Origin of the sequence: Pseudomonas sp. B2021 (genome assembly GCF_018135665.1) — a bacterium.
GTDB lineage: Bacteria > Pseudomonadota > Gammaproteobacteria > Pseudomonadales > Pseudomonadaceae > Aquipseudomonas > Aquipseudomonas lactis.
Genome location: NZ_SMOF01000001.1, coordinates 3977953 through 4019449, shown reverse-complemented (window position 1 = coordinate 4019449; position 41497 = coordinate 3977953). Strand labels below are relative to the sequence as shown.

Sequence of the window (41497 nt, the reverse complement as noted above, 5' to 3'; positions counted from 1 at the left end):
CCCCCCAAATCCCTGTCGAATTCCGGCCAGCGTGGTTTAACGGGGCGCCTGAGATCAAGATCAAAAGCAGATCAAGAGCGGCTCGCTTCGCATCGTGGTTACCGTTGGCTGCTACAACCTACAAAATTGTGTAGAAGCTGCGACGGCGGTGTGTCAGAGGTCAATGTGCTGATTGAACCAGCGCTATCGCAGGCAAGCCAGCTCCCACAGTTGTAGGTATTTCAGGTCGGGATTTTCGGTGTGTGCAAGTGCGCTGTGGGGAATGCCTGTGCATACGCGTGACACACCCTAAGTACCTGTTCATCGGCAAACCGCGCGCCCACCACATGCAAGCCCACTGGCAAGCCATTTGCCGCCAACCCGCAGGGCACTGACGCCGCCGGTTGCTGGGTGAGGTTGAACGGGTAGGTGAACGGCGTCCATTCCATCCACTCAGTCATTCCCGAACCCGGCGGTACGTTGTGCCCGGCTTCGAACGCGGTGATCGGCATCATCGGTGACACCAGCACATCGTAATGCTCATGGAAAGCCGCCATCTGTGCGACCAGCGCCGCCCGGGCTTCCAGGGCTGCGTTGAAATCATCCAGGCTCAAGCGCTCGCCCCGTTGTGCAATGCGTAGCAGCCCTGGGTCCAGAAGTTGCCTTTGCGCCTCGCTCATCGTGCCGGTCAGGCGTGCTGCGCCGGCAGCCCATAGGGTGCTGAACACCTCCAGCGGGTCGCTGAAACCGGGGTCGATCTGCTCGACATGGGCGCCCAGTTGCACTAGGCCCTCCACAGCCTGGGCAACTACGCTGGCGACCTGCCGGTCGACTTTCACATAGCCGAACGTGGGGCTATAGGCGATACGCAACCCCTTCAAGTCCGCTCCTGGAGCGAGCCAGGGCGTGGTCCTTGGCGCGCCGATCAAGCCATCTCGCGCATCCGGCTGCGCCACGGCTTGCAGCATCAGCACGCTGTCTTCCACGGTGCGCGTCATCGGCCCCAGGTGCGACAGGATTGTCATGGAACTGGCCGGCCATTGCGGCACATAGCCGAAGGTTGGCTTGATCCCGAAGGTGCCGGTAAACGCACAGGGAATGCGGATCGAGCCACCGGCGTCGCTGCCCTGGTGCAGCACGCCCAGGTTCAACGCCGCTGCCGCACCGGCGCCTCCGGAGGAACCACCGGCGGTAGTGCGCGTGTCCCACGGGTTGCGGGTGATGCCGTACAACGGGTTGTCGGTCACGCCTTTCCAGCCGAATTCCGGCGTAGTGGTCTTGCCCAGCAGCACAGCGCCGGCCTTGCGCATGAAGGCCGAGAAGGGCGCGTCGACGTCCCATGGGCCCTCGGCACTGGAGGTGCGCGAGCCTTTGCGCGTGGGCATGCCGACCGTCAAGGTGAGGTCTTTGATCGACGCCGGCACGCCATCCAGTGCGCCGCAAGGTTCGCCTTTGAGCCAGCGCTGTTCCGACGCTTGCGCCGCGTCCAGTGCGCCTTGCGGGTCGACATGGCAGTAGGCATTCACCACCGGGTTGTAGCGCTCGATGCGCAGCAGCGCATCTTCAGTAACCTCCACGGGGGATAAGCTTTTGTCGCGAAAATGCTGCAACAGTTGCACCGCTGTCAGTTGGCCAATCTCACTCATGCCAGATCCCCCTGGGCCGCGTTCACCATGGCGCGCAGCAACACCGCGCAACCCGCCGCCAGGTCATCCGGCGCGGCGTTTTCGATTTCGTTATGGCTGATGCCGCCTTCGCACGGCACAAAGATCATCCCAGCCGGGCCCAGTTCGGCGACGAAGATCGCGTCATGCCCGGCGCCGCTGACGATGTCCATATGGCTCAAGCCCAATGCCTTGGCACCTTCACGCACGGCATTGACGCAGGCCGGGTGGAAGTCCAGCGGCGGGAAGTCGGCGGTGGGCGTCAGTTCAAACGTCAAGCCGTGGCGGGCAGTGGAGTCCTCGATCACGCTACGCACTTCGTCGACCATGGCTTGCAGCTTGTCGGCGTGCAGGTGACGCAGGTCGATGGTCATGTTTACTTGGCCGGGGATCACGTTGCGTGAGCCAGGGTGCAGGTTCAGGCAGCCGACGGTACCGCAGGCGTGAGGCTGATGCTGATGGGCGATACGGTTGACCGCGCTGACCACCTCGGCAGCGCCCACCAGGGCATCCTTGCGCAGGTGCATGGGCGTAGGGCCCGCATGCGCCTCCACGCCAGTGAGGGTCAGGTCGAACCATTTCTGGCCCAGGCAGCCCATCACCACGCCCAGGGTAATGGCCTGGTCCTCCAGCACCGGGCCTTGCTCGATATGCGCTTCGAAATACGCCCCCACCGGGTGGCCCAGCGCCGCACGCGAACCTGCATAGCCGATGCGCTGCAATTCGGCGCCCACCGACAGGCCCTGGTCGTCGCGCTTGTCGAGGGTCTCCTGCAAGTCGAACTTCCCGGCAAATACCCCGGAGCCCATCATGCACGGCGGGAAGCGTGAGCCTTCTTCGTTGGTCCATACCACCACTTCGAGGGGCGCCTGGGTTTCGATCTGCAAGTCATTGAGCGTGCGGATCACTTCCAGCCCGGCCATTACCCCGTAGCAACCGTCGAACTTGCCGCCGGTGGGCTGGGTGTCGATATGGCTGCCGGTCATCACCGGGGGCAGGGCGGGGTTGCGGCCAGGGCGCCGGGCGAAAATATTGCCGATGGCATCCACACTGACGCTGCACCCGGCGGCTTCGCACCACTGCACAAACAGGTCGCGGGCCTGGCGGTCCAGGTCGGTGAGGGCTAGGCGACACACGCCGCCCTTGGCCGTGGCGCCGAGCCGGGCCAGGTCCATCAGCGACTGCCACAAGCGGTCGCGGTTGATCAGCGGGGCATTGCTCTGGAGCGGTTGCGCAAGACTGTTCATCAGGAATCTCCACTCAGGCACTCAAGGCCAGGTATCGGTTTTTGATCGTCGGGTCGGCGCGGAAGTCAGCGGCGCTGCCTTCGTACACCACGCGGCCCTGTTCGAGCACGTAATGGCGGTCGGCGAGCTTGTCGCAGACCATCAGGTTCTGTTCCACCAGCAACACCGGCAGGCCCTCGTCCTTGACCTTGCGCAGGATCTTCACCAGCTCGTCAACGATCACAGGGGCCAGGCCTTCAGTGGGTTCGTCGAGGATCAGCAGCTTGGGATCGTTCAGCAGGGCGCGGGCGATGGCGAGCATCTGCTGTTCGCCGCCGGACAACGCGTGGCCGGCGTTTTTGCGCCGCTCCTTGAGGCGCGGGAACATGGCGTATACGTCTTCCAGTTGCCAGCGGCTGTGCTTGCGGGCGGCGATGCGCAGGTTTTCTTCCACCGTCAGCAGGCGGAAAATTCCGCGGTTTTCCGGTACCAGCGCCAGGCCTTGGCGCGCAATTTCAAAGATCTTTTGCCCGACCAGCGCCTGGCCGTTGAAGTGGATCTGGCCCTGGCGCGGGCAGATGATGCCGAGGATGCTGCGCAGGGTGGTGGTCTTGCCGGCACCGTTACGGCCGAGCAGGGTCACCAGTTCGCCGGGGTTGACGCTCAGCGACACACCCTCCAGCACATGGCTTTTGTCGTAGTAGGAATGGATATTCTCGACGATCAGCATCAGGCAGCCTCCCCAAGATAGGCAGTGCGCACACGTTCATCGGCGCGCACGAATTCCGGCGTGCCTTCCACCAGAATCTGCCCATGGCTCATCACCGTGATGCGCTGGCTGATGGACATGACGATGCTCATGTTGTGTTCGATCAGCAGCACCGTATGGTCGCGGCCAAGGTCGCTGATCAGTTGGGTCATGATCGGGATATCGTCGATGCCCATGCCCGAGGTGGGCTCGTCGAGCATCAACAGTTTGGGTTTGGAGCAGATCGACATGCCCACCTCCAGCACCCGTTGTTGGCCGTGGGACAACTCACCGGCCAGGGTGTCGGCGCGTGCCGTGAGTTGCAGGCGTTCCAGCACCTGGTCGGCCATCTCCAGGTGTTCGCGCTGGCTGTCGACCCGACGCCAGAAATTCAAGGCTCGCACGCCGTCGCGGCCTTGGGCGGCCAGTCGCAGGTTCTCGCGCACGCTGAGGTTCTGGAACAGGCTGGTGAGTTGGAACGAGCGCGCCATGCCCAGGCCGACGCGGCCGTGGGCGGGCTTGCGCATCAGGTTCTTGCCGTCGAAATGGATCGCCCCGGCGGTGGCCTGGCGCTCACCCGTGAGGCAATGGAACAGGCTGGTCTTGCCGGCGCCGTTGGGGCCTATGATGGTGTGGATGGTGCCGGCTTCAACCTTGAGGTTGACGCCATTGACCGCATGGAACGCGCCGTAGGCCAGCTCCAGGTTTTGGGTTTCCAGCAAGATACTCATAGCCCGTCCTCCTTGGCGACGACCACGGGTTTGCGCGTGCCGCGCACCTTCTCGAACAGCGACGCGAGGCCGCCCCACAACCCGCCGCGCATGAAGATCACCACCAGGATCAGGATCACCCCCAGCAGCATCAGCCAGCGCGGCCACAGGTCGGAGAGGAAATCCCCCAGCAGCACGATGGAGCCGGCGCCCAGCAGTGAGCCGAACAGCGAGCCGGTGCCGCCGACGATGGTCATGATCAGGATGTTCTCGGACATCGCCAGGTCGATATTCGACAGCGGCACAAAGTGCAGCAGCATGGCGTACAGCGCCCCGGCAATCCCGGTGACCGCGCCGGACAGCACGAACACCAGGATCTTGAAGTGGCGCGTGTCGTAGCCGATGGCCGAGGCGCGGGTTTCATTTTCGCGAATCGCCATCAGCGTGCTGCCAAACGGTGAGGCGATCACCCGACGTGCGCCGACGAAGATCAGCAAGAACAGCACCGCGACAAAACCGTAGAACGCGCGGGCATCGGCCAGGGACAGCAGCACGGTGTCACCCACCCGGATTTCCGGGCGCGGCACGCTGAGGAGGCCGTTGTCGCCACCGGTCCAGTCGCTCAGGGTGTAGGCAACAAAGTAAGCCATCTGGCTGAACGCCAACGTGAGCATCACGAAATAAATGCCGGTGCGTCGAATCGCCAGGGCACCCACCAGCAAAGCCAGCACGCCGCCGGCCAGCGCCGCGCCCAGCAACGCGGTGAATAGGCCCAGTTGCAGGTGGATCATCAACAGCGCCGCGCAATAAGCGCCGGCGCCAAAGAAGATGCCTTGGCCGAAGGACAGCAGCCCGGTGTAGCCCAGCAGCAGGTTGCAGGCCAGGGCGGCCATGGCAAAGATCAGGATCTCGGTGGCCAGGGTCGCCGAGGGCAATACCAACGGCAGGCCGATCAGCACGGCCAGCACCCACAGCAACATGGCTCTGGATTGGGTCTTGGCGAACGGCAGGGGGTTTTTCTCGCTCATGTCAGGCTCTCCCGAACAGGCCGTAAGGGCGCACCAGAATCACCACGGCCATGGCGCCGTAGATCATCAGGCTCGCACCCTGGGGCCAGAGTGTGGTCATCAGGCTTTGCACCACGCCCACCAGCAAACCGCCGACCAGCGCACCGCTGAACGAGCCCATGCCGCCGATCACCACCACCACGAAGGCGATGCCCAAAATCTCCGGGCCGACGAAGGGCTGGGCGCCGCGCAAGGGTGCGAACAAAACCCCGGCGACACCGGCCAGGGCGACGCCGAGGGCGAAGGTCATGGAGAACAGGCGGAAAATATTGGTGCCCAGCAGCGACACGGTTTCAGTGCTTTCACTGCCGGCGCGCACCAGGGCACCGAAGCGCGTGCGTTCCAGCAGCAGCCACAGGCCCAGGCCCACCAGCGCGGAAAACACGATGAGGAACAGGCGGTAGTAGGGGTAGACAAAATCTCCTACCACCAGCACGCCACGCAGTAGTTCCGGTACGGCGACGCTTTTGCCCACCGGCCCCCAGATCATCACACTGGCTTCCTGGATGATCAGGGCGATCCCTAAGGTCACCAGAATCTGGAACATGTGCGGCAAGTGGTAGATGCGCTGGATCAGCAAGCGCTCGATCACCCAGGCCAGCGCGGCCACCACCAGCGGCGCGATCAGCAGCGCCAGCCAGAAGTTGCCGGTAAGGCTCACGGCGGTGTAGCAGATGTAGGCGCCGAGCAGGAAGAACGCGCCGTGGGCGAAGTTGACGAAGTTGAGCAAGCCGAAAATGATCGTCAGCCCCACCGCGATCAGGAAGTAGATCATCCCCAACCCGAGGCCGTTGAGAATCTGGAACAGGTACAGATTAAGCATGCAGGCACCCTCCGCAGACGGCCGCTTGCACGGCCCTGCGCGACAAAAGTTAAGCGGTCAGCCGAGTGTGCAGCCCGTCGCCTCGACTGCGGGGAACGACTGGCCAGCGCTGAGCACTTTGGCCAGGTCGTCCTTGTCGGCCATGTCGCCGCTGGCCTTGCCGATCAACAGGTAATAATCCTTGATCACCTGGTGGTCGCCGGCGCGGATCGACTCCTTGCCGGTCGGGCCTTCGTAGCTCAAGCCCTGCATGGCCTTGGCCACGGTCGGGCCGTCGAAGCTGCCGGTGGCAATGATGGTGTCGAGCATGACTTTGGTGCTGATGTAGTCGGCGGCCAGCGGGTAGGTAGGGTTGATGCCGTAGGTGGCCTGGGTGAGCTTGACCAGTTCACGGTTGAGCGGGGTGTCGACCTGATGCCAGTACTGCGCGCCCAGGTACACGCCTTCGAGCACATCGCTGCCCAGTTCCTGGAATTGATCCAGGCCGGCAGACCACACCAGCAAGACCTTCATGCGTTCCTTGATGCCGAAGTTCACCGCCTGGCGCAGGGTGTTGGACGATTGGCTGCCGAAGTTGAGCAGCACCAGCACATCGGGCTTGGTGGAAATGGCGTTGGTCAGATAGCCGGAGAATTCCTGTTCTTGCAGCGAGTGATAGCTGTTGCCCACGTGTTCCAGGCCATGTTCCTTGAGCACGTTCTTGGCGCCTTCGAGCAAGGCTTCGCCGAACACGTATTGCGGGGTGATGGTGTACCAGCGCTTGGCGTCCGGCAGCAGCTTGATCAGCGGTACCATGGTTTCGCGGATCGCGCCGTAGGTGGGGACCGACCAGCGGAAGGTCGCCTTGTTGCAGTCCTTGCCTGTAACTTCATCGGCGCCCACCGGGGTCATGAACACGCCGCCGACCTTGTCCACTTCCTTGGCCACTGCCAGGGCGGAAGACGATAGCGTGCAGCCCTGGAAGAACCGCGCGCCGTCCTGCTGTATGGCCTCCTGCACCTTGCGCACCGCCTTGCCGGCGTTGCCTTCGGTGTCGATGACCTTGTAGTTCAGCGGGCGGCCGAGCAATTGGGGGTGTTGTTGCACCGCCAGGCGCGAACCCATGTCGGCAAATTTGCCATAGCTGGCAAAGGCGCCAGACATGGACTTGAGGCCGTAAAAGGTAAAAGGCTCGGCGGCGAATGCCGAACGCACGCTCAGCGGAAGGCTGAGGGCGGCGGCGGCGGTGAGGCTGGCTTTCAATAACGTACGACGCTGCATGGGGTGACTCCCTGGTTTAGTTATTGGCAGGAGCGGCAAGGGCGATACGGTGGAGCAAGGGCCTGTGGGCAGGCTTGTTATTAGATGTGGGAGCTGGCTTGCCTGCGATGCAGGCGCCTCGGTATTACAGGGAAGGCCGAGTCGATGCCATCGCAGGCAAGCCAGCTCCCACATTGATCGGGTTCCCACATTGGATGTTCGGTGTGTTTAAGAGTGGTCGAACTCCAGTAGGAAGTGCGGGCTTACCTGGCCTTCCAGCGCGGTCATATGGTGTTCGGCATCGCACATGTGTTCATGCATCAAGCTGCGTACCGCGCTTTCATCCCCAGCGCGAAAGGCGATCAGCAGTTGCTTGTGATAGTCGAGGTTGGCCGCGTCGAACTGCTTGCGCTTGGGCTTGTAGGCCTTTTTCAGCACCACCAGATCGCGCAGCAAGTCATTGAGAAACTGCGCCATGAAACTCAGCAGCGGGTTGGGGCACGCCCGGGCCAGCAGGTTGTGGAACTCCAGTTCCGCCAGGCGCTGTTCGCGCTGGCCGGCTTCGCTGTCTTCGGGGGCGCTGCAAAACTCCACGTTGGCTTGCAGGGCGATGTAATCGTCTTCGCTCAAACGCCCCAGCACCGACACTGCCAGTTCCACTTCGATGACCTTGCGCAGTTGGTAGACCTGCTCGCCGTCCAGGTGCTGGAAGTGCAGGTAATTGCGCAAGGCGCGGCTGGCCGGTTCAGTGCCGGCCTGATTCAAGTAGGCCCCGCCGCTGGGGCCGGTGCGTGTGCTCACCAGGCCTTCGACCTCCAGCGCCTTGAGCGCTTCGCGCGCCGAGCCCTTGGAACACTGGAAACTTTCCATCAGCTCGCGTTCGGTGGGCAGGCGGTCGCCGGGCTTCAAGGCGTCGGTGACGATCGAGCGCTTGACCGACTCGACAATCACATCGGACAGCTTCTGGCGTTTGCGGCGTAGCGGTCGACTCAGCATGGCGGTGATTTATCGTATTAATGCGGATAAATAGTACTTAATAACGATTGGGCAGGGGCGTCAACGCAAGGGGTCGTTTTCGGTGAATAGGGGTCGTAAATGCGCAGGTTATTCCCAGGCGCCCAAATCCAGGCAGCGTGCGGACGCCGGCGGCTGTTTACCGTAAGCGAGGAAATCCCCCAGCCAACGGCTCACGCAGCCGTCGGCGCCTGCGTGTGCCGACTCCTTGAGCAAGAGTTGCTCGACACCGGTGGCGAGTGGTTCGCCAGGTTCGGTATTGATCAGCACCATGCGCCCGACGCGCTCGGGAAACAGCGTGCCATAGCGGCTGCCCAGGCGAGTGGCCGCGGCATTGCCCAGGTAGTTGAGACGTGCCTCGCCCAGTTGCCCGCGCACGAACTCCATATCCTGCGCGGCCTGTTCCACGCCATTGCCTTGGCGCAGGTCGCGGGTGCTCAGCTCGATCACGTCATAACGGTCGACCAGGGTGCGATAGGCCTGGGTGGCAAGCGACTCCCAGCGACTGGCCAGGTGAAGGACGAAAGGTGCGCCTTTGGCCTGTTGGGGGTCGCCTGCCTGGATGAACACCACACCCTCACGGTTGAGCGGCTGCCGTGCGCCTACCCGTGTCACGCTCAGGCGTATGCGGCCGCGCTGGGGGGCGGCATGGTCGCGGGGCACGCTGACCAGGCCGCATTGGGTGCGGCCAACCACTTCGGGGTCCAGGCGCGCTGTTGCAGTGAGTGGGCAGTCCAGCAACCAGTCGATCGCGGTGGGGGCGATCAAGGGCTCGGCCAACGCCAGGTTTGGTATCAGCCAGAAGCCGATGCAGGCCAGGCCGTTTACAAAAGCGCTGGGTTTCATCATGAGGTCCCGGGCATCCGTGTGATAACGGCTTTTTTACCAAGGACCTTGGGGTGGAAAATGTAAGGTGAAGAAACAGCTGGTGTATGAAATATGAGTTTCGTTTATCAGATATCGGTGTTCCAGCCACCGCCTAGCGCTTTGTACAGGGCGATGCTGGCCTGCAGGCGCGACAAACGCAGCAGTACGTTCTGGTCCTGGGCGTCGTACAGGGTGCGCTGGGTTTCCAGTACCGTGAGCAGGTCTTCGGCGCCGGCCTCATAGCGGCTTTGGGCAATCTGGAAGGCGGTCTGCGCCTGGTGCAGTTCCTCGGTTTGCCACTGGCGTTGCTGGTCCAGGCGGGTGATGCTGCTGAGGGCTTTTTCCACATCGGCAAAGCCGTTGATGATCGCCCCGCGGTAGGTTTGCAGCAGTTCATCCTGGCGTGCCCGAGCCTTGTCGCGCTCGGCGCTCAGCCGGCCATTGTTGAAGATCGGCGCCATCAGGCCCGAGGTCAGTGTGTAGAAAGGGCTGCGCAGGATCTCTTCGGCCTTGGACGCGCCCGAGCCGAGCGTTGCGCCCAACGTCACCGTCGGCAGCATGGCCGCACGGGCCACCGTGACGTCGGCACTGGCCGCCGCCAATTGGGCCTCGGCCTGGGCGAGATCGGGGCGCCGGCTCAATAACTGGCTGGGCACGCCGGGCCCGATACTCGGCCAGCTCAGTGCATGGAAGGGTTCTGTGCCCAGGTCCAGGGCCTGCACGGGCTGGCCGAGCAAGGCGGCGAGGGTGATCTGCGATTCTTCGGCCGATTGCTCGATCAGCGGCAGTTGCCGTTGCTGACCGGCCACCAGGCTTTTCTGTTGTGCCAGTTCCAGGGCCGTGGCGGAACCGGCATCAAAGCGGGTCTGCACCAGGTTCAGCACATTGCGCGCATTCGCCAGGTTGAGCTCGGCAATCTGCAAACGCTGGCGTGCGGCCAGGGTTTGCGCGTAGCGGTCGGCGACGTTGCTGAGCAGGGTCAGCTCCACGTTGGCCTGATCGAACTCACTGGCCTGCAGGCTGTGCACGGCGCTGTCGCGCGCAGCGGCGCGGCCACCCCAGAAGTCGATTTCGTAGCTGGCCGTGAGGTTGGCGTCATAGTTGGTGACGGTCCTGTTGCTCTCGGTGGCGTCCAGCTCCGAGTTGCCGCTGCCGCGCAACAGCCGTTGACGGCTGGCGCCGAGGTTGAACTTCAGCTCCGGCAACAACGGTGCACCGGCGATCACCGCCGTGGCCTGGGCCTGGCGGACACGCGCCATGGCCGCCGCTACGTCGAAGCTGTCACGGCGGGCCTGGTCGATCAGGCGGTTCAACGCCGGGCTGCCAAACTGCGTCCACCAGTGTTGGTTGGTGGCTTGGTTTACCTCGTGCTCGGCATAGTGCCAAGCGGCGGGCGCAGCGATGCCGCTGTCGATGGCGGGCGGGTTAGCGCCACAGGCCGTGAGCAACAGGCACACACTGAGCGCTGACAGTTGTGGAGTGAGAGATCGTTTATTCACTGGTCAACGCCTTAACCGGATCGAGCCGGGCAGCTTTACGGGCCGGCATAAAGCCGAATACGACACCGGTAACCAGTGCACAGCCGAACGCACCGAGCACCGCCACCAGGGAAAACTGCACCGCCACTTCAGCCAGTACCAGCACGCCGCCCACCAGCAAGGCCAGGGCAATACCGAACAGGCCACCGACCACCGAGAGCATCACCGCTTCGGTGAGGAACTGGCGCAGGATGTCGCGCTGGCGTGCCCCGGTGGCCATGCGGATGCCGATTTCACGGGTGCGTTCGCGCACGGTCATCAACATGATATTCATCACGCCGATGCCGCCCACCAACAGCGAAATCGCCGCAATCGAGCCGAGCATCAGCGACAGGGTGTTCTGGGTACGCGCTTCGGCCTGGATCATCGCGGCATTGTTGGTCAACTCGTAGTCGCGCTTGCCGTTGTGCAACTTCAGCATCAGTTGGTCGATGGCGCGTTCGGCTTCATGCACCTTGCGCGCATCGGTGGTGGCAATCGCCACGTATTCGGGGTTGTAGCTGCCGAACAGGCGGACACTGGCGGCGCTGTAAGGAATGGCGACACGGTCGTCACTGTCCTTGTTGCCGGAGCTGGAGCCTTTTTCCGCGAGCACGCCGACCACCTGGAAGGGCACGTTCTCGATCAGGATGTACTGGCCGATGGGGTTGGCCACGTCCTTGAACAACTTTTGGCGGATGCGCGCGCCGATCACGGCGACCGTGGCGGCGGCGCGTTCGTCGGCCTCGGTGAAATAGCTACCCTCGACCACCGGCCAGTTGAAAATCTCCGGGAAGTTGGTGTCGTTGCCCCCCACATAGGCCATGTAGTCGACATTGCCGAAGCGCACGCCCGCGTCGGTGCCGTTGACCGGCATGATGCGCTTGACCTGCGGCAGCGTCGCCAGGGCGGCGACGTCGTTGAGGGACACAATACCCAGCGGCGTACGCGGGTTGGGTGAAGAACCGCTGAGGTAGATGATATTGGAGCCGAACGCGCCCATTTGCGCCATGACCTGGCGCTTGCTGCCTTCGCCCACCGCCAGCATCACCACCACCGACGCGACGCCGATGATAATGCCCAGCAGCGTCAGCGCCGTGCGAAAACGGTTGATCCACATCACCCGCCAGGCGGCTTGCACCGCATCCAGTAATTCAGCTTTCCAGGCACCATTGTGCTCGGCGCCGTCGGCCAGGCGATGGCGCAGGTCCACGGCGTGCAAGGCGCCGGCCGCCACGCTGGGTGTGTCTGCGCGGGTGTCAGCCGTATCGCTGATGATCTGGCCGTCGCGAATCTCGATGATGCGGTTGGCCCGCGCCGCCACTTCACGGTCGTGGGTAATCAGGATGACCACATGGCCCTGGCTCGCCAGTTCGTCGAGCAAGGCCATGACCTCCGCGCCGCTGTGGCTGTCGAGGGCGCCGGTGGGTTCATCGGCGAGGATGATATGGCCGCCGTTCATCAGGGCGCGGGCGATGGACACCCGTTGCTGTTGCCCACCGGACAACTGGTGCGGCCGATTGCCGGTGCGTTCGGCCAGGCCCAGGCGGGTGAGCAGGGCGCGTGCGCGGGCATGACGCTCGGTGGCGCTGATACCGGCATAGATCGCCGGCATCTCGACGTTTTCCTGGGCAGAGCCTGAGGGAATCAAATGGTAGCCCTGGAACACAAAACCGAAGGCTTCGCGGCGCAGCCAGGCCAGTTCGTCGCTGCCCAGGTGGGCGACGTTTTCCCCGGCGAACAGGTAGTCGCCCTCGGTGGGGCGGTCGAGGCAGCCGAGGATGTTCATCAGCGTCGATTTACCCGAGCCCGACGCGCCGACAATGGCGACGAACTCGCCGGCATGGATCGACAGGTCAATGCCACGCAACACATCGACCTGCGGGCTGTCGCCGCCGCCGTAGGATTTGCGAATGCCTTTGAGTTCAATCAGCGGCGTGGTCAATTCAGCCCCCATGGCTGTCAGCCGGGCCGATCAACAGGTGGTCGCCCTCGTTCAGCCCGCCGAGTACTTCGACGCGCAGGCGGTCGCTGATGCCCAGGCGCACTTCGCGGTCTTCGATGGCACCGTTTTTGGCCACCACCCGGGCGATTTGCGCTGCGGAGCCAGGCACGCCTTGCAAGGCTGCGACCGGTACGGTGAGGGCATCTTTAACCTGGCTTGCGACGAAAAAGACCTGGGTGGTCATCTCGGCCATCAGCGCGTTGTCGGCGTTGTCTACGTCGAGCAGCACCGTGTACAGCACCACTCGGCCAGTGCCGCTCTTGCTGGTACTGCTCGGGCTGCCGTTGCTCTGGGTTTCGTTCAAGGGCTTGGGCGGGATCGGCAGGATCTGGCGCACGGTGCTGGTCCAGCGCCGGCTGCCACCGCTCAGGGTGGTGAAATACGCGCTCATGCCGGGTTTGACATGGCCGATGTCGGCTTCGGAAACTTCCGCCCACACGGTCATGGGCGACAGCTTGGCGATGCGCAGGATCAGCGGGGTTTGCTGTTGCGCGTTGAGGGTCTGGCCGACGCGCGCGTCCACGGCCACCACGGTGCCGGTCATCGGCGCGTAGATGCGCGTGTAGCCCAACTCGGCTTCGTCGCTGCGCAGGCTGGCCTGGGCCTGGCGGATCTGTGCCTGGAACATCTCGACCCGTGCCTGGGTCGCGTTGAGTTCAGCCTTGGCGGTCTGCACGTCTTCTTCGCGGGTAGCGTTGCCGGCACTCAGGCGCTGCTGGCGCTGGTACTTCTGACGGGCCAGTTGATGCTGGGCTTTCTGCTCCTGCAACTGGGCCTGCAGGTTTTCGATGGCATAGCGGCTGGCGTCGAGCTTGGCTTTTTGCGTGGCGGGGTCGATCTCCACCAGCAACTGGCCCTCTTGGACCTGGTCGCCGGCCTCGACGTGGATCTTGCGGATCTGCCCGGAGGCCTGGGCGCCGACGTCTACGTAACGTCGCGGTTGCAGGGTGCCCAGGGCGGTGACGCTGTTTTCGATGTCGGCGCGGGTCACGGTGACGGTGGCCAGGGCGTCGCGGCCCGGCGTCAGGCCCTGCCAGGTGGCAAACGCAACGATGGGAATCAGGCACGCCACCACAAGCAGGGCGCGTCGGGCAGGTCGAGGGCGTTTCATCGGTAGCTTCCAGCCAGGAAAGTTCGGGGCGCAGTCGCGCAGAGCTGACAGGTAAACGAGGAAAATGCCCCGGAATTTAGGCTGTTACATAAGTAGTTACAGCTCGGTTGGAGAAAAAATTCGACCGCTGACGAGAGAGTTCTTTAAAAGTAGATGAGAATTACTATAAATTGCACACGCTCAAACTGCCATCATCGGTGATGGCAAAACCGCCATTGGTTGCGGGTGCATTCAGGTAAGCGGATGTGCTCTTGGGTTTTTCGCGAGCAAGCTCGCTCCTACAGGGGGGGGGCGTCGTTGGTATTAAGGCCGTGGGGTCAGGAGTCATGGTGGAAAACTACTATCGCGAGCTGGTGTGTTTCCTCAACGCCAAGCTGGGCAACCGTCAGGTGGCCGAAGATGTGGTGCATGACGCTTATGTGCGGGTGCTCGAACGCTCCAGCGACACCCCGATCGAACAACCGCGCGCCTTCCTGTACCGCACCGCCTTGAACTTGGTGATCGACGGCCATCGGCGCAATGCCGTGCGCCAGGCCGAGCCCCTGGAGGTGCTGGACAGCGAAGAGCGCTTCGCCGCCTGTTCCCCCCACGCCAGCCACGATCAGGGCCAGCGCCTGGAGATGCTCGAGCGCGCCTTGGCCGAGCTGCCGGCGGCCTGTCGCGACAGTTTCCTGTTGCGCAAACTCGAAGGCCTGTCCCACCTGCAAATCGCCGACCGCCTGGGCATTTCCCGCAGCCTGGTGGAAAAACACATCGTCAATGCGATGAAGCACTGCCGGGTGCGCATGCGCGAGTGGGAAGCGCACTGATCGGCTGTTAGTTAAATTTTATTTCACTGTCCTCGTTTCCTATCAACACACGGCCTGTTGTTCAGGCCATGAAGGTATTCCCGCCCCATCGCCAAGGGGCTTATCCAGAGGACACTGGAATGACACAGGCAATTGCTTCGCCCGCGGTTCATGACCTGATCGGGATCGGTTTCGGCCCTTCGAACCTGGCGCTGGCCATCGCCCTGCAGGAGCGTGAAAAGGCCCAGGGCAAGCTGGACGTGCTGTTTCTCGACAAACAAGCCGACTACCGCTGGCACGGCAATACCCTGGTCACCCAGAGCGAACTGCAGATTTCCTTCCTCAAGGACTTGGTGACCCTGCGCAACCCCACCAGCCCGTACTCCTTCGTCAACTACCTCAAGGCCCACGACCGCCTGGTGGACTTCATCAACCTGGGCACCTTCTACCCCTGCCGCATGGAGTACAACGACTACCTGCGCTGGGTGGCGGGGCAGTTCCAGGCCCAGGCCAACTACGGTGAAGAAGTGCTGGCCATTGAGCCGATCCTGCATCAGCAGCAGGTCGAGGCGTTGCGCGTGATCTCCCGCGATGCCCAGGGCGAGCAGCATGTGCGCACCACCCGTTCGGTGGTGGTCAGCGCCGGTGGCACGCCGCGCGTCCCCGACGCCTTCAAGGCGCTCAACGGCGACAGCCGGGTGTTCCACCATTCCCAGTACCTGGAGCGCATGGCCAACCAGCCGTGCGTAGACGGCAAGCCGATGCGCATCGCCGTGATCGGCGGTGGCCAGAGCGCGGCCGAAGCCTTTATCGACCTCAATGACAGCTTCCCGTCGGTGCAGGTCGACATGATCCTGCGCGGCTCGGCGCTCAAGCCAGCCGACGACAGCCCGTTCGTCAACGAAGTGTTCTCACCAGCTTTCACTGACCTGGTGTTCCAGCAAGTCGGTGCCGAGCGTGAGCGTTTGGTCGCCGAGTACCAGAACACCAACTACTCGGTGGTGGACCTGGACCTGATCGAGCGCATCTACGGGATTTTCTACCGCCAGAAAGTCTCCGGCATCGCCCGCCAGGCGTTCCGCACCCTGACCGTAGTGGAGAAAGCCACCCCAGGCCCGCTGGGTATCGAACTGGCCCTGCGCAATAGCGCCACCGGCGAAACCAGCCTCAACCATTACGACGCGGTAATCCTGGCCACCGGCTACGAGCGCCAGATGCACCGTGAACTGCTGGCGCCGCTGGAGGCCTACATGGGCGACTTCGAAGTGGCCCGCGACTACCGCATCGTCACCGACGAACGCTGCAAGGCCGGCATCTACATCCAGGGCTTCAGCCAGGCCAGCCATGGCTTGAGCGATACCTTGCTGTCGGTGCTGCCGATTCGGGCGGATGAGATTGCGGCATCGTTGTATGAGCACGATCGAAACCGCGACAAAGGACGTTCGGTGCAGGACTTGCTCCTGGCTACTGCCAGCTGACCGATCCCCTGTAGGAGCGAGCTTGCTCGCGAAGAACGTCAACGATAACGCGCCTCATCTGAATGAACGCGGCGCTCTTGCCTTCTTCGCGAGCAAGCTCGCTCCTACAGACGGCACTTGTGACAAGGTGTGGCTATTGGTACTGTACAAAAAACCAGTATCGGTAGCCCTCCATGCAGTTGATCGAAAAACTCAGCATCCTCGCCGACGCCGCCAAGTACGACGCGTCCTGCGCCAGCAGTGGCGCGCCCAAGCGCAGTTCCGAGGGCAAGGCGGGGCTGGGTTCCACCAATGGCATGGGCATCTGCCACAGCTACACGCCCGATGGCCGTTGCGTGTCGTTGCTCAAGGTGTTGCTCACCAACTTCTGCCTCTACGACTGCCAATACTGCGTCAACCGCCGCTCCAGCGACGTGCCCCGTGCGCGCTTCAGCCCCGAGGAGGTGGTCACCCTGACCCTGGATTTCTACAAGCGCAATTGCGTCAGCGGGCTGTTCCTCAGTTCCGGCATCATCCGTTCGTCGGACTACACCATGGAGCAACTGGTGCGGGTCGCCAAGCTGCTGCGCGAAGAGCATGACTTTCGCGGTTATATCCACCTCAAGACCATCCCCGATGCCGACCCGGCCCTGATCGCCGAGGCCGGCCGTTATGCCGATCGCCTCAGCGTGAACATCGAACTGCCCACCGACGCCAGCCTGCAAACCCTGGCGCCCGAGAAGCAGATCGGCTCGATCAAGCAGGCCATGCAGACCATCTACACCGGCGAGCAGACGGTGCTCAATGAACCCCGCGCGCCTCGTTTCGCCCCGGCCGGGCAGAGCACGCAGATGATCGTCGGCGCCGATGACACCGACGACAGCACCATCCTGCACGGTGCCGAGGCGTTGTACGGCAATTTCAAGCTGCGCCGTGTGTATTACTCGGCATTCAGCCCCATTCCCAACAGCCCGAAAAGCGTGCCTTTAGCCGCGCCGCCGCTGATGCGCGAGCACCGCTTGTACCAGGCTGATTTCCTGTTGCGCAGTTACGGTTTCCGCGCCAATGAGCTGTTCGCCGGCCCCGGTGACCTGGCACTGGATATCGACCCCAAGCTGGCCTGGGCCCTGGAGCACCGCGAGGTGTTCCCCCTGGACCTGAACCGCGCCGAGCCCACCCTGATCGCACGTATCCCCGGCATCGGCCTGCGCACCACCCAGCGCCTGGTCGACCTGCGCCGTGAACGCAAGATCCGCTTCGAAGACCTGGCGCGCATGCGCTGCGTGTTGGCCAAGGCCAAGCCGTTTTTCATCACCAGCGACTACCACCCGCAACAGGCCGACAGCACCAGTGTGTTGCTGCGTGAACAACTGCGTGATCGCCCGCAGCCGCAACAGATGGGGCTGTGGGGATGATCAGCCTGGAATGCGACAACCTGTTCAGCACTTGGCGCGAACAGGCACGCTGGTTGCTCAGCCATCAGGTCGACCCTAGCCAGGTGAGCTGGGGCCAGATGCAGGCGGCAGACCTGTTTGCTACCGATCAACCGATCCCACCAGGGATGGGGCCGTTTCAGGCGCGCATACCCAAGGCGTTGTTGCAATTACTGGAGTCCGCTGCCTGTTATCACGGTGATCAGCGCTGGAGCCTGCTGTATGAAGTGCTGTGGCGGGTCAGCCATGGTGATCGCACGGCCATGCTGGCAGGGGACAAGCTTGGCAGCGAGTTGCAACGGCGCATCAAGCAAGTCAGCCGGGAGGCCCACCACTTGCACGCGTTTGTGCGCTTCATCGCGCTGCCGGCCGGGGCCGGGTCGGAACTGCCGGAGTACGTGGCCTGGCATGAGCCGGCCCATGACATTCTCAAGAGCGCCAGCGAGCACTTTGTCGGGCGCATGGGCCGCCACCGCTGGATGATCGCCACGCCCCTGGACGGGGTGTACTACGACGGCGAACAACTGATTCATCAGCGCCAGTGCCCCGAGGCCTGGCAGCAACTGGCACAGAATGTTGAAGATCCCCACAGCGCCATGTGGCTGACCTACTACAGCCACATCTTCAACCCGGCGCGGCTCAATCCCAAAGTGATGGAAGGGCATTTGCCCAGCCGCTTCTGGAAGAATTTGCCGGAGGGCAAGTTGATTCCGGGGCTGATCAGTGAAGCCCGCACGGGCAAGCAGAAAGATGGGCAGGCGAAGCTGGTGGGTGCCAAGCCAGGCAAAAGAATATTAAGTGGGCAGGGGTGAATGATCGTTCCCACGCTCTGCGTGGGAATGCCACCCTGGACGCTCCGCGTCTGCTCTTGAAGTTTTGTGACGCGGAGCGTCATTGGATGCATTCCCACTCAGAGCGTGGGAACGAGCTAGCTGGATCAGGCCAGTTCGGTTGATCGTTCCCACGCTCTGCGTGGGAATGCCACCCTGGACGCTCCGCGTCTGCTCTTGAAGTTTTGTGACGCGGAGCGTCATTGGATGCATTCCCACGCAGAGCGTGGGAACGAGCTAGCTGGATCAGGCCAGTTCGGTTGATCGTTCCCACGCTCTGCGTGGGAATGCCACCCTGGACGCTCCGCGTCTGCTCTTGAAGTTGTGACGCGGAGCGTCATTGGATGCATTCCCACGCAGAGCGTGGGAACGAGCTAGCTCGTTCAGGCCAGTTCGGTCGCGGTGTTCTTGACCACCGCCAACTCCGGATGCGCCACCAACTTATCAATGTGCAACTCATCATTGTTCAACCAGGTCTCGGTCAGCACCCGGTAATGCTCCATGTCGCGGCAGCGCATGCGCAGGCTGTAGTCGAACGGCCCGCTGATCAACTGGCATTCGAACACCTGCGGGCAGGCTTTGACGCAGGCTTCGAAGGCCTTTTGCGCCGAGCGCCCGCTTTGGTTGGACAAGGCCACCAGCACCAGCAGCGACAGCCCCGGTGAGACCATCTGCACATCGATGATCGCCCCATACCCACGGATCACCCCGCGTCGCTCCAGTTTGCGCACCCGTTCCAGGCAGGGCCTGGGGGTGAGGTGCACCAGCGACGAGAGCTTTTCGTAGGTGATACGCCCCTGATGCCTGAGTACGTCGATGATCGCTTCGTCGATGCGATCCAGCGTAGGGGAAGAATGGGGTCCGTTGGCCTTGGTATCCATGAGTTCACTTCAAACGGTTGGAAAGAAATTGCTGCAAGCGTTCGCTGGTGGGATGGTCGAGGATCTCGGCGCCGCCGTGTTCCTCGACTCGGCCCTGGTGCAGGAACAGCACTTGGCTGGACACCTGGCGGGCAAAGCCCATTTCGTGGGTGACCATCAGCATGGTACGACCTTCCTCGGCCAACGTCTGTATGACTTTGAGCACTTCTCCTACAAGTTCCGGGTCCAGGGCCGAGGTGGGTTCATCGAACAGGATAATCTCCGGTTCCATTGCCAGCGCGCGCGCAATGGCCACGCGCTGCTGCTGGCCACCGGACAGGAACGCCGGATATTGGTCCGCCACGCGGCTCGGCAGGCCGACCTTGTCCAGGTACAGCCGCGCACGCTTCTCGGCTTCGGCGGCGCTCACGTTCAGCACCCGGCGCGGGGCCATGGTGATGTTTTCCAGCACGGTCATGTGGCTCCACAGGTTGAAGTGCTGGAACACCATGGCCAGGCGCGTACGCAGGTTTTGCAGTTGCGCCTGGTGCGGCGCACGGGTGCCGGCGCGGCCTGGTTGCATTTCGATGCTGATACCGTCCAGGGTGATCACCCCGGCGTCAGGCTGTTCCAGAAAGTTGATGCACCGCAGCATCGTGCTTTTGCCCGAACCGCTGGCGCCGATCAAGCTGATCACATCGCCCTGGCGTGCGTTGAGGGACACGCCCTTGAGCACTTCGTGTTCGCCGTAGCGTTTATGGATACCTTCGACTTGCAGCTTGATGGCCGCCGTGGCGGTGTTGCCGACGGGTACATCCATTGGATAAGCGGCCAGGGCCTGCGCGGACTGGTTCATGGGTTAGCCTCGGGTAGGAACAAGAAAGCGCATCCAGCGACGTTCGGCCAGCCTGAACAGGCCCACCAGTGCAAAGGACAGCAGCATGTAGAGCAGGGCGGCGATGCCGAAAGCCTGGAAGGTCAGGAACGTCTCGGCATTCGCATCGCGGGCGACCTTGAGGATGTCGGCGACGGTGGCGGTGAACGCCAGCGACGTGGCGTGCAGCATCAGGATCATTTCATTGCTGTAGGCCGGCAGGGCACGACGCAAGGCGGCGGGCACGATCACAAACAGGTTCAGCCGCCAGCCGTGCAGGCCATAGGCGCGTGCCGCTTCGATCTCGCCATGGGGAATGTTGCGGATCGCCCCGGCGAAAATTTCCACGGTGTAGGCGCAGGTGTTGAGCACAAACGCCAACAGCGTGCAGTTCAGCGCATTGCGGAAAAACTGGTTGAGCAAGGCGTTGTCCTGCACCACCTCCAGGCTGTACAGCCCGGTGTAGCAAATCAGCAGTTGGATATACAGCGGCGTGCCGCGGAACAGGTAGGTGTAGACCTCCACCGGCCAGCGCAGCCAGAAATGCTCTGACACGCGTGCCAGCGCCAGGGGGATCGACAGGCCGAAGCCGAGCACCACCGAGATAATGAACAGCCACAAGGTCATGGCAACACCGGACACACCGCTGCCATCGCTGAACAGGTAGGCCAGGCCGTATTGCTGGAACAGTTCGATCATCGCGCCATCCCCTTGATGCCCAGGTTATAGCGCCGTTCCAGGCGCTTGAAGATGCGGTTGGAGAGAGTGGTAATCACCAGGTACACCAGGCCCGCGAGGATCAGGAAGTACAGCGGCTCACTCGTGGACTTGCCAGCGTTCTGCGCGGCCTTGACCAGGTCTGACAGGCCGATGATCGACACCAGCGCCGTGGACTTGAGCAGCACCAGCCAGTTATTGCCCAGGCCCGGCAGGGCAAAGCGCATCAGTTGCGGGAACAGCACCAGGTGAAAGCGCTGCCAGCGGCTCAGGCCGTAGGCGGTGGCGGCTTCCAGTTGGCCGGCCGGCACACTGAGGATCGCGCCCCGGAAGTTCTCGGTGAAATACGCCCCGTAGATAAACCCCAGGGTGACCACCCCGGCGGTAAACGGGTCGATTTCAACGTAGTTCCAGCCGAACGCTTCGGTCAGGTCGTTGAGCCACAGTTGCAGGCTGTAAAAGATCAGCAGGATCAGCACCAGGTCCGGCACGCTGCGGATCAACGTGGTGTAGAGCGTGGCCGGCACACGCAGCCATTTGGCGCTGGAGAGTTTGGCGCCAGCGGCGACCAGGCCCAGGGTAAGGCTCAGAGCCAGGGCGAGGAACGCCAGCTTGAGCGTCATCCAGGCACCCTGGGCCAGCATCGGGCCGTAGCCTTGCAGGTTGAGGAGGTCGTTCATGGGGAAATCTCGAAGGAGCGCACGTATTTATTGTGGGAGCTGGCTTGCCTGCGATAGCGGTGGTGCGGTCACGGCATGGGTGCCTGAACCACGGCTATCGCGGGCAAGCCCGCTCCCACATGGGCACGGGTTGCCGGTTACTCGTTGTAGATGTCCTGATCGCCAAAGTATTTCTTCTGGATCTTGGCGTAGGTGCCATCGGCCTGGACGGCGGCTATGCCCTTGTTGATCAGCTCACGCAGAGCCTGGTCGTTCTTGCGCAGGCCCATGGCGATGTCCAGGGGCAGGGTTGGGTCCTTGAAGGCCGGGCCGGTCTTGAAGTCGGCGCCTTCGGGTTTGGACAGGAAGTTGAGCTGGGCTTCGAGCTTGTCCGTCAGGGTGGCGTCGAGGCGGCCATTTTGCAGGTCGGCATAGTTCTGTTCCTGGGACTGGTACGCCTTGATCTGTGCACCGAGCTTGGCCAGGTGCGCGCGGGCATAGGCTTCCTGCAACGAGCCTTGCAGCACGCCGACCTGCTTGCCGTTCAGCGACTCGGGGGTGTCACCGAAGGTGGCGTTTTTGCGGGTGATCACCGAGGTGGGGCTGAGGAACAGCCGGTCAGTGAAGTCGATGACTTTCTCGCGGGCCGGGGTCACGGCCATGGAAGACATGATCGCGTCGAACTTGCGCGCACGCAGGGCCGGGATCATGCCGTCGAATTCGTTGTGCACCCAGGTGCATTTCACTTCGAGCTTGGCGCAGATGGCGTTGCCCAATTCGATATCGAAGCCTTGCAGGCTGCCATCGGCGGCGACGGATTCGAAGGGCGGGTATTCGGGGAACACGCCAAACCGGATTTCTTTCCAGTCCTGGGCGTGGGCGGCGGTGGCGCACAGTGGCAACAGCAACGCAGCGAAGAGTGATCGCAGAGGAGTCATGTGTCGGTCCCTATATTTTGTAATTGATGTCAGGGGCAGTGAATAACTGGGAGCAGAGAATGCTTCATGATGGTGCGTTTTTTGTGTCGTTTACCCCCTGCGCAAAGCGCAAATTGCGCTGTTAAAACATGCAATGCAGCGGAATCGGCTGTGACACCGGCAAAATCGGCTTTTAACCCAGCAGAATCTGGCCTGCCCTGGGCGCAAAGCGGCAGGCCAGAGCGGTTTCAAGCGCGCTTTTTATGCTGTACCAAAGGTTGCTGGGCCAGGCGTGCGAACAGGTTCTTCGGGTCGGCCAGGTCCGGCACCAGCTCCAGCTCACTGCCCACTTCCAGGGCTTTGGCCACGTCCAGTACGTAGCGCAGGGCCGAGTAGTCTTCGATGGCAAAACCCACTGAGTCGAACAGGGTGATTTGGCGGTCATTCTCGCGGCCCGGCTGTTGGCCGTTGATCACTTGCCACAGCTCGGTGACCGGCGAATCTTCCGGCATATGCTGGATTTCGCCTTCGATGCGGCTTTGCGGTTCGTACTCGACGATCACCCGGGCGCGCTCGACGATGCGGCGGTCCAGCTCGGTCTTGCCCGGGCAGTCACCGCCCACGGCATTGAGGTGCATGCCTGGCTCGATCATCTCGTCAGTCAGGATGGTGGCGTAGGCCTTGTCCGCAGTCACGGTGGTGACAATGTCCGCGCCTTTGACCGCCTCGGCGACGCTGGCGGCCAGGATCACCTTGATCGCCGGGAACGCTTTGAGGTTGGCGGCGAGCTTGGCGGTGGCCTGGGGGTCGATGTCGAACAGGCGGATTTCAGTAATGCCGAGCATGGCGTGGAAGGCCAGGGCCTGGAATTCGCTTTGGCAGCCGTTGCCGATCAGCGCCATGCTGCGGCTGTTGGCGCGGGCCAGGTAGCGGGCGACCAGGGCCGAGGTGGCGGCGGTGCGGATCGCAGTGGTCAGGGTCATTTCCGCCAGCAGCACCGGCTTGCCGGTGTCGACGTCGCCCAAGGCACCGAACGCCATCACGGTGAGCATGCCGGCCAGGGTGTTTTTCGGATGGCCGTTGACGTACTTGAAGGCGTACAGCGAGGCGTCGGACACCGGCATCAGCTCGATCACGCCATCCGGTGAATGGTTGGCCAGGCGCGCGCATTTTTCGAAATCCTGCCAGCGCAGGTAGTCGGCGCGAATGTAGTCGGCCATCTCGGTGATGCAGGTTTGCAGGCCTTTTTGCGAAACCAGGTAGCTGAGGTCGTTGACGTCGATATAACGGGTCATGGCAAAACTCCTTATTGAAATGAGGGACGGGCCGGCAGATGCACTTCGGCCAGCATGCAGCGGGCACTGCCGCCGCCGATGCGTTCGATGTTGTCGATGTTCACCACCACCGGCCGCGTATGGCGCTCCACATGCTGGCGCTGCGCCGGATGCAGGGCGCCCCAGGCGCTGGCGGACATCACCAGCAACGGCTGGCCGTCCCGGTCGTGGACCTCCAGCATGTTGCCGGCGAAGGCTTCCAGCTGGTCGAAGTCCAGGCTGAGGATGTCCTTGCCGGTGTCACGCAGGGAGCGTTCCAGGGCCAGGCGCTCGCTGTCGTCGGGTAGGGCCTGCAGGCACACCACCGCGAGGTCGCGGCCGACGCTCATCATCACGTTGCTGTGGTAGATGGGGGCCTGGTGACGGTCCAGGGCGTGGAACACGCAAAGTTGGTAGTCGAGGCGTTCGGCAAACTGGCGCAGCGCCGCATGGTGGGTGCGCCCCGAATGGCAGGCGTAGCTGATGCGGTGCTGGCGGTCGAGCACCATGCTGCCGGTGCCTTCCAGGAAGATGTTCTGTTGTTCCAGGTGGCTGAGGTCGATGGTGGTATTGATCGCAAAGCGTTGCTCCAAGACTTGCAGCACGCCCTTGTTGCGCTCCAGTCGGCGGTTCTGGCCTTCCATGGGGTAGAGCACCAGGCTGCCGTCGGCATGGCTGCTCCACCAGTTGTTGGGGAAGATCGAGTCGGGCGTGTGGGGCGCCGGCGTGTCCTGCACCACCAGCACTTCCACGCCGTGCTGGCGCAGGGTGTCGACATAACCGTCGAACTCCTCCAGCGCTTTGTGCTGTGCACTGAGCGGGTCCAGCGGCGGGCGTTGGAAACGGTTGTTGATCGCGGTATCCGGGTTGAAGGCAAAGCGCGCCGGGCGGATCATCAGGACGGTGTTGGTGGTTTGCATGGGGGCACGGGTCCGTTGGGGATCTTGTGCCGCTATTTTGTGCGTTGTGGGGAAAGGATCCCGGCTGAAACAGCGGGGTGGCTCAGCCAAGAAAGCTGAAAACGGGAGTGGCGCAGCCGAATCGGCTGCCAAGTTGAAATGCAATCAAACTGTGGGAGCTGGCTTGCCTGCGATAGCGGTGTGTCAGCCCCATTAATCTGACTGATACACCGCTATCGCAGGCAAGCCAGCTCCCACATTGGTATTGTGGTGTTTGTTATCGCTGTGTCAGCCAGGAGGAACCATGTCTACCGCTGTTCGCCTTGCCCAACCCTCAGATGCCGAGGGCATCAGTGAAGTCATCCTGGCTGCGCTGCACAGCAGCAACGCGCGTGATTACCCCGCGGATGTGATTGCGCGGGTTGCCAGCAACTTCACCCCCGACGCGGTGCTGGCGTTGCTCCAGCGGCGGGTGGTGCTAGTGGCAACGGAGGATCAACTGATCGTCGCTACGGCGGCACTGGATGGCAATGTGGTGCGCTCGGTGTTCGTCAACCCGGCACTGCAAGGGCAGGGCATCGGCCGGCTATTGATGATCGAAATCGAACTGCGCGCCCGTGAAGCCGGCGTGACGGTCTTGAGCGTGCCGTCCTCGCTGACGGCGCAAGCCTTCTACGCCAAGCTGGGTTTTCACAACGTGCGTGACGTGTACCACGGCAACGAGCGCACGTTGGTGATGGAAAAGGCGCTGTTGTCCCGCCACCCCATCGGGCCGTATCGCGACCGTCAGCACCGTGCCCAGGTGATTGAGTTATGGCAGCAGGCGTTTGGCTATGACACGGCCCATAACCTGCCGAGCCTGGCGATTGATAAGAAACTGACGGTCAATGACGGGTTGTTCTTTGTTGCCACCGACAACAACGCTGTGATCGGTACCATCCTCGCCGGCTATGACGGCCATCGTGGCTGGCTGTATTCGGTGGCGGTGCATACCGACTATCGGCGCCATGGCCTGGGATCGTCGCTGGTGCGCTATGCCGAACAGGCGTTGACGGCGCTGGGTTGCATGAAGATCAACCTGCAGATCACCGGCGGCAATGACGCGGTGGTGGGGTTTTATGAGGCGCTGGGGTATGGGGTGGAGCCGAGGATCAGTATGGGTAAGAGGATCGTTGAGTGTATTCCAGGACAAAGTAGATGACCGACAGCACTCTGATCACCCGTCTAACCTTTGAGGCTTACGCTTATTTTTTTTTCTGCTTCGCGGTATAGCCTTTCATTGCCGCAAAAGCATTCGCCAAGTTCAGAAACAGGATCTTGTCGTCAATATCCCCTTCGACATCGCCGTCACCGTCGGCATCCCCCGGGCTTGAGGAACGGTCATAAAAACCATTTTTCTCGCTGGAACTGGCATACACCAGAAGAGGGTCGGGATCGTTGGGGGCATTCAGTACTTCCATCAATATTTCTTTGCTTGCGTCACCTTCGAAGTCATCTGTCGTGAGGTGAATAATAAAGCTGCCCATGAGGTGTCTCCTTGAGGTTTGGTGAGAATCCAGCCTCTGCATTTATAATCCCGATCCCTGCGCATCTCTACTGTCAAACTTGACAGGGTGGATGCATTTACAGTTGATCGTTCCCGCGCTCTGTGTGGGGGTTCCGCCTGGGACGCTCCGCGTCCCGCTGGACAACTTAGGGTTTTGTGAGGCGCTGGGGAATGGGGTGGGGCTGAAGATCAGTATGGGCAAGAAGATTGCAGAGAATATTGCGCCACGTTCTTGAAGGCGCAGAAACCAGTGTGGGAGCTGGCTTGCCTGCGATAGCGGTGGGTCTGTAGCCAATATGCTGGCTGACAGTTTGCTATCGCAGGCAAGCCAGCTCCCACAAGTTTTTGTGGTGTCGCTGGAGTTTGTGGCTGTTAGACCTTGACGATCCAACCCGCTGGCGCTTCCACATCACCGGTCTGCACACCGGTCAGTTCTTTGTAGAGCTTCTGGGTGATCGGGCCCACTTCGGTTTCGCTATGGAACACGTGCAGCTTGCCGTTGTACTGGATGCCGCCGATAGGCGAGATCACGGCAGCGGTACCGCAGGCGCCGGCTTCCTTGAATTGGTCCAGCTTGTCGATGAACACTTCGCCCTCGACCACTTCCAGGCCCAGGCGGGTCTGGGCCAGTTCGATCAGCGACAGGCGGGTGATGCCTGGCAATACCGAAGGCGACTTCGGCGTGATGAACTGGTTGTCGTGGGTGATCCCGAAGAAGTTGGCCGAGCCGACTTCTTCGATTTTCGAATGGGTCATCGGGTCCAGGTAGATCGCGTCGGCGAAGCCGGATTTCTTCGCTTCCGAACCCGGCATCAGGCTGGCGGCGTAGTTGCCACCGACCTTGGCGGCACCGGTGCCTTGCGGCGCGGCGCGGTCGTAGCCGGAAATCTGGAAGTTGTGCGGCACCAGGCCGCCCTTGAAGTAGGCACCGACCGGGATGCAGAACACCGAGAAGATGAACTCCGGCGCGGTACGCACGCCGATGTTGTCACCGGTGCCGATCACGAACGGGCGCAGGTACAGCGCGCCGCCGCTGCCGTACGGCGGGATGAAGCGCTCGTTGGCCTTGACCACTTGCTTGCACGCGTCGATGAACGCGTCGGTCGGCACTTGTGGCATCAGCAGGCGGCCACAGCTGCGCTGCATGCGGGCAGCGTTCTGGTCCGGGCGGAACAGGTTGATCGAACCGTCCTTGCAACGGTAGGCCTTCAGGCCCTCGAAGCATTGCTGGCCATAATGCAGGGCAGTGGAGCCCTCGCTGATGTGCAGCACATTGTCGTCGGTCAGGGTGCCTGCTTGCCATTCGCCGTTTTTCCAGACCTGGAGAAACCGCTTGTCGGTCTTGATGTAGTCAAAACCCAGCTTGTCCCAATTGATGCTCTCGTTACCCATGACACCCTCTATCTCTGGTCAAGTCGGATTTTTTTCTGGATGGGCGCAACAATACTGCATTCTTGGCCGGTGTGGGAGCAGGGCGGCGGACCATTCAACCTCTGCATTGGCTGATCCACCGCTATCGCGGGCAAGCCCGGCTCCCACATTGGAATGCATTTCAAGTGTGGGAGCTGGCTTGCCTGCGATGGCCACGCCGCGGTTTTACAGGTGCAACGCGTGCCCCAACGCCCGCAACGCCGCTTCCTGCACCGCTTCACCCAGGGTCGGGTGGGCATGGATGGTGCCCGCTACGTCTTCCAGGCGCGCGCCCATTTCCAGGCTCAGGCCGAACGCGGTCGACAGCTCGGACACCCCAGCCCCCACCGCTTGCCAGCCAACAATCAAGTGATTGTCGCGCCGTGCCACCACCCGCACGAAGCCGGCTTTGGACTCCAGCGTCATGGCCCGGCCATTGGCGGCGAACGGGAAGCTCGACACGATGCAGTCCAGGCCGGCCGCCTTGGCCTCGTCCGGGGTCTGGCCGACCACCACCAGTTCCGGGTCGGTAAAACACACCGCGGGTATCGCCGCCGGGTTGAATTCGCGGGCTTTGCCGCTGATCAGTTCGGCAACCATTTCGCCCTGGGCCATGGCCCGGTGCGCCAGCATCGGCTCGCCACTGAGGTCGCCAATGGCATACACGTTGCGCATGCTGGTCTGGCAGCGGCTGTCGATCTTGATCGCCGCGCCGTTCATGTCCAGGTTCAGCGCTTCGAGGTTCCAGCCCTGGGTGTTGGGTTTGCGCCCTACGGCTACCAGCACCTGGTCGGTGTCCAGTGCCAAGGTGTCGCCGCTGGGCGCACGCACTTGCAGTTTGCCGTCGGTAAAACCGGTGACGCTGTGTTCCAGGTACAGCTTCACGCCGAGTTTCTTCAGGGATTCAGCCACCGGCAGGGTCAGCTCGGCGTCGTAGGCCGGCAGGATGTGGGCCTGGGCCTCGACCACACTGACGTCGGCACCGAGCTTGCGGTAGGCAATTCCCAGTTCCAGGCCGATATAACCACCGCCCACCACGATCAGGCGCTTGGGCACGTGTGTCGGTGCCAGGGCTTCGGTGGAGGAGATGATCGGCCCGCCAATCGGCAGCATCGGCAGGTTGACGCTCTTCGAACCGGTTGCCAGCAGCAGGTGTTCGCACTGGATGCGCTGCTCGCCCACCTCGACAGTCTTGCCGTCGATGACCTTGGCCCAGCCGTGGATCACCTGCACCTTGTGCTTCTTCAACAGCGCGGCGACGCCGGTGGTCAGGCGGTCAACGATGCCGTCTTTCCATTCCACGCTCTTGCGGATGTCCAGGGTCGGTACATCCACTTCAATGCCCAGTTGCGAGCCCTGGCTATGGTGCACGGTTTGCTGGAACTGTTCGGCCACATGAATCAGGGCCTTGGAGGGAATGCAGCCGATGTTCAGGCAGGTGCCGCCCAGTGCCTGGCCTTCCACCAGGATGGTCTGGATGCCCAGTTGGCCGGCGCGAATCGCCGCCACATAACCGCCAGGGCCGCCGCCGATAATCAGCAGCGTGGTATGCAATGTCTGAGTCATGCCCTTACTCCAGGAACAGGCTGGCGGGTTGTTCGAGCAGGCCGCGAATGGCCTGGATGAATTGCGCCGCGTCCATGCCATCGACCACACGGTGATCGAAGGAACTGGAGAGGTTCATCATTTTGCGCACCACGATCTGGCCCTTGATCACCATCGGCCGCTCAACGATGCGGTTGACGCCGACGATGGCCACTTCCGGGAGGTTCAGCACTGGCGTGCTGACAATGCCGCCCAGGGCGCCGAGGCTGGTCAGGGTAATGGTCGAACCGGACAGCTCTTCACGGCTGGCCTTGCCTGTACGTGCGGCGTTGGCCAAACGCGCGATTTCTTCGGCAGTGCCCCACAGGCTGCGAGCTTCGGCGTGGCGCACCACCGGCACCATCAGGCCCACGTCGCTCTGGGTGGCGACGCCCACGTGCACGGCGCCAAGGCGCGTGATGACCTGGGCTTCGTCGTCGTAACGGGCGTTGATCTGCGGGAAGTCGCGCAAGGCGACAACCATGGCCCGTACGATAAACGGCAGCAGGGTCAGCTTGCCGCGTGTCGCACCGTGTTTTTCGTTGAGGTGCACACGCAACTCGTCGAGGGCGGTGACGTCGATCTCTTCCACGTAGCTGAAATGCGCGGCGCGGCGGGTGGCGTCCTGCATGCGCTGGGCGATCTTGCGGCGCATGCCGATCACCGGGATCTGGTGTTCGTCAGTACGCTCGGCATACGGGTTGGCGGCGCTGGCGCCCGTTGCCGGGCCCTGGCGCAAGTAAGCCTCCAGGTCTTCGTGCAGAATCCGGCCCGCAGGCCCGGTGCCCTGCACCAGGCGCAGTTGAATCCCGGCATCCAGCGCGTGTTTGCGCACGGCAGGCGAGGCCAATGGGCGGTCGCTGGCTTCGCGGGCCACGGGGGCTTGCGGTGCTTTCACTACTGCTGCGGGCTTGCTTTCTACCGGCGCCTGTACCGGTTTGGCTTCGGCCACAGCAGGCGCGGCTTTCGCAGGTTCGGCAACCACCGGCACATCCTTGGTATTGCCTGCGCCTTCCACTTCAATGCTGATCAAAATACTGCCCACTGCCATGACCTCACCCGGCTCGCCGCCCAGAGAAATCACCTTGCCATGGACCGGCGAGGGAATATCCACCATCGCCTTGTCGGTCATCACATCCGCCAGCACCTGGTCTTCAACCACCAGGTCGCCGACCTTTACATGCCATACCGACAGTTCAACTTCCGCGATGCCTTCGCCAATGTCCGGCATCTTGATAACGTGCGTGCCCATTCAGACCTCCATGACCCGTTTCAACGCCGCGCCCACTCGGGACGGCCCTGGGAAATACGCCCACTCCTGCGCGTGCGGGTAGGGGGTGTCCCAACCGGTGACGCGTTCGATCGGCGCTTCCAGGTGGTGGAAGCAATGCTCTTGCACCAGCGAGACCAACTCGGCACCAAAGCCGCAGGTGCGCGTGGCCTCATGCACCACCACGCAACGGCCGGTCTTTTTCACCGACTTGACGATGGTCTCCAGGTCCAGCGGCCACAGGCTGCGCAGGTCGATAACCTCGGCGTCGATGCCGGTTTCTTCGGCGGCAACTTGCGACACATATACGGTGGTGCCGTAGGTCAGCACGGTCACGGCCGAACCCGGACGCACGATGGCGGCCACGTCCAGCGGCACGGTGTAGTAACCGTCCGGCACCTGGGCTTGGGGGTGTTTGGACCACGGCGTTACCGGGCGGTCGTGGTGGCCGTCGAAGGGGCCGTTATACAGGCGCTTGGGTTCGAGGAAGATCACCGGGTCATCGTTCTCGATGGAGGCGATCAGCAGGCCCTTGGCGTCATAGGGGTTGGACGGCATCACTGTGCGCAGGCCGCAAACCTGGGTGAACACCGCTTCGATACTCTGGCTGTGGGTCTGGCCGCCGTAGATGCCGCCACCGCAGGGCATGCGCATGGTCAAGGGCGCAGTGAACTGGCCGGCCGAGCGATAACGCAGGCGCGCCGCCTCGGAAATGATCTGGTCGGTGGCGGGGTAGACGTAGTCGGCGAACTGGATTTCGGCGACCGGGCGCAAGCCATAGGCGCCCATGCCCACGGCCACACCGACGATGCCGCTTTCCGAGATGGGCGCGTCAAACACCCGCGAGCTGCCGTACTTGGTCTGCAAGCCTTCGGTGCAACGGAACACGCCGCCGAAGTAGCCGACGTCCTGGCCGAACACCACCACGTTATCGTCACGTTCAAGCATCACATCCATGGCCGAGCGCAGGGCCTGGATCATGGTCATGGTGGTGGTGGTCATGGCGGTTTCCAGTTCGATACTGTTGTTGTGGTCGTTCATGTCACACCCCCAGCTCTTGACGCTGGCGCTTCAAGTGCTCCGGCATCTCTTTATAGACATCCTCGAACATGGTCGCGGCGCTTGGAATCTGGCCACCGGCCAGGGTGCCGTACTGTTCGGCTTCCTTCTGCGCCTTGACCACTTCGGCTTCAAGCTCGGCACTGACCGCCGCGTGTTCCTCTTCGGACCACTGGCCAATCTTGATCAGGTGCTGCTTGAGGCGGGCAATCGGGTCGCCCAGGGGGAAGTGGCTCCAGTCGTCGGCGGGACGGTACTTGGATGGGTCATCGGAGGTGGAGTGCGGGCCGGCGCGGTAGGTGACCCACTCGATCAGGGTGGGCCCCAGGTTGCGGCGCGCACGCTCGGCAGCCCAGGCCGAGGCAGCGTACACGGCGATAAAGTCGTTGCCGTCCACGCGCAGGGAGGCGATGCCGCAACCGACGCCGCGTCCGGCGAAGGTGGTGGCTTCACCGCCAGCGATGGCCTGGAAGGTGGAGATGGCCCACTGGTTGTTGACCACGTTGAGGATCACCGGCGCGCGGTACACGTGGGCGAAGGTGAGGGCGGTGTGAAAGTCCGATTCCGCGGTGGCGCCGTCGCCGATCCAGGCCGAGGCGATCTTGGTATCGCCCTTGATCGCCGAGGCCATGCCCCAGCCCACGCCCTGGACGAATTGGGTGGCGAGGTTGCCGGAAATAGTGAAGAAGCCCGCCTCCTTGACCGAATACATGATCGGCAACTGGCGGCCCTTGAGCGGGTCGCGCTCGTTGGACAGCAGTTGGCAGATCAGGTCTACCAGCGGCACGTCGCGGGCCATCAGGATGCTTTGCTGGCGGTAGGTGGGGAAGCACATGTCGTCGATATTCAAGGCCAGGGCCTGGGCGCTGCCGATGGCTTCTTCGCCAAGGCTTTGCATGTAGAACGACATTTTTTTCTGACGCTGGGCGACCACCATGCGGTTGTCGAAGATACGCGTCTTGAGCATCGCACGCATGCCGCGGCGCATGATCTCGGTGGAGACACCCTCGGCCCACGGGCCAAGGGCCTGGCCCTGGTCGTCGAGCACGCGGATCAGGCCCTTGGCCAGGTCGGCGGTGTCGGCCGGTTCTACGTCGATGGCGGGTTTGCGTACCAGGCCGGCGTCGGTCAAACGCAGGTAGGTGAAGTCGGTCTTGCAACCTGGGCGGCCCGAGGGTTCGGGAACGTGCAGGCGCAGCGGTGCATACGGCTGGGTCATGGCTTTCTACGCTCTATCTTGTGAATTTCTTGTAGTGGGCGCGCTAGCTGACAGTCAGTCTTCGGGTAGAAGAAATCTTGTCCTACAACAATCATAGGCGTGGCGTAGAAGAATATTTATCTCTGTTTCATTGCGTCGCCGGCTATTTGCGGATAAAAAAACTGCATAAACATAATAAACAGGTGATTTTGTCTCATGCGCAAACTGGACCGTACCGATATCGGCATTCTCAACGCCCTGCAGGAGAATGCCCGGATCACCAATGCCGACCTGGCTCGCTCGGTCAACCTGTCGCCCACGCCGTGTTTCAACCGGGTCAAGGCGATGGAAGAACTGGGGCTGATTCGTGAGCAGGTTACGCTGCTGGATGCTGATCTGCTGGGGCTGCACGTCAATGTGTTCATCCACGTGAGCCTGGAAAAACAGAACGAGCTGGCGCTGCAGCAATTTGAAGGGGCGATCTCGGACCGACCGGAGGTGATGGAGTGTTACCTGATGGCGGGTGACCCGGACTATTTGATCCGCGTGTTGGTGCCCACGATTCAGTCGCTGGAGCGTTTCATGATGGATTTTTTGACTAAGGTGCCGGGGGTGGCGAACATTCGCTCCAGCTTTGCCTTGAAGCAGGTGCGCTACAAAACCGCGCTGCCGTTGCCGGCCAACGGCATCAGCCTCGGTTCCTGATTCAACACGGGACAAAATGTGGGGCTTGCCTGTGATGACGGCACCCCGCGATCCAACTGTGGGAGCTGGCTTGCCTGCGAAGACGGCCTCACAGTCAATGCAGCTGGATTGTGTACATATCCATTCCTGCGGTAACGGCCACTTAGGGTTCCGCCCTGACGGCGGCTCACTTTCGAAAAGCGCGAAAGTAAGCAAAGCGCTCTTGCCCCACCACTCGGCACCTCGCTTAGGCTCGGTGTGCCCGTAATCCGCCAGTGATTTGGGGGGCCGCCGCCACGCGCCATCCATGGCGCGGGGCGGCTAAACCGGCATCCCTGCCGGTTTACCCCCCAAATCCCTGTCGAATTCCGGCCAGCGTGGTTTGACGGGGCGCCTAAGATCAAGATCAAGATCAAGATCAAAAGCAGAGCAAGAGCAAGAGCAAGAGCAAGAGCAAGAGCAAGAGCAAGAGCAAGAGCAAGAGCGACTCGCTTCGCATCGTGGTTACCGTTGAACGCTACAACGCTGTGCTTCTAGAGTTGGTTGAGGGGGATTTTCAGGTAGGTCACGCCGTTTTCTTCCGCCGGCGGCATATTTCCCGCTCGCACATTTACTTGGATCGCCGGCAGCAACAACGTTGGCATGCCCAATCCAGCATCGCGCTGGGTGCGCATCTGTACAAACGCCGCTTCATCCACGCCGTCATGCACATGGATATTGCCCGCCCGCTGTTCCGCCACGGTGGTCTGGCATTTGGCTTCTCGACCCTCGGGTGGATAGTCATGACACACGTACAGCTTGGTGTCTGAAGGGAACGCCAGCAGCTTGCGCATCGACGCGTACAACTGCCGCGCATCACCGCCGGGGAAGTCGCAACGGGCGGTGCCGACGTCGGGCATGAACAGGGTGTCGCCCACCAGGATCAAGCGGCCGTCGATCAGATAGGCCATGTCGGCGGGGGTGTGTCCGGGCACGTGTAGGGCCTGGGCCTTCAAGTTGCCGATGTGAAAAAATTCATCCGGTGCAAACAGGTGATCGAACTGCGAGCCGTCCACTCGAAATTCCGGCTCCAGGTTGAACAGGTTCTTGAACACACCCTGCACCTTGCTGATGGATTCGCCGATCGCGATCTTGCCGCCCAAGGTGCGACGCAGGTAGGGCGCGGCGGACAGGTGGTCAGCATGGGCGTGGGTTTCCAGCAGCCACTGCACGTGCAGGCCATGCTCTCGCACAAAGGCAATCACCTTGTCGGCCTGGGCGGTGTCGGTGCGGCCGGACGCCGGGTCGTAATTGAGTACCGAGTCGACAATGGCGCAGGGGCCGCCATCGGCCTCATAGACGATATAGGTGTAGGTCGACGATGCGTCATCCAGAAAGGCTTGAATCAACGCTGGCATGGCGGCTGTCTCTGCTTGGGAAAAAAGTGGTTACAATCAGTTTACGTTTACACATAATGTTTTGAGCTTAAGTGACATAAAGGACCCGAGGCAAATGGAATCTACGTTGAGTGAGGGCGAGGTCGCCCAGTTGCGTGCTTCGGCGTCCAAGGCCTGTGCCTTGCTCAAGGCCCTGGCCAATGAAGACCGCTTGTTGATCCTGTGCCAGTTGACCCAGGGCGAGCGCAACGTCGGTGAGCTGGAAGCCTTGACCGGTGTACGCCAGCCCACCCTGTCACAACAGTTGGGCATCCTGCGCGATGAAGGGTTGGTCGCCACCCGTCGGGAAGGCAAATACATTTTCTACGGGCTGGCCAGCCACGAAGTGATTCAAGTGATGAAGACCCTGTCCGGCCTGTATTGCGGCGCGGTCATAAAAAGTTGGGCGTGACGCCATCCGGCAGCGACCCTTGTGTGCATTGACTCAAAAAGGCAGTAGACAATGACCGAACAACACTGGGGACCCACCATCAGTGGCGATATCGTAGTCATCGGCGGCGGCTCGGCAGGCATCGGCCTGCTGGCCAGCCTGCTCAAGCGCGACCCGCACCTGAACATCACCCTCATCGAACCTAACGACTACCACTGCTACCAGCCGGCCTGGACCCTGGTCGGCGGCGGCGCCTACGACCTGCACAAGACCCGCCGGCCCCTGGCCGATGTGCTGCCCAATGGCGTGAGCTGGGTGCAGGCCGCTGTCAGCGAAGTGCTGCCCGGTGAAAGCACCCTGGTGCTCGACAACGGCCAACGCGTCACCTGGAAAAACCTCATCGTCTGCCCTGGCCTGCGCCTGGCCTGGGAAAGAATCGAAGGCCTGCAAGACACCTTGGGCCAACACGGCGTCACCTCCAACTACAGCTATGAGCACGCCGCGTACACCTGGCAGTTGGTGCAGCAGCTCAAGGGCGGCAAGGCGTTGTTCACCCAGCCGGCCATGCCGATCAAATGCGCCGGCGCGCCGCAAAAAGCCATGTACCTGTCCTGCGACCACTGGCTCAAGCAGGGCAACCTCAAACACATCGACGTCGAATTCAACCTGGCCGGTGCCGCGTTGTTTGGTGTGCCGACCTTTGTGCCGCCCTTGATGAAGTACGTCGAAAAATACAACGCGCGCCTGGCGTTCAATTCCAACCTGGTGAAAGTCGATGGCCCGGCGCGCAAAGCCTGGTTTGAAGTCAAAGACGCCCAAGGTAACGCGACGGTCGAAGAGAAAACCTTCGACATGCTCCACGTCGTACCGCCGCAGGTCGCTCCGGATTTTATCCGCGAAAGCCTGCTCGCCGACGCCGCCGGCTGGTGCGAAGTGAACCCCCACAGCCTGCAACACCTGCGCTACCCGCATATCTTCGGCCTGGGCGATGTGTGCGGCACCACCAACGCCAAGACGGCGGCAGCGGTGCGCAAGCAAATCGTGGTGGTGGCCGAAAACCTGCTGGCCCTGCGCAAACAGGCGCCATTGCCGCTCAAGTACGACGGTTATGGTTCCTGCCCATTGACGGTGGAGAAGGGCAAGGTGGTGCTGGCCGAGTTTGGCTATGGCGGCAAGTTGCTGCCGACTTTTGCTCTCGATCCAACGCAGGCGCGCCGTTCGATGTGGTTCCTCAAGGCCACGCTGCTGCCGTGGTTCTACTGGAACGGCATGCTCAAGGGCCGCGAGTGGCTGACCCGCCTGAGCAAGGTGGACTGAATGCTGCTCGTCAGTCTGTTAGGGGTATTGATGGGCCTGGTCATGGGCCTGACCGGCGCGGGCGGCGGCATCCTCGGGGTGCCGGCGCTGGTGCTGGGGCTGGGCTTGACCATGACCCAGGCCGCGCCCGTGTCATTGCTCGCGGTGGGCGCGGCGGCAGCGGTCGGGGCCATCGATGGTTTACGCCATGGCCTGGTGCGTTACCGCGCGGCACTACTGATCGCCTTGCTCGGCGCGCTGTTTTCGCCGTTGGGCGTGTTCGTCGCCCACCAACTCTCGGAACCGGTGCTGATGGGCTTGTTCAGCGCGCTGATGGTGCTGGTGGCCTGGCGCATGCTGCAACGGGAAAAGCGCGAGGCCGGGCCGAGTGACCATGGCTCGGCGTCGTGGGGCCAGAAGAACTGCATGCTCAACCAGCAGACCGGGCGCCTGGCCTGGACCGCCAAATGCAGCGCCACTTTGGCAGCGTTGGGGGCGGTGACCGGCGCCGTGTCGGGTTTGCTGGGCGTGGGGGGCGGCTTCTTGATCGTGCCGGCGTTCAAGCAACTGACCGACGTGCAGATGCGCGGCATCGTCGCCACTTCCTTGATGGTGGTCAGCCTGCTGTCGCTGATCGGAGTGGCCGGTGCCTTTCATGCGGGCGTGAGTATCGAGCCAGTGGGTTGGGTGTTTATCGGCGCGAGTATCGTCGGCATGTTGGCGGGACGGCGGTTGTGTTCGGTGATCCCCGCGCGGGCCTTGCAAGTGGGGTTTGCTAGCCTGTGTGTGGTGGTGGCAGTCGGTATGTTGCTTAAAGCCTCTCTCTAAGGACGGCATGGATTGCAGTGTGGGGGCGGGCTTGCTCGCGAAGTCGTCGTGTCAGTCAATGCATCAGCAACTGATCTACCGCATTCGCGAGCACGCCCGCTCCCACATTTAGCTGTGTCTGCCTGGGGATCAAATGCGTCCTCAAGATGGCAACATGAACGCCTCTCAGGTTACTGTTCCTCTGTGTAACGGATTCACCGGCCTTGCACCCCGGCTTACCAAGGTCACCGAATGGATAAATACACCCCCCACACCTGGCAACCCCACGAGCGGCCGAGCCTGCCTGGCTCGCCGTCGACGCCGCTGCACCCTACGCATAAGCGCTGGCTCTTCGCGATGGTCGGTGTGCTGGTGGCAATTACCGGCGGCCTGGGTAACGCCCTGGTTATCGCCAACCTGCAATACCTGCAAGGCGCCCTGGGCGCGACCACCGCGGAAATGGCCTGGTTGCCCGCCGCCTATGTGATGACCAACGTGTGCATGAACCTGCTGCTGGTGAAGTTTCGCCAACAGTTCGGCCTGCGTGCGTTTACCGAGGTGTTCCTGGTGCTCTACGCGCTGGTGACCTTCGGGCATTTGTTCGTCAATGACCTCAGTTCGGCGATTGCGGTACGGGCCGCCCACGGCATGGTGGGTGCGGCGCTGAGTTCGTTGGGCTTGTACTACATGATCCAGGCATTCCCGGCCAAGTGGCGGTTGAAAGCCCTGGTGCTGGGGCTGGGCACCGCGCAGTTGGCGTTACCGCTGGCGCGGTTGTTTTCCGAAGACTTGTTGCAAATCGCTGAATGGCGGGGGCTGTATTTGTTCGAACTGGGCCTGGCGCTGATCTGCCTGGGCTGCGTGTTCCTGCTCAAGCTGCCGCCGGGCGATCGCTTCAAAACCTTTGAAAAACTCGACTTCCTGACCTTCGCCATCCTCGCCAGCGGCGTGGCCTTGCTCTGCGCAGTGCTATCTTTGGGGCGCATCGATTGGTGGCTGGAAGCGCCGTGGATCGGCGTGGCCTCGGCCTGTTCCCTGGTGCTGATCATGGCCGGGCTGGCCATCGAGCATAACCGCAGCAATCCGATGCTGATGACGCGCTGGCTGGGCAGCGGCGTGATGATCCGCCTGGCGCTGGCGGTGGTTCTGATTCGCATGGTGCTGTCCGAGCAGTCCACCGGTGCGGTGGGGTTCATGCAGATGCTGAACATGAGCTACCAGCAGATGCATACCCTGTACGTGGTGATGTTGGCCGGCGCGATTGCCGGGCTGGTGGTCAGCGCGCTGACGATCAACCCGGCGCACCTGCTGATGCCGCTGATCATCTCCCTGGCGCTGATGGCGACAGGTTCGGTGATGGACAGTTTTTCCAGCAACCTGACCCGCCCGCAGAACCTCTATATCAGCCAGTTCCTGCTAGGCTTCGGCGGTACGTTCTTCCTGGGGCCGACCATGGTGCTGGGCACCAAGAATGTGCTGACCAACCCACGCAACCTGGTGAGCTTCTCGGTGATGTTCGGGATCTGCCAGAACCTCGGTGGCCTGATCGGCGCGGCGTTGCTGGGCACCTTCCAGATCGTGCGCGAGAAGTACCATTCGAGCATGATCGTCGAGCACCTGACCCTGATCGACCCGCTTGTGGCGGCGCGGGTGCAGAGTGGTGGGGCGGCCTATGGCAAGATCGTCGCCGACCCGGAACTGCGCAACCTCATGGGCATCCGCAGCCTGGCCACGGCGGCCACCCGTGAGGCGAACGTCATGGCTTACAACGATGTCTTCATGCTGATTGCGATTATCGCGATCCTGACCATGCTGTGGATCTTCACCCGCAGCCTGTGGCTGATGAGCACTACCAAAGCAACTCCTCCTGTTCAACCCAGCGGCGCGACTTCATGACCGAACCTTCAACCACCACCACGACCGCCATTGCCGCCACGCCGGAAGGCAGCACGCCACCGGGCGCGGTGCCCACCCAGTTACGGCCTTTGCGCGTGCGTATCATCTCGTCCCTGGGCTTTGCCGCCATCGCCATCATCGGTGTGCTGATCGTGCTGTACGCCTGGCAACTGCCGCCGTTCAGCAGCGCGGTGGAAACCACCGAAAACGCCTTGGTGCGTGGGCAGGTGACGATTATCGGCCCGCAGCTCAGCGGTTATGTATTCGAAGTGCCGGTGCAGGACTTCCAGTACGTCAAGACCGGCGACCTGCTGGTGCGCCTGGACGACCGCATCTACAAGCAGCGCCTCGACCAGGCCCTGGCGCAACTGGCGGTGCAGAAAGCCTCGTTGGCCAACGTGGTGCAGCAACGCAACAGCGCCGAAGCGACCATTAAGCTGCGCCAGGCCGCTCTGGTCGACAGCCAGGCCCAGGCGCGCAAGAGCACTGCGGATTTGCGCCGCAATGAAGAACTGATCAGCGATGGTTCGGTCTCCAAACGCGAACTGGACGTGACCCGTGCTGCCAACGCGCAGACCATCGCTGCCGTGGCCCAGGCCCAGGCCAGCCTGGAAATTGCCCGCCAGGATTTGCAGACGGTGATCGTCAACCGCGGCTCCCTGGAGGCCGCTGTCGCGAGTGCCGAGGCGGCGGTGGAACTGGCGCGCATCGACCTGTCCAATACCCGCATCACGGCACCACGGGATGGTCAGCTCGGGCAGATCGGCGTGCGCCTGGGCGCGTACGTCAATTCCGGCGCGCAACTGATGGCGCTGGTGCCCAAGCAGTTGTGGGTGATTGCTAATATGAAAGAAACCCAGATGGACAATGTGCAGGTCGGCCAACCGGTGACGTTCACCGTGGATGCGCTGAACCACCGCAAATTCCATGGCACGGTGCAGCATATTTCCCCGGCGACCGGTTCCGAGTTCAGCCTGTTGCAGGCGGACAACGCCACCGGCAACTTCGTGAAGATCGCCCAGCGGGTGCCTGTGCGCATCACCGTAGACCCGGACCAGGCCGAAAGTGAACGCTTGCGACCGGGGTTGTCGGTGGTGGTGAGTATCGACACGGCCGGGCGCCTGAAAAACAGCCCACCCTGACACTGACGCATCCTCCAACTGTAGGAGCGAGCTTGCTCGCGAAAAACGTCAACGATAACGCGTGTTTTCTGAATGAACGCGGCGCCTGTGAGTTTTTCGCGAGCAAGCTCGCTCCTACAGTTCAGGCATTTGGCGTGTATTTCAGGTTGAATGCCAGGTGGGTTGACTGGCCTTGCTCCAGCAGTTTCAGGCCAGGCCTGCCTGGAAGGTGATGGGCATTCACCGGATGACTCACCGGCTCGATGCAGAAAAATTCCAACCCCGGCGGGCAGTAGAGCAGGAAGTAACCGGCGCCGCTGGCCTGGCATTCAAGGCGGTAGCCAAGCTCCGGTTGCTCGATCAGGCAGTGCCCATCCCAGCCGCAAAAGCCGTTGTCCACCAGCCCGTCTGGCAATTCCTTCAGTTGCCGGAAATCCCAATCTTCTGGAACCGATGCCAATCCTGTGGGCAGCTTGGCTGCATCACTCATCCACACCTGCCCAGCCCTGGCCTGCAGCCGCGTACCCGGCCGGCGCGGCAAGTACGGATGCAAGCCCAGCCCATGCCACGCCGGTTGCTCGGCGAGGTGAGTCACGCACAAATCGATATTCAACTCACCGTTGTCCAAGTGCACCCGCTGGCGGGCGTGATAGGCGAAGGGCGTTTCGCAGCGCAGCTCCAACACCACTTCATGTTCTGACTGGCTTGTCACCTGCCACGGCTGCTGCCAGGCTGAACCGTGAATCGGTAGAGGGTCAGTGAGGCTATTGGGTGCCAGTGCCAGCCAGCCATCGGGGTTGTCGAACCCACCTTGAGCGATTCGGTTGGACCAGGGTGCCAAGGGATAGCAGCCCAGCTTGCCCGGCAGCCCGGTATTGGTCGCCTGTGCATCGCTGTGCCGTAACAGCGGCTGCCCGGTGGCGCGCACCGTCCAGTTGACGAGGCTGCCGCCGATGGCCGGGGCGAGCACCAGATGGGTGAATTTATCCGAAAGCTCAATCACGATTGACCTGCCTGATGAAGTCAAAACAAACACTGAGGATGCAAGTGTGGGAGCTGGCTTGCCTGCGATAGCGACCTGTCAGTCGATATTCTCGGTAACT

At 62.2% G+C, this 41497-nt stretch carries 38 protein-coding genes and 1 pseudogene; 12 read left to right on the top strand and 27 right to left on the bottom strand.

All coding sequences use genetic code 11. The features are described 5' to 3' along the window. Positions 1–221: 221 nt before the first annotated feature. The 12 genes from E1K68_RS17875 to E1K68_RS17820 all read right to left on the bottom strand — a co-directional run bounded on the left by E1K68_RS17875 (position 222) and on the right by E1K68_RS17820 (position 13970). Positions 222–1625, bottom strand: a complete 1404-nt coding sequence (locus tag E1K68_RS17875; RefSeq protein ID WP_212614490.1) for an amidase — start codon at positions 1623–1625, stop codon at positions 222–224. Then, positions 1622–2890, bottom strand: coding sequence for a Zn-dependent hydrolase (locus E1K68_RS17870; RefSeq protein WP_034134274.1), 1269 nt, complete (start codon positions 2888–2890; stop codon positions 1622–1624). The genes E1K68_RS17875 and E1K68_RS17870 overlap by 4 nt, the downstream gene beginning before the upstream one ends. Before the next feature lie 13 nt (positions 2891–2903). Beyond that, on the bottom strand, positions 2904–3599 hold the full coding sequence (locus E1K68_RS17865; protein WP_003192343.1) for an ABC transporter ATP-binding protein: 696 nt from the start codon (positions 3597–3599) through the stop codon (positions 2904–2906). Continuing rightward, positions 3599–4348, bottom strand: coding sequence for an ABC transporter ATP-binding protein (locus tag E1K68_RS17860; RefSeq protein ID WP_003192341.1), 750 nt, complete (start codon positions 4346–4348; stop codon positions 3599–3601). The genes E1K68_RS17865 and E1K68_RS17860 overlap by 1 nt, the downstream gene beginning before the upstream one ends. Next, positions 4345–5355 carry a branched-chain amino acid ABC transporter permease gene (locus tag E1K68_RS17855; protein ID WP_057711219.1) on the bottom strand — a complete coding sequence of 337 codons (1011 nt, stop codon included), beginning with the start codon at positions 5353–5355 and terminating at the stop codon, positions 4345–4347. Before E1K68_RS17855 ends, E1K68_RS17860 begins: the two co-directional genes overlap by 4 nt. 1 nt (position 5356) lies before the next feature. Continuing rightward, on the bottom strand, positions 5357–6217 hold the full coding sequence (locus E1K68_RS17850; protein WP_044274690.1) for a branched-chain amino acid ABC transporter permease: 861 nt from the start codon (positions 6215–6217) through the stop codon (positions 5357–5359). 57 nt (positions 6218–6274) lie between these two features. Further along, on the bottom strand, positions 6275–7477 hold the full coding sequence (locus E1K68_RS17845; RefSeq protein ID WP_003192336.1) for an ABC transporter substrate-binding protein: 1203 nt from the start codon (positions 7475–7477) through the stop codon (positions 6275–6277). 207 nt (positions 7478–7684) lie between these two features. Further along, entirely contained in the window at positions 7685–8452 is a 768-nt protein-coding gene (locus E1K68_RS17840) for an FCD domain-containing protein (protein WP_003192333.1), read from the bottom strand. Between the two features lie 108 nt (positions 8453–8560). Continuing rightward, positions 8561–9316, bottom strand: coding sequence for a hypothetical protein (locus E1K68_RS17835; protein WP_003192332.1), 756 nt, complete (start codon positions 9314–9316; stop codon positions 8561–8563). A gap of 107 nt (positions 9317–9423) precedes the next feature. Next, positions 9424–10836: an efflux transporter outer membrane subunit gene (locus E1K68_RS17830; protein WP_003192331.1), complete on the bottom strand. Its 1413-nt coding sequence runs from the start codon at positions 10834–10836 to the stop codon at positions 9424–9426. Beyond that, positions 10829–12811: a MacB family efflux pump subunit gene (locus E1K68_RS17825; protein WP_212614489.1), complete on the bottom strand. Its 1983-nt coding sequence runs from the start codon at positions 12809–12811 to the stop codon at positions 10829–10831. The genes E1K68_RS17830 and E1K68_RS17825 overlap by 8 nt, the downstream gene beginning before the upstream one ends. Next, positions 12801–13970 (bottom strand): efflux RND transporter periplasmic adaptor subunit, encoded by a 1170-nt coding sequence (locus E1K68_RS17820; RefSeq protein WP_034134278.1) that lies wholly within the window; start codon positions 13968–13970, stop codon positions 12801–12803. The genes E1K68_RS17825 and E1K68_RS17820 overlap by 11 nt, the downstream gene beginning before the upstream one ends. A 326-nt stretch (positions 13971–14296) precedes the next feature. Here E1K68_RS17820 and E1K68_RS17815 point away from each other — a divergent pair, with 326 nt between their 5' ends. The 5 genes and pseudogenes from E1K68_RS17815 to E1K68_RS17800 all read left to right on the top strand — a co-directional run bounded on the left by E1K68_RS17815 (position 14297) and on the right by E1K68_RS17800 (position 18460). Further along, the gene (locus tag E1K68_RS17815; protein WP_034134279.1) at positions 14297–14779 is read left to right on the top strand and encodes a sigma-70 family RNA polymerase sigma factor; all 483 of its coding nucleotides are present in this window, start codon (positions 14297–14299) and stop codon (positions 14777–14779) included. A 119-nt stretch (positions 14780–14898) separates the two neighbouring features. Beyond that, on the top strand, positions 14899–16236 hold the full coding sequence (locus tag E1K68_RS17810; RefSeq protein ID WP_120248866.1) for a SidA/IucD/PvdA family monooxygenase: 1338 nt from the start codon (positions 14899–14901) through the stop codon (positions 16234–16236). Positions 16237–16258: 22 nt separating this feature from the next. Beyond that, a pseudogene (locus tag E1K68_RS27890) lies at positions 16259–16345 on the top strand (outer membrane lipoprotein carrier protein LolA); the annotation flags it as partial. A gap of 64 nt (positions 16346–16409) precedes the next feature. Beyond that, complete coding sequence (locus E1K68_RS17805; protein WP_003192321.1) at positions 16410–17630, top strand: putative DNA modification/repair radical SAM protein; 1221 nt, start codon at positions 16410–16412, stop codon at positions 17628–17630. Beyond that, positions 17627–18460 carry a TIGR03915 family putative DNA repair protein gene (locus E1K68_RS17800; RefSeq protein WP_137204342.1) on the top strand — a complete coding sequence of 278 codons (834 nt, stop codon included), beginning with the start codon at positions 17627–17629 and terminating at the stop codon, positions 18458–18460. The genes E1K68_RS17805 and E1K68_RS17800 overlap by 4 nt, the downstream gene beginning before the upstream one ends. Before the next feature lie 401 nt (positions 18461–18861). On the opposite strand, the gene E1K68_RS17795 is transcribed toward E1K68_RS17800, so the two are convergent. The 7 genes from E1K68_RS17795 to E1K68_RS17765 form a co-directional block, all read right to left on the bottom strand. Continuing rightward, positions 18862–19359 (bottom strand): Lrp/AsnC family transcriptional regulator, encoded by a 498-nt coding sequence (locus tag E1K68_RS17795; protein WP_003192319.1) that lies wholly within the window; start codon positions 19357–19359, stop codon positions 18862–18864. A 4-nt stretch (positions 19360–19363) separates the two neighbouring features. Next, positions 19364–20194, bottom strand: a complete 831-nt coding sequence (locus E1K68_RS17790) for an ATP-binding cassette domain-containing protein (RefSeq protein WP_003192318.1) — start codon at positions 20192–20194, stop codon at positions 19364–19366. A gap of 3 nt (positions 20195–20197) precedes the next feature. Then, entirely contained in the window at positions 20198–20911 is a 714-nt protein-coding gene (locus E1K68_RS17785) for an ABC transporter permease (protein WP_003192316.1), read from the bottom strand. Then, a complete protein-coding gene (locus E1K68_RS17780) occupies positions 20908–21609 on the bottom strand; it encodes an ABC transporter permease (RefSeq protein ID WP_003192315.1) in 702 nt (233 codons plus the stop codon). The genes E1K68_RS17785 and E1K68_RS17780 overlap by 4 nt, the downstream gene beginning before the upstream one ends. A 137-nt stretch (positions 21610–21746) precedes the next feature. Further along, positions 21747–22526 (bottom strand): ABC transporter substrate-binding protein, encoded by a 780-nt coding sequence (locus tag E1K68_RS17775; protein WP_003192314.1) that lies wholly within the window; start codon positions 22524–22526, stop codon positions 21747–21749. Positions 22527–22753: 227 nt separating this feature from the next. Then, positions 22754–23800, bottom strand: a complete 1047-nt coding sequence (locus E1K68_RS17770) for an ornithine cyclodeaminase (RefSeq protein WP_057711223.1) — start codon at positions 23798–23800, stop codon at positions 22754–22756. Between the two features lie 11 nt (positions 23801–23811). Then, entirely contained in the window at positions 23812–24738 is a 927-nt protein-coding gene (locus E1K68_RS17765) for an arginine deiminase-related protein (protein WP_057974965.1), read from the bottom strand. 283 nt (positions 24739–25021) lie between these two features. Here E1K68_RS17765 and E1K68_RS17760 point away from each other — a divergent pair, with 283 nt between their 5' ends. Beyond that, positions 25022–25918, top strand: a complete 897-nt coding sequence (locus tag E1K68_RS17760) for a GNAT family acetyltransferase (RefSeq protein WP_080765526.1) — start codon at positions 25022–25024, stop codon at positions 25916–25918. A gap of 43 nt (positions 25919–25961) precedes the next feature. On the opposite strand, the gene E1K68_RS17755 is transcribed toward E1K68_RS17760, so the two are convergent. The 6 genes from E1K68_RS17755 to E1K68_RS17730 all read right to left on the bottom strand — a co-directional run bounded on the left by E1K68_RS17755 (position 25962) and on the right by E1K68_RS17730 (position 32805). Then, complete coding sequence (locus E1K68_RS17755) at positions 25962–26243, bottom strand: hypothetical protein (RefSeq protein ID WP_032900759.1); 282 nt, start codon at positions 26241–26243, stop codon at positions 25962–25964. 392 nt (positions 26244–26635) lie between these two features. After that, positions 26636–27655, bottom strand: coding sequence for a branched-chain amino acid aminotransferase (locus tag E1K68_RS17750; protein WP_003192309.1), 1020 nt, complete (start codon positions 27653–27655; stop codon positions 26636–26638). A gap of 204 nt (positions 27656–27859) precedes the next feature. Beyond that, positions 27860–29239 (bottom strand): dihydrolipoyl dehydrogenase, encoded by a 1380-nt coding sequence (gene lpdA, locus E1K68_RS17745; RefSeq protein ID WP_212614488.1) that lies wholly within the window; start codon positions 29237–29239, stop codon positions 27860–27862. Positions 29240–29243: 4 nt separating this feature from the next. Beyond that, positions 29244–30509 (bottom strand): dihydrolipoamide acetyltransferase family protein, encoded by a 1266-nt coding sequence (locus tag E1K68_RS17740; RefSeq protein ID WP_003192307.1) that lies wholly within the window; start codon positions 30507–30509, stop codon positions 29244–29246. Continuing rightward, positions 30510–31568 (bottom strand): alpha-ketoacid dehydrogenase subunit beta, encoded by a 1059-nt coding sequence (locus tag E1K68_RS17735; RefSeq protein WP_005789444.1) that lies wholly within the window; start codon positions 31566–31568, stop codon positions 30510–30512. Position 31569: 1 nt separating this feature from the next. Further along, on the bottom strand, positions 31570–32805 hold the full coding sequence (locus E1K68_RS17730) for a 3-methyl-2-oxobutanoate dehydrogenase (2-methylpropanoyl-transferring) subunit alpha (RefSeq protein WP_003192305.1): 1236 nt from the start codon (positions 32803–32805) through the stop codon (positions 31570–31572). A gap of 195 nt (positions 32806–33000) precedes the next feature. On the opposite strand from E1K68_RS17730, the gene bkdR reads away from it, so the two are divergent. Then, positions 33001–33489, top strand: a complete 489-nt coding sequence (bkdR, locus tag E1K68_RS17725) for a Bkd operon transcriptional regulator BkdR (protein ID WP_003174877.1) — start codon at positions 33001–33003, stop codon at positions 33487–33489. Between the two features lie 512 nt (positions 33490–34001). On the opposite strand, the gene E1K68_RS17720 is transcribed toward bkdR, so the two are convergent. Then, positions 34002–34865 carry an MBL fold metallo-hydrolase gene (locus tag E1K68_RS17720; protein WP_212614487.1) on the bottom strand — a complete coding sequence of 288 codons (864 nt, stop codon included), beginning with the start codon at positions 34863–34865 and terminating at the stop codon, positions 34002–34004. Positions 34866–34959: 94 nt separating this feature from the next. Here E1K68_RS17720 and E1K68_RS17715 point away from each other — a divergent pair, with 94 nt between their 5' ends. From E1K68_RS17715 to E1K68_RS17695, 5 genes are all read left to right on the top strand, one after another. After that, positions 34960–35295, top strand: a complete 336-nt coding sequence (locus tag E1K68_RS17715; protein ID WP_003174875.1) for a metalloregulator ArsR/SmtB family transcription factor — start codon at positions 34960–34962, stop codon at positions 35293–35295. Between the two features lie 51 nt (positions 35296–35346). Further along, positions 35347–36591, top strand: a complete 1245-nt coding sequence (locus E1K68_RS17710) for an FAD/NAD(P)-binding oxidoreductase (protein WP_212614486.1) — start codon at positions 35347–35349, stop codon at positions 36589–36591. Beyond that, on the top strand, positions 36592–37398 hold the full coding sequence (locus tag E1K68_RS17705; RefSeq protein ID WP_212614485.1) for a sulfite exporter TauE/SafE family protein: 807 nt from the start codon (positions 36592–36594) through the stop codon (positions 37396–37398). Positions 37399–37629: 231 nt separating this feature from the next. After that, positions 37630–39273: an MFS transporter gene (locus tag E1K68_RS17700; RefSeq protein WP_003192300.1), complete on the top strand. Its 1644-nt coding sequence runs from the start codon at positions 37630–37632 to the stop codon at positions 39271–39273. Further along, the gene (locus tag E1K68_RS17695) at positions 39270–40415 is read left to right on the top strand and encodes an HlyD family secretion protein (protein WP_003192298.1); all 1146 of its coding nucleotides are present in this window, start codon (positions 39270–39272) and stop codon (positions 40413–40415) included. Before E1K68_RS17700 ends, E1K68_RS17695 begins: the two co-directional genes overlap by 4 nt. A gap of 121 nt (positions 40416–40536) precedes the next feature. Here E1K68_RS17695 and E1K68_RS17690 read toward each other — a convergent pair whose 3' ends face one another. Beyond that, the gene (locus E1K68_RS17690) at positions 40537–41397 is read right to left on the bottom strand and encodes an aldose 1-epimerase (protein WP_212614484.1); all 861 of its coding nucleotides are present in this window, start codon (positions 41395–41397) and stop codon (positions 40537–40539) included. Positions 41398–41497: the final 100 nt, after the last annotated feature.

Coding starts and splice junctions, on each gene's coding strand:
- E1K68_RS17875 (WP_212614490.1), bottom strand. CDS start 1,625: ATGAGTGAGATTGGCCAACTGACAGCGGTGCAACTGTTGCAGCATTTT.
- E1K68_RS17870 (WP_034134274.1), bottom strand. CDS start 2,890: ATGAACAGTCTTGCGCAACCGCTCCAGAGCAATGCCCCGCTGATCAAC.
- E1K68_RS17865 (WP_003192343.1), bottom strand. CDS start 3,599: ATGCTGATCGTCGAGAATATCCATTCCTACTACGACAAAAGCCATGTG.
- E1K68_RS17860 (WP_003192341.1), bottom strand. CDS start 4,348: ATGAGTATCTTGCTGGAAACCCAAAACCTGGAGCTGGCCTACGGCGCG.
- E1K68_RS17855 (WP_057711219.1), bottom strand. CDS start 5,355: ATGAGCGAGAAAAACCCCCTGCCGTTCGCCAAGACCCAATCCAGAGCC.
- E1K68_RS17850 (WP_044274690.1), bottom strand. CDS start 6,217: ATGCTTAATCTGTACCTGTTCCAGATTCTCAACGGCCTCGGGTTGGGG.
- E1K68_RS17845 (WP_003192336.1), bottom strand. CDS start 7,477: ATGCAGCGTCGTACGTTATTGAAAGCCAGCCTCACCGCCGCCGCCGCC.
- E1K68_RS17840 (WP_003192333.1), bottom strand. CDS start 8,452: ATGCTGAGTCGACCGCTACGCCGCAAACGCCAGAAGCTGTCCGATGTG.
- E1K68_RS17835 (WP_003192332.1), bottom strand. CDS start 9,316: ATGAAACCCAGCGCTTTTGTAAACGGCCTGGCCTGCATCGGCTTCTGG.
- E1K68_RS17825 (WP_212614489.1), bottom strand. CDS start 12,811: ATGGGGGCTGAATTGACCACGCCGCTGATTGAACTCAAAGGCATTCGC.
- E1K68_RS17820 (WP_034134278.1), bottom strand. CDS start 13,970: ATGAAACGCCCTCGACCTGCCCGACGCGCCCTGCTTGTGGTGGCGTGC.
- E1K68_RS17815 (WP_034134279.1), top strand. CDS start 14,297: ATGGTGGAAAACTACTATCGCGAGCTGGTGTGTTTCCTCAACGCCAAG.
- E1K68_RS17810 (WP_120248866.1), top strand. CDS start 14,899: ATGACACAGGCAATTGCTTCGCCCGCGGTTCATGACCTGATCGGGATC.
- E1K68_RS17805 (WP_003192321.1), top strand. CDS start 16,410: ATGCAGTTGATCGAAAAACTCAGCATCCTCGCCGACGCCGCCAAGTAC.
- E1K68_RS17800 (WP_137204342.1), top strand. CDS start 17,627: ATGATCAGCCTGGAATGCGACAACCTGTTCAGCACTTGGCGCGAACAG.
- E1K68_RS17795 (WP_003192319.1), bottom strand. CDS start 19,359: ATGGATACCAAGGCCAACGGACCCCATTCTTCCCCTACGCTGGATCGC.
- E1K68_RS17790 (WP_003192318.1), bottom strand. CDS start 20,194: ATGAACCAGTCCGCGCAGGCCCTGGCCGCTTATCCAATGGATGTACCC.
- E1K68_RS17785 (WP_003192316.1), bottom strand. CDS start 20,911: ATGATCGAACTGTTCCAGCAATACGGCCTGGCCTACCTGTTCAGCGAT.
- E1K68_RS17780 (WP_003192315.1), bottom strand. CDS start 21,609: ATGAACGACCTCCTCAACCTGCAAGGCTACGGCCCGATGCTGGCCCAG.
- E1K68_RS17775 (WP_003192314.1), bottom strand. CDS start 22,526: ATGACTCCTCTGCGATCACTCTTCGCTGCGTTGCTGTTGCCACTGTGC.
- E1K68_RS17770 (WP_057711223.1), bottom strand. CDS start 23,800: ATGACCCGTTATATCGACGTCAACGACCTCAGCTACCTGGTTTCGCAA.
- E1K68_RS17765 (WP_057974965.1), bottom strand. CDS start 24,738: ATGCAAACCACCAACACCGTCCTGATGATCCGCCCGGCGCGCTTTGCC.
- E1K68_RS17760 (WP_080765526.1), top strand. CDS start 25,022: ATGTCTACCGCTGTTCGCCTTGCCCAACCCTCAGATGCCGAGGGCATC.
- E1K68_RS17755 (WP_032900759.1), bottom strand. CDS start 26,243: ATGGGCAGCTTTATTATTCACCTCACGACAGATGACTTCGAAGGTGAC.
- E1K68_RS17750 (WP_003192309.1), bottom strand. CDS start 27,655: ATGGGTAACGAGAGCATCAATTGGGACAAGCTGGGTTTTGACTACATC.
- lpdA (WP_212614488.1), bottom strand. CDS start 29,239: ATGACTCAGACATTGCATACCACGCTGCTGATTATCGGCGGCGGCCCT.
- E1K68_RS17740 (WP_003192307.1), bottom strand. CDS start 30,509: ATGGGCACGCACGTTATCAAGATGCCGGACATTGGCGAAGGCATCGCG.
- E1K68_RS17735 (WP_005789444.1), bottom strand. CDS start 31,568: ATGAACGACCACAACAACAGTATCGAACTGGAAACCGCCATGACCACC.
- E1K68_RS17730 (WP_003192305.1), bottom strand. CDS start 32,805: ATGACCCAGCCGTATGCACCGCTGCGCCTGCACGTTCCCGAACCCTCG.
- bkdR (WP_003174877.1), top strand. CDS start 33,001: ATGCGCAAACTGGACCGTACCGATATCGGCATTCTCAACGCCCTGCAG.
- E1K68_RS17720 (WP_212614487.1), bottom strand. CDS start 34,865: ATGCCAGCGTTGATTCAAGCCTTTCTGGATGACGCATCGTCGACCTAC.
- E1K68_RS17715 (WP_003174875.1), top strand. CDS start 34,960: ATGGAATCTACGTTGAGTGAGGGCGAGGTCGCCCAGTTGCGTGCTTCG.
- E1K68_RS17710 (WP_212614486.1), top strand. CDS start 35,347: ATGACCGAACAACACTGGGGACCCACCATCAGTGGCGATATCGTAGTC.
- E1K68_RS17705 (WP_212614485.1), top strand. CDS start 36,592: ATGCTGCTCGTCAGTCTGTTAGGGGTATTGATGGGCCTGGTCATGGGC.
- E1K68_RS17700 (WP_003192300.1), top strand. CDS start 37,630: ATGGATAAATACACCCCCCACACCTGGCAACCCCACGAGCGGCCGAGC.
- E1K68_RS17695 (WP_003192298.1), top strand. CDS start 39,270: ATGACCGAACCTTCAACCACCACCACGACCGCCATTGCCGCCACGCCG.